This is a genomic window from Anaerococcus sp. Marseille-Q5996 (assembly GCF_946893725.1).
Lineage (GTDB): Bacteria > Bacillota > Clostridia > Tissierellales > Peptoniphilaceae > Anaerococcus > Anaerococcus martiniensis.
The window spans coordinates 1-57,671 of sequence record NZ_CAMPPE010000006.1 but is presented as its reverse complement, the minus strand read 5'-3'; the positions used below and the strand labels follow the sequence as shown (position 1 = coordinate 57,671).

General features: G+C 32.0%; 46 protein-coding genes, 2 tRNA genes and 1 other annotated feature (1 of these 49 running past the window's edge). Of the genes, 44 read left to right on the top strand and 4 right to left on the bottom strand.

The features are described 5' to 3' along the window. The 21 genes from OC526_RS07855 to OC526_RS07755 all read left to right on the top strand — a co-directional run. On the top strand, positions 1 to 533 hold the 3' portion of the coding sequence (locus tag OC526_RS07855) for a single-stranded DNA-binding protein (protein WP_262123321.1). Its footprint begins 13 nt before the window's first position; 533 of the gene's 546 nt are visible here — the last part of the coding sequence; its start codon lies off the left edge, out of view; its stop codon occupies positions 531 to 533. 22 nt (positions 534 to 555) lie between these two features. After that, on the top strand, positions 556 to 786 hold the full coding sequence (gene rpsR, locus OC526_RS07850; protein WP_203128335.1) for a 30S ribosomal protein S18: 231 nt from the start codon (positions 556 to 558) through the stop codon (positions 784 to 786). 181 nt (positions 787 to 967) lie between these two features. After that, on the top strand, positions 968 to 2,929 hold the full coding sequence (locus tag OC526_RS07845) for a sodium-translocating pyrophosphatase (RefSeq protein WP_262123319.1): 1,962 nt from the start codon (positions 968 to 970) through the stop codon (positions 2,927 to 2,929). 401 nt (positions 2,930 to 3,330) lie between these two features. Further along, the gene (locus tag OC526_RS07840) at positions 3,331 to 4,491 is read left to right on the top strand and encodes an ABC transporter substrate-binding protein (RefSeq protein ID WP_262123318.1); all 1,161 of its coding nucleotides are present in this window, start codon (positions 3,331 to 3,333) and stop codon (positions 4,489 to 4,491) included. A 13-nt stretch (positions 4,492 to 4,504) separates the two neighbouring features. Beyond that, positions 4,505 to 5,539, top strand: a complete 1,035-nt coding sequence (locus OC526_RS07835) for an ABC transporter permease (protein WP_262123316.1) — start codon at positions 4,505 to 4,507, stop codon at positions 5,537 to 5,539. Then, positions 5,539 to 6,279, top strand: a complete 741-nt coding sequence (locus tag OC526_RS07830) for an ABC transporter ATP-binding protein (RefSeq protein ID WP_262123314.1) — start codon at positions 5,539 to 5,541, stop codon at positions 6,277 to 6,279. The genes OC526_RS07835 and OC526_RS07830 overlap by 1 nt, the downstream gene beginning before the upstream one ends. Before the next feature lie 58 nt (positions 6,280 to 6,337). Beyond that, positions 6,338 to 6,569: a binding site (T-box leader), on the top strand. 73 nt (positions 6,570 to 6,642) lie between these two features. Continuing rightward, positions 6,643 to 7,884, top strand: coding sequence for an argininosuccinate synthase (locus OC526_RS07825; RefSeq protein ID WP_262123312.1), 1,242 nt, complete (start codon positions 6,643 to 6,645; stop codon positions 7,882 to 7,884). A gap of 1 nt (position 7,885) precedes the next feature. Next, complete coding sequence (argH, locus tag OC526_RS07820; protein WP_262123311.1) at positions 7,886 to 9,256, top strand: argininosuccinate lyase; 1,371 nt, start codon at positions 7,886 to 7,888, stop codon at positions 9,254 to 9,256. 12 nt (positions 9,257 to 9,268) lie between these two features. Further along, entirely contained in the window at positions 9,269 to 10,744 is a 1,476-nt protein-coding gene (locus OC526_RS07815; protein ID WP_262123310.1) for an ABC transporter substrate-binding protein/permease, read from the top strand. Next, positions 10,737 to 11,462 carry an amino acid ABC transporter ATP-binding protein gene (locus OC526_RS07810; RefSeq protein WP_262123308.1) on the top strand — a complete coding sequence of 242 codons (726 nt, stop codon included), beginning with the start codon at positions 10,737 to 10,739 and terminating at the stop codon, positions 11,460 to 11,462. Before OC526_RS07815 ends, OC526_RS07810 begins: the two co-directional genes overlap by 8 nt. Positions 11,463 to 11,519: 57 nt before the next feature. Further along, positions 11,520 to 11,609: transfer RNA gene (locus OC526_RS07805), tRNA-Leu, on the top strand. 98 nt (positions 11,610 to 11,707) lie between these two features. After that, positions 11,708 to 12,538: a 4-(cytidine 5'-diphospho)-2-C-methyl-D-erythritol kinase gene (gene ispE, locus OC526_RS07800; protein ID WP_262123307.1), complete on the top strand. Its 831-nt coding sequence runs from the start codon at positions 11,708 to 11,710 to the stop codon at positions 12,536 to 12,538. Continuing rightward, positions 12,535 to 13,284, top strand: coding sequence for a glutamate racemase (murI, locus tag OC526_RS07795; protein WP_262123306.1), 750 nt, complete (start codon positions 12,535 to 12,537; stop codon positions 13,282 to 13,284). Before ispE ends, murI begins: the two co-directional genes overlap by 4 nt. A gap of 1 nt (position 13,285) precedes the next feature. Next, positions 13,286 to 14,194 carry a rod shape-determining protein gene (locus tag OC526_RS07790; protein ID WP_262123305.1) on the top strand — a complete coding sequence of 303 codons (909 nt, stop codon included), beginning with the start codon at positions 13,286 to 13,288 and terminating at the stop codon, positions 14,192 to 14,194. Between the two features lie 6 nt (positions 14,195 to 14,200). Next, positions 14,201 to 16,393: an RNA degradosome polyphosphate kinase gene (locus OC526_RS07785; protein ID WP_262123304.1), complete on the top strand. Its 2,193-nt coding sequence runs from the start codon at positions 14,201 to 14,203 to the stop codon at positions 16,391 to 16,393. Between the two features lie 238 nt (positions 16,394 to 16,631). Beyond that, a complete protein-coding gene (locus tag OC526_RS07780) occupies positions 16,632 to 17,639 on the top strand; it encodes a M15 family metallopeptidase (protein WP_262123302.1) in 1,008 nt (335 codons plus the stop codon). Positions 17,640 to 17,719: 80 nt separating this feature from the next. Beyond that, positions 17,720 to 18,091: a RidA family protein gene (locus tag OC526_RS07775; protein WP_262123300.1), complete on the top strand. Its 372-nt coding sequence runs from the start codon at positions 17,720 to 17,722 to the stop codon at positions 18,089 to 18,091. Between the two features lie 94 nt (positions 18,092 to 18,185). Beyond that, positions 18,186 to 18,518, top strand: a complete 333-nt coding sequence (locus OC526_RS07770; RefSeq protein ID WP_262123297.1) for a hypothetical protein — start codon at positions 18,186 to 18,188, stop codon at positions 18,516 to 18,518. 146 nt (positions 18,519 to 18,664) lie between these two features. Beyond that, complete coding sequence (locus OC526_RS07765; RefSeq protein ID WP_262123295.1) at positions 18,665 to 19,861, top strand: amidohydrolase; 1,197 nt, start codon at positions 18,665 to 18,667, stop codon at positions 19,859 to 19,861. Between the two features lie 39 nt (positions 19,862 to 19,900). Continuing rightward, complete coding sequence (locus OC526_RS07760) at positions 19,901 to 20,353, top strand: redoxin domain-containing protein (protein WP_262123294.1); 453 nt, start codon at positions 19,901 to 19,903, stop codon at positions 20,351 to 20,353. Between the two features lie 92 nt (positions 20,354 to 20,445). Beyond that, complete coding sequence (locus OC526_RS07755) at positions 20,446 to 21,813, top strand: aldehyde dehydrogenase family protein (protein ID WP_316043782.1); 1,368 nt, start codon at positions 20,446 to 20,448, stop codon at positions 21,811 to 21,813. Between the two features lie 39 nt (positions 21,814 to 21,852). On the opposite strand, the gene OC526_RS07750 is transcribed toward OC526_RS07755, so the two are convergent. Next, on the bottom strand, positions 21,853 to 23,073 hold the full coding sequence (locus OC526_RS07750; RefSeq protein ID WP_262123293.1) for an FprA family A-type flavoprotein: 1,221 nt from the start codon (positions 23,071 to 23,073) through the stop codon (positions 21,853 to 21,855). A 138-nt stretch (positions 23,074 to 23,211) separates the two neighbouring features. On the opposite strand from OC526_RS07750, the gene nadE reads away from it, so the two are divergent. The 5 genes from nadE (at position 23,212) to OC526_RS07725 (ending at position 28,513) form a co-directional block, all read left to right on the top strand. After that, positions 23,212 to 25,026: an NAD(+) synthase gene (gene nadE, locus OC526_RS07745; RefSeq protein ID WP_262123291.1), complete on the top strand. Its 1,815-nt coding sequence runs from the start codon at positions 23,212 to 23,214 to the stop codon at positions 25,024 to 25,026. Next, on the top strand, positions 25,013 to 25,813 hold the full coding sequence (locus OC526_RS07740; protein WP_262123289.1) for a metallophosphoesterase: 801 nt from the start codon (positions 25,013 to 25,015) through the stop codon (positions 25,811 to 25,813). Before nadE ends, OC526_RS07740 begins: the two co-directional genes overlap by 14 nt. Then, positions 25,799 to 25,872: transfer RNA gene (locus OC526_RS07735), tRNA-Arg, on the top strand. Before OC526_RS07740 ends, OC526_RS07735 begins: the two co-directional genes overlap by 15 nt. Before the next feature lie 531 nt (positions 25,873 to 26,403). After that, positions 26,404 to 27,267 (top strand): SDR family oxidoreductase, encoded by an 864-nt coding sequence (locus OC526_RS07730; protein ID WP_262123287.1) that lies wholly within the window; start codon positions 26,404 to 26,406, stop codon positions 27,265 to 27,267. Then, the gene (locus OC526_RS07725) at positions 27,251 to 28,513 is read left to right on the top strand and encodes a dicarboxylate/amino acid:cation symporter (protein WP_262123285.1); all 1,263 of its coding nucleotides are present in this window, start codon (positions 27,251 to 27,253) and stop codon (positions 28,511 to 28,513) included. Before OC526_RS07730 ends, OC526_RS07725 begins: the two co-directional genes overlap by 17 nt. Positions 28,514 to 28,539: 26 nt before the next feature. Here OC526_RS07725 and OC526_RS07720 read toward each other — a convergent pair whose 3' ends face one another. Then, positions 28,540 to 28,953: a Fur family transcriptional regulator gene (locus OC526_RS07720; protein ID WP_262123283.1), complete on the bottom strand. Its 414-nt coding sequence runs from the start codon at positions 28,951 to 28,953 to the stop codon at positions 28,540 to 28,542. A gap of 98 nt (positions 28,954 to 29,051) precedes the next feature. Here OC526_RS07720 and OC526_RS07715 point away from each other — a divergent pair, with 98 nt between their 5' ends. The 8 genes from OC526_RS07715 to OC526_RS07680 are packed head-to-tail and all read left to right on the top strand — an operon-like array spanning position 29,052 to position 43,750. Continuing rightward, positions 29,052 to 30,323 carry a metal ABC transporter solute-binding protein, Zn/Mn family gene (locus OC526_RS07715; RefSeq protein WP_262123282.1) on the top strand — a complete coding sequence of 424 codons (1,272 nt, stop codon included), beginning with the start codon at positions 29,052 to 29,054 and terminating at the stop codon, positions 30,321 to 30,323. 1 nt (position 30,324) lies between these two features. Beyond that, positions 30,325 to 30,990 carry a metal ABC transporter ATP-binding protein gene (locus OC526_RS07710; protein ID WP_262123280.1) on the top strand — a complete coding sequence of 222 codons (666 nt, stop codon included), beginning with the start codon at positions 30,325 to 30,327 and terminating at the stop codon, positions 30,988 to 30,990. Further along, a complete protein-coding gene (locus OC526_RS07705) occupies positions 30,983 to 31,789 on the top strand; it encodes a metal ABC transporter permease (RefSeq protein ID WP_262123278.1) in 807 nt (268 codons plus the stop codon). The genes OC526_RS07710 and OC526_RS07705 overlap by 8 nt, the downstream gene beginning before the upstream one ends. Positions 31,790 to 31,836: 47 nt before the next feature. Beyond that, entirely contained in the window at positions 31,837 to 32,559 is a 723-nt protein-coding gene (gene yaaA, locus OC526_RS07700; protein WP_262123276.1) for a peroxide stress protein YaaA, read from the top strand. Next, positions 32,556 to 33,656 carry an exonuclease SbcCD subunit D gene (locus tag OC526_RS07695; protein ID WP_262123275.1) on the top strand — a complete coding sequence of 367 codons (1,101 nt, stop codon included), beginning with the start codon at positions 32,556 to 32,558 and terminating at the stop codon, positions 33,654 to 33,656. Before yaaA ends, OC526_RS07695 begins: the two co-directional genes overlap by 4 nt. Beyond that, positions 33,653 to 36,709: an AAA family ATPase gene (locus OC526_RS07690; RefSeq protein WP_262123273.1), complete on the top strand. Its 3,057-nt coding sequence runs from the start codon at positions 33,653 to 33,655 to the stop codon at positions 36,707 to 36,709. Before OC526_RS07695 ends, OC526_RS07690 begins: the two co-directional genes overlap by 4 nt. An 11-nt stretch (positions 36,710 to 36,720) precedes the next feature. Further along, positions 36,721 to 40,221, top strand: coding sequence for a PD-(D/E)XK nuclease family protein (locus tag OC526_RS07685; RefSeq protein WP_262123272.1), 3,501 nt, complete (start codon positions 36,721 to 36,723; stop codon positions 40,219 to 40,221). Further along, a complete protein-coding gene (locus tag OC526_RS07680) occupies positions 40,214 to 43,750 on the top strand; it encodes a UvrD-helicase domain-containing protein (protein ID WP_262123271.1) in 3,537 nt (1,178 codons plus the stop codon). The genes OC526_RS07685 and OC526_RS07680 overlap by 8 nt, the downstream gene beginning before the upstream one ends. Positions 43,751 to 43,782: 32 nt before the next feature. Here OC526_RS07680 and ymfI read toward each other — a convergent pair whose 3' ends face one another. Beyond that, entirely contained in the window at positions 43,783 to 44,511 is a 729-nt protein-coding gene (gene ymfI, locus OC526_RS07675; protein WP_262123270.1) for an elongation factor P 5-aminopentanone reductase, read from the bottom strand. Between the two features lie 51 nt (positions 44,512 to 44,562). On the opposite strand from ymfI, the gene OC526_RS07670 reads away from it, so the two are divergent. Continuing rightward, a complete protein-coding gene (locus tag OC526_RS07670; protein ID WP_262123269.1) occupies positions 44,563 to 45,399 on the top strand; it encodes an aldo/keto reductase in 837 nt (278 codons plus the stop codon). Between the two features lie 60 nt (positions 45,400 to 45,459). Here the strand turns inward: OC526_RS07670 and OC526_RS07665 are convergent, their stop codons facing one another. Then, positions 45,460 to 47,697: a metallophosphoesterase gene (locus tag OC526_RS07665; RefSeq protein ID WP_262123268.1), complete on the bottom strand. Its 2,238-nt coding sequence runs from the start codon at positions 47,695 to 47,697 to the stop codon at positions 45,460 to 45,462. Positions 47,698 to 47,883: 186 nt separating this feature from the next. Here OC526_RS07665 and OC526_RS07660 point away from each other — a divergent pair, with 186 nt between their 5' ends. The 9 genes from OC526_RS07660 (at position 47,884) to OC526_RS07620 (ending at position 57,298) form a co-directional block, all read left to right on the top strand. Beyond that, positions 47,884 to 49,653: an ABC transporter ATP-binding protein gene (locus OC526_RS07660; protein WP_262123266.1), complete on the top strand. Its 1,770-nt coding sequence runs from the start codon at positions 47,884 to 47,886 to the stop codon at positions 49,651 to 49,653. Positions 49,654 to 49,735: 82 nt separating this feature from the next. Then, positions 49,736 to 50,503 carry a J domain-containing protein gene (locus OC526_RS07655; protein ID WP_316043781.1) on the top strand — a complete coding sequence of 256 codons (768 nt, stop codon included), beginning with the start codon at positions 49,736 to 49,738 and terminating at the stop codon, positions 50,501 to 50,503. A gap of 26 nt (positions 50,504 to 50,529) precedes the next feature. Then, positions 50,530 to 51,309, top strand: a complete 780-nt coding sequence (locus OC526_RS07650; protein WP_262123264.1) for a threonine/serine exporter family protein — start codon at positions 50,530 to 50,532, stop codon at positions 51,307 to 51,309. Next, positions 51,310 to 51,780 carry a threonine/serine exporter family protein gene (locus tag OC526_RS07645; RefSeq protein WP_262123262.1) on the top strand — a complete coding sequence of 157 codons (471 nt, stop codon included), beginning with the start codon at positions 51,310 to 51,312 and terminating at the stop codon, positions 51,778 to 51,780. Further along, positions 51,777 to 52,262, top strand: a complete 486-nt coding sequence (gene msrA / locus OC526_RS07640; protein ID WP_262123260.1) for a peptide-methionine (S)-S-oxide reductase MsrA — start codon at positions 51,777 to 51,779, stop codon at positions 52,260 to 52,262. The genes OC526_RS07645 and msrA overlap by 4 nt, the downstream gene beginning before the upstream one ends. Before the next feature lie 65 nt (positions 52,263 to 52,327). After that, complete coding sequence (locus OC526_RS07635; RefSeq protein WP_262123258.1) at positions 52,328 to 53,494, top strand: ABC transporter substrate-binding protein; 1,167 nt, start codon at positions 52,328 to 52,330, stop codon at positions 53,492 to 53,494. Between the two features lie 45 nt (positions 53,495 to 53,539). Continuing rightward, complete coding sequence (locus OC526_RS07630; protein WP_316043780.1) at positions 53,540 to 55,183, top strand: iron ABC transporter permease; 1,644 nt, start codon at positions 53,540 to 53,542, stop codon at positions 55,181 to 55,183. Further along, positions 55,167 to 56,096: an ABC transporter ATP-binding protein gene (locus OC526_RS07625; protein WP_262123256.1), complete on the top strand. Its 930-nt coding sequence runs from the start codon at positions 55,167 to 55,169 to the stop codon at positions 56,094 to 56,096. Before OC526_RS07630 ends, OC526_RS07625 begins: the two co-directional genes overlap by 17 nt. Then, positions 56,093 to 57,298 (top strand): glycosyltransferase family 4 protein, encoded by a 1,206-nt coding sequence (locus OC526_RS07620; RefSeq protein ID WP_262123255.1) that lies wholly within the window; start codon positions 56,093 to 56,095, stop codon positions 57,296 to 57,298. The genes OC526_RS07625 and OC526_RS07620 overlap by 4 nt, the downstream gene beginning before the upstream one ends. The last annotated feature ends 373 nt before the right edge of the window (positions 57,299 to 57,671 follow it).

Here is a 57,671-nt window from a genome sequence, read left to right as displayed (position 1 = left end):
TACTTGTAGGAAGACTAGTACGTGATCCAGATTTAAGAAACACTCAATCAAACCAGACTGTTACTAGCTTTACTCTAGCTGTAGATAAGAGCTTAAGTAAGCAAAAGAAACAAGAACTAGAATCTCAAAATCGTCCAACAGCAGATTTCATTCGTATAGTTGTTTGGGGTCCTCAAGCTGTTAATTGTGAAAGATATTTAAGAAAAGGAAGTCAATGTGCAGTAGATGGTAGAATCCAAACAGGATCCTACATTGACAAAGAAACAGGCAAAACAGTTTACACTACTGACATTGTGGCTGAAAACGTAGAGTTTTTAGGTAGCCGTTCTGATAATCAAGGTGGAGGCTCAAACTATAATCAAAATTATGGTGACAACCAAGATTATGGCAACAACGACTATTCACAAACAAATTATCAAAATAATTACAACAACAATTCCTACAATCAAAACCAAGGCGGATTTGATAGTAGCGATGATTTCTTTGATGATGACTTCACAGAAATAGAAGATGATGGCAGGATTCCGTTCTAAAAAATAAAAGGAAAGGAATATCATGGCTCAAAATAGAAGATTTAAACCAAGAAAAAAGGTTGATCCATTTGTAAAAGATCCATCAAAAGTTATCGATTACAAAGATATTGAAACATTAAAAAGATTTATCTCTGATAGAGGAAAAATCCTACCTAGAAGAGTAACAGGTCTTAATGCAAAACACCAAAGAGAAATCACACGTGCAGTTAAACGTGCTCGCCAAGTTGCATTATTACCATATGAAGAAAATTAATAATTAGATTATAAATATAAAAACAAATTCAATAAGCGATAAATAGGACGCTAAAAGTTAATGCAGACTTGCATCTCTTTGGCGTCCTTTTATTATAAAAAAATTATTTAACTTGGTTTATGATTGTAATATTTTATTTTAATATTACAATATAAATATAAAGATTATATAAGGAGGACATATGTCTGTAGAGATTTTATCTTTGATAGTAGCAATACTGGCGATAATTTTCATGATTTTTACAATTACTCAAAAAATCAACCCATTATCAGCTGGTAACGAACGTATGCTACAAATCTCAAGCTATATCAGAGATGGTGCGATGACATTTCTAAAAAGAGAGTACAAATTTATCGCAATTTTCGTTGTTATAGTAGCAATTTTACTAGCAGTATTTTTAAATATTAAAATTATGCTTTGCTACTTACTAGGTTCTATTCTTTCAATGCTAGCAGGTTTTATAGGAATGAGAGTTTCTACTGCTTCTAACGTTAGATGTGCAAACCAAGCTTACGAATCAGGCCAAGATGGAGCATTAAAAGTAGCTTTCTCTGGTGGTTCAGTAATGGGTATGGCTGTAACTGGTCTTGGATTTATAGGAATTATTTTAACCTACCTTTACTATAAAGACCCTACTATACTTATGGGATACTCATTAGGTGCATCATCAGTTGCTCTTTTTGCAAGAGTTGGTGGTGGTATCTACACAAAAGCTGCTGACCTTGGAGCTGACCTTGTAGGTAAAGTAGAAGCTGGAATTCCAGAAGATGATCCAAGAAACCCTGCAGTTATTGCTGATAACGTAGGAGATAATGTTGGGGATGTGGCTGGTATGGGAGCAGATTTATTTGAATCTTATTCTGGTGCTATCATTTCTTCAATGACTCTTGGTGCAGTTTACTTTGCTGAAGCAGGACTTCAATTTACACTTTTCTTAGCAGCCCTAGGAATCGTTGCATCAATCGTATCTTCAATTGTATTCTTAGTAGGAAAACACGCTAACCCACAAAAATCATTAATGGGTACACTATATATCTCAGGAGCAATCGTTTTAATCGGTGCACTTATCCTATCAAATAGATATTTTGGTAACTTTAGCGCAGCTTTTGCAGTAATTACAGGATTAATTGCAGGTATCTTAATCGGTCTATTAACAGAAATCTACACTTCAGATAAATATAGACACGTAAAATATATCTCAAAAGAATCATCAACAGGTGTTGCAACAAACATCATTGCTGGTCTTTCAACAGGTATGCTTTCAACAGTATTCCCTATCCTAGTTATTGCACTTGCGATAATGATTGCATTTAAGCTAATGGGAGTATTTGGAATTGCTCTTGCAGCAGTAGGTATGCTTTCAATTACTGGAACAACAGTAACAGTAGACGCTTATGGTCCAATTACAGATAATGCTGGTGGTATAGCAGAAATGAGCTACCTACCAGAAAATGTTCGTGATATTACAGATGGGCTTGACTCAATTGGTAACACAACAGCAGCTATTGGTAAAGGATTTGCAATCGGTTCTGCAGCCCTTACAGCACTTTCATTATTTATAACATATGCTGAATCTATTAACCTTGAAGCAATCTCTATCCTAGATAGTAGAGTAGTTGCAGGTATGTTCATAGGTGGTATGCTACCATTCCTATTCTCAGCTCTAACTATGAACTCAGTAGGAAAAGCAGCAAGCCAAATGATCGAAGAAGTTAGAAGACAATTTAGAGAAGATGACAAAATCCTAGCTGGAGAAAAAGACCCAGACTATGCAAATTGTATCGACATCTCAACAACAGCTTCACTTCAAGAAATGATTATCCCAGGGGTACTAGCAGTAGTAGTTCCAATCTTAGTTGGAATCTTCCTAGGACCTTACGCACTAGGCGGACTTTTAGCAGGTGCACTTGTAACAGGTGTAATGATGGCTATATTTATGTCAAATGCTGGTGGAGCTTGGGATAATGCTAAAAAATACATCGAATCTGGTGTAGAAGGCGGAAAAGGATCTGATGCTCACAAAGCAGCAGTAGTAGGAGATACAGTAGGTGATCCATTTAAAGATACATCAGGACCATCACTAAATATCCTAATCAAACTTATGACAATAGTTTCAGTAGTATTTGCTGGATTATTTATCTAATAAGAAAAAGAAAACGAAGGAATATTCCTTCGTTTTTTTATTTTTATTTATAAATATAAATTAAAAATATTGACATAAAAATAATTATATGTTTAAATATTACAAGTGATATATTTGATTGATAGCAAAATTATCTAATAGATAATTAAGTACACTTGCTAGCAATCATTTTAATATATTATTTTACTATATAGATTGTCTAGAGATAGGATTTTTCTTAGTACACACTTTAGGCTTATAAAGAAAGTTTGCTTTCTTAACGGGGAAAGTGCGCTCTTTTTTAACTAATCTATAAGTAAAATACTTTAAAGATTAATTTTATAAAAAAGAGACCCCTGTAAAGATTTTTTACAGGTTTTTTTGTGCAAAAAACTGAAAAATTTACATATTAGGAGATAAAAATGAACAATTTCAAAAAAACAGCATTAATTTTAGCAATGGCCCTATCTTTTACAGCATGTGTAAACAATAACCAAGATGCAAAAAAAGAAGAAACCCAAGCAGAAATGCCAGCAGGCGATCCAAATACAGATACATCAGCTGAAAATGTAAATGAAAAAGATCCAGAAACTGTAGAAGAAAATACAGGTAAAGAAGCAAAAGATAATGAAAATGAAGATAACAATGTAGAAACAACAGGCAAAATGGAAGATGAGCCACACTACGGACAGCCAATCAAAGTTGGATATAACGGTGGTATTTGTACAGGTGCACCAGGGATTGCAAGTGTACGTGGAGAATTTGAAAAAAGAGGAATCGAAGTAGAATTTATCAATGTAGAAAGTGATATAGACTCAATTGGTACACACACAGCAGATGCTACAATTGGTCACATTGCAAAATTTGTACCACCAACAGTTAATGGTATTGACGCAGTTTTTGCATCAGGAGCTCACACAGGTTGTAAATCTCTTTATGTACTTAATAATGATGAAATTAATGATACAGAAGGACTAAAAGAAAAAACTGTTGCTTTCCCAGGAGCAATCGGAACAGCAGATCACAATATTGCAATAAGATTCTTTAACAATGATGGCATCACACCTGAAGAAGTTAAATATAAACAAGTAGAATTATCAGCAATCGTTCAATCAATGGAAAATGGAGAAGTGCAAGGGGCAATCCTATCTGATGAATATGCAAACAAATTTGTAGAAGATGGTACCCTAAAAAGAATTAGATCATTATCATTTGACGATGACTTCAAAAATGAAGCTTGCTGTGTTAATGCACTAAACGGTGACTTCGTAAGAGAAAACCCACTAATGGCAAAAGCTTACAATGAAGCAGTATTAGCTACACAAAAATGGATTGAAGATAATGTTGAAGAAGCAGCACAAATCCTTTTTGATAACAACTGGGCATCTGGAGACTTTGATGCAGCTGTAGAAATGATGGAATCATACAACTGGGCTGTAACACTAGATGATACAGAAAAAACACTAGGAACAGTAATCGAGGATTACAAAAACCTAGGAATAATAGATTCAGAAATTACAAAAGAAGAATTTATCTCAAATTACTGGAACAATCTAGGATTAAAAGATAGCGATATAAAATAGAAATTTTTAAGTCATGAAAGAAAATAAAAACATAAAGGAAAATGCTCATCAAGGATATGATAAACTTGATGGGCAAATTCCATCTACTAAAAAAAATAGAAGGATAATAAATATTATAAAACTGATATTACCTATAATTATGGGGCTTATAGCAGTTTTTGAATATGTTTATTTACCAAACCACAGGCCAACAGCCAAACAGACAAATTTTTATAATGGATTTTTGTGGATATTAATTGGAATCTATACTTTAAGCCTTTTAATATCTATAAAAAATAAAAAACTAAGAGAACATTTAATATATAAGGCACCATTTTATTGTTTAATATTACTAATTTTGATGGGTCTTGACATCTTAACTTTAAAAACAGAAAAATTAAGATTGCCATATTTTCCATATGCGGATATGATTTTTAATGCAATTGTTAAAGATAGCGACTACATACTGCAATCTACTTTTTCATCACTAAAATTGCTATTTATCGGATATTTTATTGGAAGTCTTTTAGGACTACTTACTGGTATTTTATGTGGATACTCCAAAAAAGTATCCTATTGGGTAGAGCCTTTTATGAAAATATTAGGACCAATACCAACAACAACCTGGCTACCAGTAGTAATGGTTTTAGCAACTACACTTTTTAAGGGAGCAGTATTTATAATTGCACTTGGTGTTTGGTTTTCAGTAACCCTTGCAACTATGACAGGTATCCGTAATGTTGATAGATCTTACTATGAGGCAGCAAAAACACTTGGAGCAAGCGAAAATCAATTGATAAGAAAAATTGCAATCCCATCAGCCCTTCCAAATATTTTTCAAGGGCTAACCGCCGGCATGAGCTCAGCTTGTACATCACTACTCATTGCAGAGATGATGGGGGTAGAATCAGGCCTTGGCTGGTATATCAACTGGAAGAAATCTTGGGCAGAATATTCAAATATGTATGGGGCAATAATTATAATTTGTTTGACATTTTTATTTGTAAACTGGGTTTTAAGAAAACTTAGAGATCGTGCCTTAATTTGGCAAGAAGGAATGGTTAATTAATGAGTGAATTAGTTTTTGAAAATATTAATAAAGATTTTATAAGCCCTGATTCGCAAATGGTAACCCATGCCTTAAAAAACGTAAGTTTTACAATAAATGATGGCGAATTTGTTTCTATAGTTGGACCTTCTGGATGTGGGAAATCTACAATACTCAGATTGATTGCAGGTCTTATTGATCCTACAAATGGTTCTATTAAACTAAATGGCCAAGAAGTTAAAGGCACTGATAGCAATAGGGGTATGGTTTTTCAAAAACCAACACTATTTCCATGGCTTACAGTAAAAGAAAATGTAGCTTTTTCTGGAAATTTAAAGAATAATGTGGATTATAAAAAAGTTGATGCCCTTTTAGAAAAAGTTGGACTAATAGAATTTAAAGACGCATATCCCCACCATCTTTCAGGTGGTATGGCTCAAAGAGTAGCATTGATAAGAACTATGATTAACGAACCAAAAGTTTTTTTACTTGATGAACCACTTGGGGCCCTAGATGCTTTTACAAGAATGAATATGCAAGATGAACTTTTAAAACTTTGGCAGGAAAATAATACCATGATGATAATGGTAACTCACGACATAGATGAGGCTATTTATATGTCAAATAAGGTCATAGTCATGAAACCAAGACCTGGAGAAATAAAAGAAATTGTAAATATATATATGGACTATTCTAGGGATAGGACAGCTAAAGAGTTTACAGAATACAGAAATCACATACTCCATACATTAAATATTTAAAAAATTTGACAAAGCAAGAAAAAAAGGTTAAAATGACCTTAATTAGAATATTAGTCTTAAAAATGTGTTGAAGAGAAGAGTATTTATCTAAAAAAGCTTCAAGCGAATCCTAGATGGTGAGAGGGGATAAGTGGTTAGATAAAGAAAAGAACCTCTGAGCTAATAAGTCGATACAAGGAGATTTATTCGGGAACTCCCGTTATAGAGTTAGAGTATTATTTGTACTTGATGAGGTTTATTTTGCGAAAAATAAATAAATTTGGGTGGTATCACGAGCTTTCGTCCCTTTGGGGATGAAAGCTTTTTTTATTGCCTTAAATATACACAAATGACTATATTTTAAAAAAAATTATGGAGGATATTATGATTAAAAACGAATACGAAGTTTTAAAAGAAGCAAACAAAGTAATATTAGCCTATTCTGGAGGCCTAGATACATCAGTAATGGTGACTTGGCTAAGAGAAAATGGAGTTAAAGAAGTCATTTGTGTATCAGTAGACCTAGGTCAAGTAGAAAATCCAGATGCCCTAGAGAATAAAGCCTTATCATCAGGAGCTAGTAAGTTTTATAATGTAAATGTAGAAGAAGAGTTTATAGAAGACTATGCCTTTAAATCTCTAAAAGCTGGGGCAAAATACGAAAATATATATTTATTAGGAACGGCCATAGCTCGACCACTAATTTCAAAAGTCTTGGTAGATATTGCCAATAAAGAAAATGCAGATGTCATTGTCCATGGCTGTACTGGTAAGGGTAATGATCAAATCCGTTTTGAACTTTCTATTATGGCTCTTGCTCCAGAAATTTCAGTTATTGCACCTTGGAGATTTTGGGATATAAAAGGCCGTAGTGAAGAAGAAGCTTACGCAAAAGAGCATGGAATCCCTCTAAAAGTAGAAAAAGATGAAGATTATTCAATGGATGAAAATATCTGGCACCTATCCCACGAGGGTCTGGACCTAGAAGATCCGAAAAATCCAGCTGATTTAGAAAAAATATTATCATGGGTAACTCCTCCTGAAAAAGCAATGTATGAGGCGGAGATTATTGAAATAGGATTTGAAAAAGGAAATCCGGTTGCTGTGAATGGTGAAAAATTAAAGGCTGCTGAACTTGTCAAAAAATTAAATGTCATAGCTGGCAAACATGGAATCGGCATAGATGATATTGTAGAAAGCAGGATGGTAGGAATGAAATCAAGGGGTCTTTATGAAAATCCTGCAGCAAGTGTTTTACACTTTGCCCATGAAAAATTAGAATCAGTAACCATGCACCCTGATGCTCTCCAATACAAACAAAAAATTGCCCTAGATTATGCAAACTTAGTTTATGCTGGAAAATGGATGACACCATTAAAAGAAGCCATGGATGCTTTTATAGAAGAAACTCAAGAAAATGTGACTGGAAAAGTAAAAGTAAAACTATATAAGGGTTCAATGCAACCAGCTGGAATATTTGCAACAAATTCCTTATACTTAGAAGAATATGCAACATTCGAAGAGGATGATGTTTATAACCAATCAGATGCGACTGGATTTATAAATTTATTTGGACTTAGCACAAAAATATATGCAAAAGCATTGAAAGAAGGTGAGAAAAAGTAAAATGAAACTTTGGAGCGGAATGCTATCTGGGGACTTGGATAAATTTGCAGAAGAATTCAATTCATCAATTAAAATTGATCAAAGATTAGTTTTCGATGACATAAAAGGATCTATTGCCCATGTAAAAATGCTTAAAAAAACTCAGATTATAGAAGCTGATCAGGCAGACGAAATAATTATGGGGCTTCAGATAATCAAGCAAAAACTTTTAGATGGTAAGTTAGAAATTGATTTATCCAGTGAAGACATCCATACCTTTATCGAATCAGCTTTAATTAAAGAAATTGGTGAAGTTGGCAAGAAAATGCACACAGCTAGGTCAAGAAATGACCAAGTTACAACTGATTTAAGATTACATCTAAGGGATGAAGTTGAAAATATAGGCTCAATTTTAAAAGAATATTTAAAAATATTGTGTGAAGTAGCTGATAAAAATAAAGAGACAATTATGCCCGGCTACACACATTTGCAAGCAGCCCAGCCACTTACCTTTGCCCATCATTTGATGGCTTATGCCATGATGGGACTTAGGGATTTAGAAAGATTAGAAGACTTAAAAAAAAGAATAAATTCTTCACCACTTGGAGCCTGTGCTTTAGCTGGAACAACTTATCCAATTGATAGAGAATTTACTGCAAGAGAATTAGGGTTTGAAAGTCTAATGCAAAACTCTATGGATGCGGTTAGTGACAGGGACTACATTTTAGAATTGCAGTCTGTTTTGTCAATAATTGGCATACATTTATCAAGGCTTTCTGAGGAATTGATTATTTGGTCATCCCAGCCATATCATTTTGTGAGTATAGATGATAAATTTTCCACAGGATCATCCATTATGCCTCAAAAGAAAAATCCTGACATGGCTGAGCTTATTAGAAGTAAGTCAGCAAAACTTATAGGAAATATGAATCAGTCATTTGTAATGCTAAAGGGATTGCCCTTAGCTTATTCAAAGGATATGCAAGAAGATAAGGAATCAATATTTGATAGTGTGGATACAATAAAAATTTCATTACAAGTTATGGCAGGGCAAATAAAAAGCCTAAAATTAAATAAGGAAAAAATGCTAGAAGCTTGTAAAGATGGTTTTTTAAATGCAACTGACCTTGCAGATTATTTGGTAAATAAAGGAGAAAATTTTAGAGACGCTCACCATATTTCAGCAAGACTTGTAAAATATGGCATAGAAAATAACAAAACTTTGGATGAAATTGATCTAGACATCTATAAAAATGAATCAGATTTATTTGATGAAGACATTTACCAAGAAATTGATATAATAAAATGTGTCAATGAGAGAAAATCCCTAGGCGGGCCAGCTAAAAAAGAAGTAGAAAGACAAATTGCCTTTGTCTTAGAAAAGCTAAGTTAGAATGGAGTATAAATGAAAAGTAAAAAGAAAAGTCTGCTAGCATTAATTTTTATTATGGTATTATTTTTACCATTTAAATCCCTAGCGGCAGATGAACTTGTAGATGATGGTGTAATAGATTTTGGAACAAGTGCAGATTTCCCACCATATGAATATTATGAAAATGATGAAATAGTGGGAATTGATCCTGATATTGTAAGGGCAATTGGAGATTATTTGGGTTATGAGGTTAGACTCCATGATATGGATTTTAACACTATTATTGCCAGTATCCAATCAGGGAAAATGGATGGGGGAGCAGCTGGGTTTACTGTAACTGAAGAACGTAAAAAATCAGTAAATTTTACAGATTCATTTACAAAAACTAGCCAAATAGTAATAGTTAGAAAAGATTCTCAAATTAAAGAAGTAGAAGATTTAAATGATGGAGCCCAAATTGGGACTCAACTCGGGACAATAGGCGATACCATAGCAAAAGATGACTTTGGTGAAGAAAATGTAAATTCTTTTAACAAGGTACCAGACGCTATTCTATCCTTACAAAACAAAAAAATCGATGCAGTAATCCTAGATAAGCATACGGCAGAAAATTATGTCAATGCAAATAAGGATTTGAAAATCATCGACACTCCTTATTTGGAAGAAGAATATGCCCTAGCGGTTAATAAAAATAATCCAGAACTGCTTGAAAAAATGAATGAAGCCATAGCAGCCCTTAAAGAATCCGGAGAAATTGATAAAATTATGGCAAAATACGAAAAAAAAGAAGTTGCAGAAACTGGAACTGGTATTTTTGGCAGATTTAAATCAAATATTATTGATAACGGTGCTTATAAATACCTTTTAGATGGACTAAAAATCACTGTAATTGTAACAATCTGTGCCTTAATTATTTCCTTTGCCCTAGGACTTATAATTGCTTTAGTCAGAGCAGCAAGCATTGAAATGGATGGTGAGAATGTAGGTTTTGGAGGCATACTTATAAAAATATTAGATAAAATATTTAATATTTTTGTATCAATTATCCGTGGTACCCCTTCTACAATCCAGCTTTTAATTATGTTTAATGTAATTTTAGTAAATTTTGATAGCCTGCTTTGGGTAGCAATTATTTCATTTGGGCTAAACTCATCAGCCTATATGGCAGAACTATTTAGGGGTGGGATAAATTCAGTTGCAAAAGGGGAAAAAGAAGCGGCACGTAGCCTTGGATTAAGCAATTTTCAAACTATGAAAAAAGTAGTAATGCCTCAAGCACTTAAAAACTCACTACCAGCCCTGGGCAATGAAGTTATTACATTATTTAAAGAAACTTCTATTGCAGGTTTTATAGGACTAGCAGACCTTACACGCGGAGCTTCTATTGTAATTAGTCAGACCTTTGATGCAGCAACAGCTTATTTTTCAGCAGCAATTATATATTTAATAATCGTCTTACTAATAGAAAAAATATTTAAGAAAATAGAAAGGTTGTACCTATATGCTTAAAGTAAATAATTTGGAAAAATCATTTGGTCCTTTAAAAGTCTTGGATAAGGTAAGCCTTGAAGTTGAAAAAAATGATGTAATTTCAATCATTGGCCCATCAGGTTCAGGTAAATCTACATTTTTAAGATGCCTAAACCTTTTAGAAAAACCAAATGGAGGAGAAATATTTTTTGAAGATAAGAAGATAAATGATTCAAATGTAGACATCAACAAACTTAGAGAAGAAATGGGTATGGTTTTTCAAAACTTTAACCTATTTTCAAATATGCCTATCATAGAAAATCTAACCCTTGCTCCAGTTATGAGAGGGAAAATGACAAAAAAAGAAGCAAATGATAAGGCAATGAGACTTCTTGAAAGAATTGGCCTAAGTCAAAAGAAAAATGTATATCCAGTTAGCCTTTCTGGTGGTCAAAAACAAAGGGTGGCTATTGCAAGAGCCCTAATGATGAATCCAAAACTAATGCTTTTTGATGAACCAACAAGTGCCCTTGATCCAGAAATGGTTGGTGGAGTTTTGGAAATGATGCAAGAATTAGCAAACGAAGGTATGACCATGGTTGTTGTAACCCATGAAATGGGATTTGCTCGTGAAGTATCAAATAGGGTTGTTTTCATGGATAGGGGTCACATAGTTGAACAAAGTAATGATCCTTATGATTTTTTTGCAAATCCAAAAAACGAACGTAGCCAGAAATTCTTATCACAAGTCATTTAAGAGGCAACTCTTATTTGACTTTTTTTGTTTTTGGGTGTATCATAATTTAGTATTTACGCAGGATTGGCGGAATTGGCAGACGCGCAAGACTAAGGATCTTGTGACCGATTTTAGGTCGTGGAAGTTCAAGTCTTCTATCCTGCACCAAAACAAAATATAGAAAAGAGTATAATATGTGGATATAAGCATATTATTTTTTTTGCTCAAAATTGATAATTTTTGTTATAATTGTAGCTGAGGTTAAAATGAATAGAAAATGTTTTGCAAAAATTAATTTAACTTTGGATAGCTTATACAAACGTGATGATAGTTATCATGAGATAGATACTATTATGGCACGCATAAGCTTATTTGACGAGCTTGAAATTATTCCAAATGATAGGGGAATTTTTAACTACTCATCAAATCTTGAAACAATTTGTCCAGTTGAGGACAATTTGATATATAAGGCTTGGGAGATTTTAAAAGAAAAAATTGAAAATCCAGGTGTGGATGTTTACTTAAAGAAAAATATCCCCCTTGCAGCAGGACTTGCAGGTGGATCGACTGATGCAGCTGAAATGATAAAGGGTCTAAATGAGCTTTGGAATCTAAATCTATCAAAAAAACAAATGATGGAAATAGGAAAAAAACTTGGAGCGGATATACCATTTTTCTTTGAAAATTCACCAGCTAGAGCAAAAGGGATTGGGGAAATACTATTCCCATTTGAAAATAATCTTGATATGAAAATACTTTTGGTAAATGATGGCACAGAAATATCTTCAGCTGAAGTTTATAAAAAACTTAGAGATTTTGGTCATGTAGAAAATGACCTAATAGTTGAAAAACTAAAAAAAGGAGACCACTCAGCTATTTTTTATTTTGAAAATGTTATGGAAGATGTGGTTACTGATATGTACCCTCATTTACTAGACCTTAAGTACGAATTCCTAGAGTATGGGGCAGAAGTTACATTAATTAGTGGCAGTGGAGCATCTATTTTTGGAATATTTATGGATGATGAAAGCCTTGAATTTGCCTATAAAAAAATGAGTGAAAAGTACGAATTTGTAAAAAAGGTGGAATTATTATGACAAATATTGGTGTATTTGATTCTGGCCTTGGTGGACTAACTGTTTTAAAAGAGCTTGCTAGTAAAAAAAATGCAAATTATTTTTACCTAGGAGATAGCAAAAGAGCTCCTTATGGCAGCAGGTATAAGGAAGAAATTCTAAAACTTACCGATGAAATAGTCGAATATTTAGAAAAGTATGATATAGACCAATACATTATTGCATGCAATACAATTTCAACAATTGCAACTGAATATTTGGAAAATAAATATAAAAAGAAATTTTACCCCATAACTAGGGCTGGTGTAGAAAATGCCTTGCAATATGAGGGTGATTTTTGCCTGCTTGCAACTAAGGCAACTGTGGACAGCCATATATATAAAGAAGAAATTGAAAAGAATTCATCAAGTAAAGTTTTTGAAATTCCTGCCACAAAATTGGTTACACTTATTGAAGATGGAAAATTAAGTGGAGATGAACTTGATCAGGCTTTGAGCCAATATTTAGAAATTGCCAATCAAAAGCAAATTCCAAATATTATTCTTGGATGCACCCATTATCCAATTATAAAGAATGCTATAATAAAAAATTTGAATTATAAGGTTAACATTATTAATCCAGCTCATAATGTCAGCAAAAAAGTTAATTTTGATGAGGATAATAAGTCAAGTATAAATATTTTTATGACCCAAGTAAATGAAAAGAATAAGCAGATTGTAGATCATATTTTAGATTGTGATTACAACTTAGAACTAAAGGAGATTTAAGATGATATATGCAGTAATAGACATCGGTTCAAACACCGTTAGACTGTCTGTTTTCAAAATATCTGGCGATAAAGTTACAAATTTATTTAACGAAAAGGAACAAGCTTCCCTAAAAACTTATGTAAGTAATGGAGTATTATCAGAAAAAGGTATCCAAAGATTGATTGAAACCCTTCGCACTTTTAAGGCAGTAGTGGATAATTTTGGTGATATTGACGAACTACATCCATTTGCAACTGCAACAATCCGTGATGCAGCAAATAGGACTGAAATTTTATCCAGAGTAAAAGAAGAACTTGATCTAGATATTGAAATTATAAGTGGAGAAGAAGAAGCTAAACTTGCCTTTATAGGTGCAAGCTCTTCAATAGAAGTTTCCCGTGGGGTTCTTACTGACATTGGTGGTGGTTCATCTGAAGTTGTAATTATTGATCAAAATAAAGTTATAAAATCAACATCTCTTTCTATTGGTTCTCTTTCTGCTTTTAATGATTATGTTAGTTCTTTATTTGTAAATAAGGATGAGAAAAAAAATATAGATACAGAAGTAAAATCCTTGCTTGAATCAAATAAAATGTACAGGGAAGACCATGATTTACTTTGTGCAGTAGGTGGTACAGCCCGTGCTACTTTAAAATTTTATAATGATTACTATGATGAAGCAAATTACAATACATCAATGGATGCAAATAAGCTTAATGATATGATTAAAGAAGTTATAGACAGGCAGCCAAGAGATATTTTAGATGCCATCCTAGCAGTAAAACCAGATAGGGTACACACACTTCTTCCGGGTATGATAATACTAAACCGTTTGTCTAAATATTTTTATTGCGATACAATAAATATAAGCCAAACAGGTGTAAGAGAAGGGTATGTATATAACAAATTACTAGGAAGGAATAAATAATATAATATGGCAGATATATCTTTTACGCAAAACAGAGAACTTTCGTGGCTAAAATTTGACCAAAGGGTCTTAGAAGAAGCAAATGATAGAGATGTACCAGTTTTAGAAAGACTGAGATTTTTCTCGATATTTGATACCAATCTTGAAGAATTTTTTATGGTAAGGGTTGGTAGTCTTACTGACTTTAAGAATTTAAAGAAAAAACCAGTCGATAGCAAATCAGGTATGACCAGTGATGAGCAACTTGATGCAATATTAACAGATTGCGTTGACTTATATAAGCAAAAAGATCAAGTATATGGACAAATAGTAGATGAGCTTAAAGTAAATGGTATAAATTTACTCAAAGTTTCTGAACTTAGTGAAAAAGATAGAAAATCTGTAGAATACTACTTTAATACAAAAATAGAACCAATTTTAAATTTCCAAGTAGTAGATAGGGTTCATCCTTTCCCAAGACTACCAAACTTAGCCTTATCTGTTGTTTTCTCATTAAAATCAGAAAATGATGAGGAAAGCAAGAGTGTAGGCCTTATTCAAGTTCCAGATAAATTAAAAAGATATTTAAAAATTAATGATACAAGCTTTGTCTTTATCGAAGATATAATAAAAGAATTTGGCTACCAAGTATTTGAAGGATATGAGGTAGAAAACCAATATATAATCTCACTAACAAGAAATACTGATATTTCATATGATGACGATGATTACGATGTTGACCAAGACTTTAGAGATTATATGAAAGGCAAGCTTAAAAAAAGAAAGAGACTTCATCCAGTTAGACTTGAAGTAGACAATGACCTATCAGATGAGTCATTAGAATTTTTAAAAACTCAATTCGACCTAGATAAGAAAAATATATTTGTAACCAAATCACTAATGCAAGCAGGATTCTTATTTGGACTTGTAGAGGATTTACCTGAAAATATTATAGCAAAACACACTCACGAGCCATTTAGCCCACAAGCATCAGCAATGGTTGATCCAAATCGTCCTATGATGGAGCAGATTAACGAAAAAGATATATTTTTATCATTTCCATATGAATCTATGGATCCAGTTATCAGACTTTTAGAAGAAGCAGCTGAGGATGAAAGTGTAGTTTCAATAAAAATTACCCTTTACAGGATTGCCCATGACAGCAAAATTGCAAAAGCTTTGATAAAAGCAAGTGAAAATGGCAAAGATGTAATAGTTTTAATGGAACTTCGTGCAAGATTTGACGAAGATAACAATATACTTTGGTCATCAAAACTTGAAGATGCTGGCTGTAAAATCCTATATGGTTTTGATAATTATAAAACTCACTCCAAAATCTGTCTGATAACTAAAATAGACCAACACGAAAATATCCAATATATCACCCAAGTTGCAACAGGAAACTATAACGAAAAAACAGCAAAATTATACACAGATTTTTCACTTATGACATCAAATGGTGCGATAGGCCTTGATGCAAAAGATTTATTTGATAATGTTATGCTTGGAAACCTAGAGGGTGAATACAAAAACCTAATGGTAAGTCCAAAATCAATGCAAGAAGGACTTGATAAGCTGATTGATGAGCAAATACAAATTCAAAAACAAGGTGGACAAGGATATATCAGGATAAAACTAAATTCTATATCAGATAGGATTTTGATTGATAAACTTTCTGAAGCGTCAAATGAAGGTGTAAAGGTAATAATGCTAGTAAGAGGCATTTGCTGTATCCTTCCAGATGTAAAGGATCGTACAGAAAATATAGAGATATATTCGATTGTAGGAAGATTTTTAGAACACCACAGGGTTTACCAATTTGGACACCGAGAAAATGCTAAGGTATTCATATCATCAGCTGACTTTATGACAAGAAATATCAGACATAGGATGGAAGTTGCAGTTCCTATTTTTGATGAGGAAATTAAAAAACGAATCCTCGACTTTATGGATTTGATGCTTTCAGATGATGTTAAAATTAGAAAACTATTATCAAACGGAGAGTACACAAAAGTTCAAAATGTAAATAATATTAACTCTCAAGAAGTCTTAGCAGAACAAGCAAAAAAACGCAGCTTACAAGCAGAAGAAAATAGATCAGTTCAAAAAGTGGCTGAAAAAAATAAAAAAAGGAAAGAAAATATAATGAGCGAAGAGCGAAAAAAACTAAAAAAAGAGAAAAATTTCCTTCGCAGAATTTTAGATATTTTCAAAAAATAATAAATATTAACTAAATTTTACAAAAATCGGCTATTTAAGTCGATTTTTTTTCATTATTTATGCAAATAAAATGCTTTTACCCCTATTAATTTTGTAAAAATCATGCTATAATGTTAGTAAATAGTAATAAATCAATTTCGTATAAAATTGAGATATATTTTATAAAATTGATTTCCCACAGTCTTCACTCAAAAACAACTATAACTATAATATTGAAATAAATGAATAGGAAATTATTATGTCTAATAAAGGTATCAGAGAAAAAAAGAGAAATCAGGCAAGAAGAAGAAAAGCAAGAAACAAAAAGATTTTTACAAGTGGAATATTAGCAGTAGTATTAGCAGGTTCTATTTATCAATTTGGATTTAATGGTAATAATGAAAATGAATTTGAAATTGCAAGACCAAATGAAATCAGACAAGCAGCAGGGAATTTTAGCGAGTTAGAAGAAGAAACAATCGAAGAAACAAGCAATAAAATTCATGTGGCAACTGATGTTGGTTTTAAAGATGCAGGGGTAGATGAAAGCCATGCCCTAAAGGATGATAAATATAGCGATGACCTACAAGAATACGTTCTTTGTGTACAAACACAATACGCTTATCAATTCCCAAATGACTATTCTAAAACTGAAAAATTTATTGAAGAAGGATCATATGTTCCATACTTTGGCACAGAAAATGGTTTTTCTAAAGTGAAAATCGATGATACCTATTATTATGTAAATAAATATGGCCTATCAAAATTAGATAGCGATAAGCAAATCAAGGTTGTAAATGGCTTAGCCTTTGTAAATGAAAATTATCCATTACCAGAAGACTTTGATCCAGGTGTGGATAAGACAGCAAGACGTGCCTTTGAAACTATGCGCCAAGACATGGCTCGCGAAAATTTAGATGTAAAAATAGCGTCTGACTATAGGGGCTATGATTTAGAAAAAAGAATGTTTGAGGTTTCTGAGCCAGATAGTTCGGCTCCAGGAACAAATGAGCATCAACTTGGATCTGCCTTTGACTTTTTTACAGAAGGCAGCAAGTACAATGACAAATTTGAAAAAACCGCAAGCTATGATTGGCTAGCAGAAAATGCTTACAAATATGGTTTTATAGAAAGATATCCAAAGGGTAAAGAAAATAAAACCAATCATAAGGCAGAACCTTGGCACTTTAGATTTGTAGGTGTAGAAAATGCTAAAAACATCTATGAAAATGATTTAACACTTGAGGAATATTTAAAAATAAATTAGAAAAAGTCTTGAAATTTTCATTAAATTGTTATATAAATGTAGTATGAAAACATTTTAAATTTACAATTTAAGGAGAAGTTATGAAATCATTTCACACAGACAAAGCACCAGCAGCAGTAGGACCATATGTACAAGCAATTGGTACAGAACAATTTGTATTTACATCAGGTCAAATTCCACTAAATCCAGAAACTGGAGAACTAGTAACAGAAATCTCTGCTGCAGCTAGACAAGTTTTAAATAATATTAAAGCTATCCTAGAAGAATCTGGTTCATCAATTGATAAGGTTATAAAATGTACAGTTTACTTAGCTGACATCAATGATTTTGCAGCAGTAAATGAAGTTTACAAAGAATTTTTTGATGAACACAAACCAGCAAGATCAGCTTTACAAGTAGCAGCTCTTCCACTTGGAGCAGCACTAGAAATCGAAGCTATAGCTTCAGTATAATTTTATATAGTAGACGGCAATATGAGCATTGCCGTTTTTTATTACCAAGATTTGCATATTGATAGATTAAATAAACTGTTTAATTAAAAAAATAATGCAATATAATTATTATGGAGCAGATATAAAATACAATTTTGATCAGATAGTTGATAGGACAGGAACAAATGCCCTGAAATTAGAAGGTTATAAGGGATATATTTTTAATTCCGATGATTCTTTGAATCTGCCTTTTAAAGAAGATGAATATTTAGAATTATTTTTTGCAAAGGAAGCTGGAGTGTTGATAGAATCTGATACTACCTTTGTTGACCATGCCAATAGAATGGTTAGGTTAAATCTGGCATGCCCAAGATCATATTTAGAAGAAGGCCTCAATAGGATGGCAGATGCTATAAATAATAAGCACAATGAAAAATTTGCAGGATAGAAACAATCCTATAAAAATTATAATTTATTTATAAATATCGATTTTGATAAAAAACCATAGTATGGTACATGTAAAGAACTCGATATTTTATAATATTAAAATACATTTATCAAGACGGGTCTAACCCGTCTTTTTTAGGAGAAACTATGACTATTAGCAATGAAGTTATTTTAAATAGTGTTGAAGAAATTAATAACTATTTGATAAACACCCGCCGATACTTACATGAAAATCCAGAGCTATCTGGGGAAGAAATAGAAACTAGTAAGTTTTTAAAAAAAGAAGCAAAAAAATTAGATTTACCTATAGTGGAAGTTGAAGGTACAGGATTTTATGCTATCCTTGATACAGGAAATCCAGGCAAAACTCTGGGGCTTCGTACAGACATTGACGCACTTCCAATTGTAGAAAAGGATTCAAATCAAAAAAACATGCGCCTTTGCAAATCAATAATTGAAGGCAGATTTCACGCTTGCGGCCATGACGGTCATATGGCAACTTTACTAGGGGCTATGAAAATCCTAAGTCAAAATAAAGATAAGCTTAAGGGGAAGATTATTTTTATATTTGAAGAAGGGGAAGAAGTAGGAACTGGTATTGATAAGATGGTTAAAGCTCTAAAGGATGAAAATATAGATGCTATCTATGGAGAACATTTGGCTGCCTTTTTAGAAACTGGGAAAATTGCAGTAGATGCTGGTCCAGTTATGGCCGGAAATGCAATAGTAGATTTCACAATTCGTGGAAGAGGTGGTCATGGATCTCGTCCTGACTTATCAGTCAGCCCAATTTTTGTGGCCAGTAATATCATAAATGGTCTAGCAAGTGCATGGGTAAATCGTATTGATGTTTCAAAAACAGTTACCCTAGGCCTGGGTCTTATAAATGGAGGAACTATTGCCAATGTTATCCCAGATGAAGTAAGGGTAGCAGGAACCCTAAGATATTTTGATACTGAAGAAGGCAAGAAAGCCTTAGACCTAGTAAGAAAAGTAGGATCTTTGACAGCTAAGGCCCATGAATGTGAGTTTATAGAAAATAAAATAATTCATGACAATGAGCCAGTTATAAATGATGAAAGCCTAGCCAAGCTTGCACAAGAATCCATAGAAGATATAATGCCAGGTACCATCAAAAAAGACTTAACATGGTTTGCTTCAGAGACATTTGCAGGCTATAACAAGCTATGCCCAATAGCTTTTGCCCTAGTAGGGACAAAAAATACTGACCTAGGATCTGGTGCAGAACATCACAATGAATATTTTGATATAGACGAAAAATCTTTAAGCATAGGCACTATTGCCATGGTCAAATTCGCCAATGAATTTTTAATTTCAAAATAGTTGGGTATATATAATATATCGAAGAAAAAGGAGTGTATTATGACTATTAATGTAAACGAAAAAGCACCAGAATTTTCACTAAAAGACCAATACAAAAATGATATAAACTTATCAGATTTAAAAGGCAAAAAAGTAATTCTTTCTTGGCATCCACTTGCATTTACATCTGTTTGTACAGATCAAATGAGATCTTTAGAAAGAAATTATGATAGAATCCAAGAAAAAGGGGATACAGTGGTTATTGGGTTATCCATAGACCCATTCCCAGCCAAACAAAAATGGGCAGATATACTCTGCATAGAAAATGTAAAAATCGCATCAGATTTCTTCCCATATGCAGAAGTTACAAAAGCATACGGATTATTTAATGAAGAAAATGGTGCCAGCCAAAGGGCAAATGTAATAGTTGATGAAGAAGGTAAAGTACAGTGGGTGAAAGTTTACGAACCTTCTGAGTTACCTGATATAGAAGAAGTAATCGAAAACTTATAAATCTAAAAAGCTTCCAAAATTTTGGGAGCTTTATTTTTTTTGTAAAAATAGGGTAAAAATACAAAAAGCATTAAAAAAATAAGGAGCATATTATGAACTTAGAACAAGTTGTAAATCTCCAAAGAGAATACTTTTATTCTGGAGAAACTAAAACCTTAGACTTTAGACTTAAAAATTTACAAAAATTAAAAGATATACTAATTAACTTTGAGGATAATATCTTGATGGCCCTTGCCAAAGATTTGGGAAAATCAAATTTTGAAGCCTATGCAACAGAACTTTCTATGGCCTATGAGGAAATAAAACTTGCCATGGATAATCTAGAAGAATGGATGGAACCCATAGCAGAAAAAACTCCACTTATGTCCATGCCAGGAAAATCATACACCCTTTTTGAACCAATGGGAGTAACACTTATCATATCACCATGGAATTATCCATTTCTACTAGCAATCGACCCACTAATTGGAGCAATTGCTGCTGGAAATACAGTGATTTTAAAAACAAGTAGAAAATCAAAACATACTTCAAATCTCATTCGTGAAATAATAAATGCAAATTTTGACCCGAATTATATCTTTGTAGTTGATAATAATGAAGTTAGTCATGATGAGCTTTTATCATACAATTATGACCACATTTTCTATACCGGCGGGGCAGAAGTTGGTAAAAAAATTATGGTTGCTGCCAGCAAAAATTTATCAAAAGTTACCCTAGAACTAGGAGGCAAATCACCAGCTATTGTAGAAAAAGATGCAAATATTGGACTTGCTGCAAGATCTATTGCTTGGGGAAATACTGTAAATGCTGGTCAAACTTGCGTATCACCAGACTATATTTTAGTCCATGCATCTATCAAGGATAGGTTTGTAAGAGAACTTGAAAATGCTCTCTTAGAATTTTATGGATCAGACCCAATAAGTAGCCCAGATTATGCAAGTATAATTAATAAAGATCATCTTGATAAACTTATTGGACTGTTAGAGGGCCAAAATATTATTTGTGGCGGTGATTATGATAATAATAATTTACGTCTAGGGCCTACTATAGTCGATGGGGTAGACTTTGAAAATAAATTGATGGATGAAGAAATATTTGGTCCAATTTTTCCTATCATTACTTATACAAATCTAAATGAAGTTTTATATAAGGTAAAAACTTTACCAAAACCACTAGCTTTTTACTTATTTACTGAAAATGACCGCACAAAAGAAAAAGTTATGTACAATATGGAATTTGGAAATGGAATGGTAAATGATACACTGATGATGGTTTCTAATCCATACCTCCAATTTGGCGGGGTAGGATATAGTGGCCAAGGTGGATATCATGGTTACTATGGTTTTAAGAATTTTTCAAATCAAAAATCTATAATGGAAGCAAATTCTGATTTTGAAATGAAAATGAAATACCCACCATATAAGGATGGAGCTTTAAATATACTTAAAAAATTAAAATAAGCGTTAAAAAAGGAGCCTTTGGGGCTCCTTAATGTTATTTTAATATTCTTGGCTATATAGGTCTTCTTTGATAGCTTTTGCAAGTTCTTTTAATTGGGATACTTGGTCATCTTTTACAGCTGAGTTGATTAATACATCTTCTCCAACATAGGTGTGTTTGCCTGATTCTAAAATCTCTTTAGATCTTTTTAGGCTGTTACCACCCCATGACCAGTTGTTTAAGAAAGATATGTGTCTATTTTGGTAACCTGTACCAACTAGTTCTTGTAAAAATGCCTCCATTGGGTAGTATAGGCCAGAATTGTAGTTGATTGGACCAAATACTGTATTACTATATTTATGGCATTGGGCGATTATATCTGATGGATGCCAGTCTGATACGTCAAATACTCTAATATCTTCTGTAAGACCAAGTTCAGCAAGTTCTGCTGCAAGAATATCAGCTGCTTGTTCTGTATCTCCATACATTGTTGAGTAAACAATTGCTACACCTTTTTCTTCTGGTGTGTATGTTGACCATTTATTGTATTTATCCATGATAAAACCAATTGATTCTGGGTCATCATAAACTGGACCGTGTAGTGGAAGTATAGCTTGGATGTCAAGGTCAGCTACTTTTTTAAATGCTGCTTGTACTTGGTTACCAAATTTACCAACTATATTTATATAGTATCTACGAGCTTGGTCTAACCAGTCACCTTTATGAATTACATTTTTAGCTCTTAAGTGTCCTTCTATAGCGTTAAATGAACCAAAGGCATCTGCTGAGAATAAGATTTTTTGGCTTGTTTCATATGACATCATTACTTCTGGCCAGTGAACCATAGGTGTCATTACAAACTTAAGTGTGTGTTTACCAAAGTTTAGCTCATCGCCTTCTTTTACTTCGTAATATCTATCTTTAAACTCATCATTGTAGAATTGTTCATAGAATTGGAAAGTTTTGGCATTACCAACTAGCTTTGCATTTGGCCATTTTCTCATACAAAAGTCAATATTTCTACAGTGGTCTGGTTCCATGTGGTGAACAATAATGTAATCTAAATCTTCACCATCTAAAGCTGCTTCTATATTTTCTAAATATTGTCTAGTAAATGCAGACTCAACACTATCTACTAAAGCATTTTTTTCATCTTTTATAACATATGAAGAATATGAAACACCATTTTCAAGTGGGAACATATTTTCAAATCTATCAATTCTTCTATCGTTTACTCCGACATAATAAATACCATCAAGGATTTGTCTAATATTGTGCATTTTTCCTCCTAAATACAGTCTCTGCTTATATTATACAACTCTTACAGTATAAATAAAATTTTTTGTTAAAGCATAATTAAAAGAACCTCTACAAACATTTTCAATAGACTGTGGTAAAATACTTCTAAGAGGTGGATTATGAGAAAAAATTTAAAAATTAGATCTACAAACTTTGAGCTTGCTCTTGGAGATATAAATAAAAATAAAGAAATTATAAAAAATTTGGTGAAAAGTGCATATGATGACGGTGTAAGTATATTATCTTTGCCAGAATTATCACTTACAGGAGCTAGCCTTTATGATGGCTATAAAGATATGGCTTTATTATGTGAGGATGCTATTCTTGAAATAATAAAGTTTTCAAAAGGCTATAATATTTTGTTTTCTGTTGGTTTTCCTTTACAATACAATAAGAAAATTTATAATGCCATAGCTTTAATAATGGATGGATATTTAGTAGATTTGTATACTAAAAGAAATTTAGGCTTAACAGAAAAAAATGTATTTGCCAGTGATATAGCAGATGGAGAAGGTATAGAGTTTTTGGGTGGCTGGTATGAGATAAATCCACCATCAACAAGTATTAGTCAATTACATATAGGAGTAAGCATTGGTGAAGATGATTTGATGAATATACCAAGAAGTTTAACTTACAAGTCTGATATAGCTAACTGCCCACAAATTATTTTAAATCCAACGGCAGAGGTAAAAATGGCTTTAAATGAAGAAGAAATTTTAAATAGAGTAAGATTTTTATCAAAAGATGTAACTTATGTCTATACTTCTCAAGGCAGGGGTGAAAGCACGACAGACTTTGTATATGGCGGCTTAAATATAATTGCTGAAGATGGGAAAGTAGAAAAAATTATTTGCAATGATCAAATAGATTATGTAAACAGATATAGGATATATACTGATCAAGAATTACTACACTTTGATAAGTTTGAAGAAAATATAACTAGGGAAAAATTCCCATATTTACCTATATATGAACAGAGGGATGATTATGTAAGAGATGTCCTTGATATAGGATCAAGTGCACTTTTAACTCGTATGCAAAAAATTGGTGTTAAAAGTGTATTTTTAGGAGTATCTGGTGGCCTTGACTCAACTATGGCGCTTTTATTTTTAGTCCACGCTTATAAAAAAGCTGGTTATGATTTATTTGGAATAAACTGCTACACAATGCCAGCATTTGGTACAAGTGATAGGACAAAATCCAATGCTTATTTACTTTGTGAGGCCTTGGGCTTAGAATTAAAAGAAATAAATATTACAGAAGCTGTAAAAATCCACTTAAGAGACATCGGCCATGATGGACTTACCCCAGATACTGCATATGAAAATGCTCAAGCTCGTGAACGTACACAAATATTATTTGATCTTGCAAATATGCATAATGGGATTGTGATAGGTACAGGAGATTTATCTGAGTCCATGCAAGGATTTGCAACCTTTAATGGGGATCAGATGAGTAATTATTCACTAAATGCAAGTCTTACAAAAACAGAAATTCGTTATGTAGTAGGGGCTATAGCAGAGACTACTGAAAATTTAAAACTAAAAGCAGTTCTTAATGATATACTTGATACACCAATATCTCCAGAACTAATAAGTGAAGATAAAAAAGAAATTAGCCAAAAAACAGAAGACATCATAGGGCCATACGAATTGATAGACTTTTTTATCTACGAACATTTGACCTATCATCTGCCAGCGGATGAAATATTAGAAGATGCAATCTCTGCCTTTGAAGATAAGTATGACAAAAAAACTATCAAAAAATGGTTGATTTCATATTTTAAAAGATTTACAGCAAGTCAATTTAAACGCTCGACTGCAGTAGATGGTCCAAATATAACAGGAAGGTCATTTAGCCCACGAGCAGGATTTAAAATCCCATCCGATTTGGGAAATGAAGGATATTTAGAAAAATTAGATGAAAAAAATTAGTAAAATTGCCCTAGGGCTTACTGCAACAGCCATGGCCCTGGGTCTTTATATAAATAATCAATGTTTTGTAGCAAAAGAAGGAAAAGTTACACTTACAAGTGAAAAAATAAAAAATCCAATAAAAATCACTCAAATAAGTGATTTTCATTCCAATGCTATTAAAAATTTATATGAGCTTTTGGCAAATATAAAAAGATTTGACCCAGATTTTATAATTCTTACCGGCGATATTATTGACTATGGAACAGAGAGTAAAATAAAAAGGTCAGTATACTTCCTAGAAAAATTATCAAGCTTAAATAAAAAGACATATTACATAACAGGCAACCACGAAGAGGGCGGCCCAAATTTAGATGTGTTTTTAAAAGAACTAGATAGGCTGGGGATAAAATACTTAAAAAATGAGGGCGAAAATTTAAATATAAAGGGCAATAATGTATACCTATACGGGACAAGTATGTTTGATTTTTCATACGAAAATTATCAGGCAAGTGAAGAAAGTGTAAATATAGTTCTAAGCCATTTTTCAAAAAAAGTAAGAGAAAATTATAGGGGTGATGAAGATTTTGTATTTTCAGGTCACACCCATGGTGGACAAGTAAGATTACCTATAATAGGCGGGCTTATAGCCCCTGGAGAAGGAATCCTACCAGACTTTGATAAAGGCACATTTAAATTTAAAAACTCAATAATATATGTAGACAGCGGCCTAGGTAATACCTTCCTACCACTAAGATTTCTAGACCAAATCCAGTATAGTAATATTACACTTGTGCCAGTAGTTTAGTGGTAAAACAAAGGTGTCCGAAGCCTAAGATGGGAGTTCGATTCTCTCCTGGCATGCCATAATGACCTATCCCAATTCAGCGTATCTGGATTGATGGAAGGTCAGATGTCGCGGTGTTTCAAAGTTGATTTATCAACTTTGTCAGCAAGCCGACTACAAGCCCCTCCGGCTCTAGGAGGAGTCGCGCTCTACAAGCGCGAAATTACCGCAGGAGCAAAGCTCCGAGGACCTATCCCAATTCAGCGTAGCTGGATTGGTGGAAGGTCAGATGTCGCGGCGTTTCAAAGTTGATTTATCAACTTTGTCAGCAAGCCGATTACAAGCCCGTACGAAAACACGCTTTTGCAAAGTTCTTCCGTGCTACCGCGCTAAGTTTTCGGGGTAAATATGCCAAATCAAGGCATATTTACCAGGCTTAGGGAGGACTCGTGCTGCAGCACGAAAAACCGCAGGCGATAAAATCGCCTAGTACCATTCTTTTTGATACTTTTTCTAATTCAAAAGTCATTACTAAAATTAAAACCAACAGTTTTTTGATATAATTCATATATAATACAAATATACAAAATTTTTATTATTAAGGAGAAAACATGAGAATAGCACGTGAAAAAATTTGGATATCAGGATCATCAGGTAGGCTTGGTACATCCATGCTTAGACTTCTAGATCCACTTGATGCAGAGATTATTGCAACAGATAAAAATGAGGTGGATATTACAAATCTTGATGAAGTTACTCAATTTGTAGGACGTATCAGACCTCATACAATTATAAATTGTTCAGGACTATCAAACAGGGATAAGTGCGAGGCAAATCCTGATGCTGCCTACCTATTAAATGCAATTGGTGCTAGAAATATTGCCATTGCTTCAAATAAATATATGGCAAAACTTGTCCAATTATCAACAGCAGATGTTTTTGATGGCAAAAGTTTTAAATCATACACCGAATTTGATAAGGAAAATCCATTAAATATTTATGGAAAGAGTAAGTTTGAAGGGGAAAATTACGTAAGAGAATTTTCAAACCATCACTTTATAGTTAGGGTGAGTAGACTTTATTCTCGTGAAAATCAGCTGGTAGAAAATATATTAAAAGAAGCAGAAAAAGGAGAAGTAAGGATAGCAAAAGACTTATTTGTATCACCAACTTCAGCACACGAGCTAGCTAACTTTTTGATAAAACTTATAGATACAAACTATTATGGCACCTACCACGCATCAGCAGATGGATATACTTCTATGAAAGATTTTGCAGCAGAAATTTTATCATATACTGGAAAAAATGCCACAATTATCGAAACAAGTGATGATGAAAGATTAAGCCAAAAACCAGGATTTTTTGCCTTAGATGACTATATATTAAAAATTACCGGAGGAGATAAAATTCCAAACTGGAAGGAAACTCTCCACCAATACATTGACAGGGAGGGTTTAAATGGAAAAACAAAATAAAAAATTATCCCAATCACAGAAAATTTTTATAGGCCTGATTTTGGGTGTTATTGTGGGGATAATCCTCCACTCATTTGTGCCAGATTCACATTTTAAAAATGACATACTCATAGAAGGAATATTTTATACCCTAGGCCAACTTTTTATAAGACTAATGCAAATGCTAGTTGTACCACTGGTATTTTTCTCAATTGCTGATGGTTGTAGAAACCTGGGAGATACAGAAACTTTAGGTAAAGTTGGGATTAGAATTGTAATATTTTATATGTTTACAACTGCCCTAGCTATTTTTATAGCTTTAAGTTTTGCAAGTATTGTGGGTCCAGGTAAGGGCATGAATATGGCAATTGGTACTCAAAGTTTTGAAGTAGATAAGGCTGACATATCATTAAAGGATACAATTTTGGATTTTATTCCAACTAATCCAGTTGGAGCTCTTGCAGAAGGAAATATGATTCAAATAATTATATTTGCAGTGCTTGTAGGACTTTTGATAGCTTCAATGGAAGAAAGGCTGACAACTCTTGGAAATATAGTGACAGAAATGAATGATCTTATGATGGGCATGACCATGTGGGTTATGAAACTTGCACCTATTGGAGTATTTTTCCTAATTGCAAGGACCTTTGCTAGCCTTGGTTATGATGCAATTATATCCATGCTTTCATACATGGGATCAGTTTTAGGAAGTCTGGCAGTGCAATTAATAATTGTATATATGCTGTTAGTTGTAATATTTGTAAGGGTAAATCCATTTAGTTTCCTTAAACAATTTGCACCTGTTATGACCTTTGGATTTTCTACTGCATCATCATCAGCAACAGTGCCAATTCATATACAGACCCTTGAAGATATGGGTGTTGATAAGAAAATCTCATCTTTTACCATTCCACTAGGTGCAACTATAAATATGGATGGTACTGCAATCATGCAGGGTGTGGCAGTAGTATTTATTTCAAATGCATATGGAATTGAACTAACTGCAACTGATTTTATGACAGTAATTCTTACAGCAACCATAGCCTCAGTAGGAACCGCAGGTATCCCATCAGTGGGACTAATCACCTTGTCCATGGTTTTAGAATCAGTGGGCCTTCCAGTAGAAGGGATCGCTATTATCATGGGTATTGACAGAATCCTAGACATGGCAAGGACAACAATAAACTTAACTGGAGATGCTGCAGGAACAATGATTGTAGCAAACTCAGTAGGGGCCTTTGATAAAAATAAATTTAATAGTAAATAAAAAAACTGCTATATTTATAGCAGTTTTTATTTTTTATTTTGGCATTCTGGGCATATGCCTGTAAATTCAAAATTGTGTCCATTTATTACAAAACCAGTTTCTTTTTCTATTCTTTCTTCCAAATCATGGACCGGGCAGTTTTCTATTACAAATTTTTTGTGGCAATTGTTGCAAGTAATAAAATGCTTGTGGTCGCTGGTGTTTAGCTGATAATAATTTAGGCCATCTAAATTTGTAGTCTTTAGTAGGACAGATTTTTCTTCTAGTATATTTAAATTCCTATAAATAGTAGATAAATCCATATCATTCTCCACTTTTAACTTGTCAAAAAGCTCTTCAGCTGATATTGGATTTGCTTCTTTTTGTAGGGCTTCAAGGATTATTTTTCTATTTTTGGTTACTTTTAAATCTTTTTCTCTTAATAGGTTATTTATGGTCATTATTAACCTCCAATATTATTATACAATTATTTGACATATTAAAAAATTATTATATAATCTTAAATGCAAATGATTTGCATTAAGAAACGGAGGAGTTTATGAAATACAAAAAAATGGCATTAGTGCTTGCCCTAGGAGTGGGTTTAAGTGCTTGCAACAATCAAAAACCAGCAGAAAATAATGCTAATACAGAAGTTAGCCAAGAAGCTAATAATGATAAAGTTGATGAAAAGAAGGCAGAAAAGACCAATCAAAATATGGAAAGTACAAGTGTTTATACTTCTTTTTATCCAATCTATAATTTGACTAAACAAATAGCAGGAGATAAATTTGAAGTAAAATCTTTTACTAACCTAAAAACAGAAAGCCATGGTTGGGAGCCATCAGCAAAAGACATAGCTGATCTAACAGATAGCCAGCTTATGTTTATAAATGGTGCTGGCATGGAAGAGTGGGAAGAATCATTAGAAGGCTCTTCAGATATCGAGTTAGTAAATACTAGTGAGAATGTAGAATTAATCAAAGGTAGCCATGATCATGTCCATGAACATGAAGACCATGACCACGCTCATGAAGAAGAAAATCACGATCACGAAGACCATGACCACGCTCATGAAGAAGAGATGCATGAAGACCATGACCATGCTCATGAAGAAGAAAATCACGATCACGAAGACCACGAACACGCTCATGAAGAAGAAAATCACGATCACGAAGACCATGACCACGCTCATGAAGAAGAAAATCACGATCACGAAGACCACGAACACGCTCATGAAGAAGAAAATCATGATCATGAAGACCATGACCATGATCATGAACACGATCATTCACACAGCCACGGAGAATTTGACCCACACACATGGTTAAGCCCAAAAAATGGACTTGCCCAAGCTAAAGTCATTGCTGATAAGCTTTCAGAAATCGATCCAGCAAATAAAGACTATTATATGGAAAATTACAAAAAAATTGAAGATGAGCTTAATGCTATGATAGATGAATATAAAGAAAAATTTGAAAAACTAGAAAACAAAAACTTTTTAGTTAGCCACCAAGCCTTTGGCTACCTAGCACGTGATTTTGGACTAAATCAAATAGCCCTAACAAGTTTAACTTCAACAGAAGATGCAGATGCAAAAACTTTAAAAGAAGCTGTTGATGAAGCTAAAAACCTAGGCATAAATACAATTTTCTATGAAATGGGTGGATCAAGCAAATCAGCAGACACTATAGCAAACGAGCTAGGTGCAAACACAGTTCCACTAAATACTTTAGAATTTGCCACAGACGAAGAATTAAATAATGACACACCATACCAAGATTTGATAAAATATAATTTAGAAGAACTTTACAAATCTATGGCGAAATAAAATGAGTGTTATTGAAATAAAAAATCTAAATTTTGGATACAATGAAAAATTAATATTAAATGATATAAATCTAAGGGTAGAATCTGGAGACTTTTTGGCTATTTCTGGTCAAAATGGTAGTGGTAAGACTACCCTAATCAAAATCCTAACCGGTGAGTTAAAAAAGCAAAGTGGTCAGATAAATATCCTAGGTCAGCCAATCGAAAAAATTGATGATTTTAGAAGACTTGGATATGTACCACAACTTAGTGAATCAAAGGATATTACCTTTCCACTGACTTGCTTTGAATATGTAATTTTAAATCTTTATAGGGAATTTAATATATTTAAAAGACCCACCAAGGAAGCTATTAGAAAAACAAATGATATTTTTAGAAGGTTAAATATCGAAAATCTTAAAGACAGACCCTTTAACAAATTATCAGGTGGCCAGCAGCAAAGAGTCATGATTGCAAGGGCCATGGTAGCTAATCCTGAGATTTTAATCCTAGATGAACCAACAGTTGGCATCGATCAAAAAAGTAAGGTAGAATTTTTGGACATTTTGGGTCATCTAAATAAAAAACATGGCATAACTATACTTATCATAAGCCATGAAATGGATTTGATAGATGATTTTGTTAACAAGAACTTGGTTTTAAAGGAAGGTAGGCTAGTAAATGCTTGAATTTAGCTTTATGAGAAGGGCCTTTGCCATAGGAATTATGCTTGCAATTATTATACCTATGATTGGTATAATAATGATAAACCGCAAGACATCAATGATTGGAGATGCCCTAAGCCATAGTTCTCTGGCAGGTATTGGCCTGGGTCTTATTTTTGGCATAAACCCCATGTGGACATCAATTATAATTTGTATTATCGCAAGTTTCGCTATTGAAATTTTAAGGAAGAAATTTCCAAAATATGGAGATATGGCTACAGCGATTGTAATGAGTACAGGTATTGCCATAGCATCTATACTTTCAGATTTTACACCTGGTGGAACTAGCTTTGAATCCTTTATGTTTGGGTCAATAACAACTGTTAGTAGTGAAGATTTAATTATAGTTTCTTTGATATTTTTAATTGTAATTGTAAGTTCGATTTATTTTTACTACGGACTTTTATATACATCCATAAACCCAGTTTTGGCTAGGCTTGCAGGGGTAAATACGAGACTTATTAATAATTTATTTACCTTTATAACAGCAATCACTGTTGCAATTTCAGCTAAAACTGTCGGAGCTTTAATGATTACATCCCTAATGACCATACCAGTAGCTTCCGCTATGGTTTTTACAAAATCATATCAGTCAACCTTTAAGATCTCCATAGTTTTTTCTAGTATATTCATGATTTTGGGAATCATAGCAAGCTACTACCTGGGGGTCAAACCAGGTGGGGCCATTGTTTTGATAGCAGTAGGATTTTTTATTTTAACATCTTTAATATCATATATAAAAAGAAAGCAAATAGCAGGTTAGAGCCTGCTATTTTTGTGTGTTATAATTTATATAATGGAGGAATTTCGATGAAAATAATTATTTCACCTGCAAAAACTTTTAAAGAAAATCAAGGAATTAAAACTAAAGATTTAATTTTCCCTGAAAAAACTAAAATTTTGGTAGATAAATTAAAAAAATATTCCATGAATGATATGGGAAATCTCAATAGAACTAACGATAAATTAACAGAAAAAGCCTACTATGATTACCAAGAATTTGACTTCGAAAAATTAGACAATCCAGCAATTTTTGCATATGATGGGTTAGTTTTCAAGCAATTTTCTAGGGATGACTTTGATGATTTGGATTACTTGAATGACCATGTTTATATAATTTCTGCTTTATATGGTTTGCTAAAGCCTTTGACAGGTATGGCTGATTATAGGCTATATTTTGATAATTCTGATATGGATTTGTACGAATTCTGGGGCAAAGACCTATATGATGAATTGTATAAAAATGATGACATAGTTATAAATCTAGCCAGCAAAGAATATACAAAAACCATTAGACCATTTTTAAAAAAGGATGATAAATTTATTTCTATATCTTTTAAAGATGATAAGAATGGCAAGCTTAGATCTTATACAGCTTGGATGAAGCAGGCTCGTGGTGAAATGCTAAAGACCATAATTAAAAATAAAATCGAAGATCCAGAAGAGATTAAAAAACTTGTTGTAAATGATTATAAATATGATCCATTTAACTCCACTAAAAATGAATATGTATTCATAAGGAGTCATTCATGAGATTGTTGCATTTATCAGACCTACATTTGGGAAAATATATTGGAAATTATTCACTAATCGAAGACCAGAAATACGCCCTTAATCAGATTTTAAATATAATTGATGATTATAATGTTGAAGTTATAATGATTTCAGGCGATATATTTGATACGACAATTGCAAATGTAGATGCCTTAAAACTTTATTCTAACTTTATAGATGAAATAATATTTAAGAGAAATAAAACTGTCCTTGCAGTAAGTGGCAACCATGATTCTGCCAAAAGATTGGATATTAATACAAATTTTTTCACAGAGCGCAATTACCATTTATATGGGGAGTATAAGGATGAAATAATTACTCTGGAAGATGAATACGGCAAAATAAATTTTCACCTAATCCCATATATTTCCCTAAACCAAGGCAAAATCTTATTTGATGAAGAAATAGAAAACTTTACCGACCTTTATAAGGCCTTGCTTAAGGACAAAATCTATGAAGATCGCAATGTGCTTATTACCCATTGCTATGCAAATAATATAGGGATTGAGCAAGAAGATGCCTATACCGAGGGGCAAAAACCTTTAATTATTGGTGGGTCCGATGCCATGGACGGGCATTTATTTTTAAATTTTGACTATGTTGCCCTAGGACACCTACATGGCAAACATTTTGTAATTGACCCTAAAATTAGGTATGCAGGCACCTTTATGAAATATTCTTTTGATGAGACAAAGGCCAACAAAAGTGTAAGCATTGTTGATATTACAGATAAAGTCACAACTTTTGATCTGCCTATAAATCCTTTAAGAGATTTTAGGATTATCGAGGGCAAATTTGATGAGATAATAAAGATGAGTCCAAGCGATGACTACATAAAATTTGTACTAGAAGATGACCATACAGTTGATAATGCCATGAGCAAATTAAAAGAAATTTTCCCTCATGCAGTTCAAATCACCTACAAAAACAAAGGGATTTTTAATGCCACAAGTGATTTAAATCTAGATTTAGAAAATAAGGATACTTTGGCCTTATTCAAAGAATTTTATAAGTACAAAATGGATGAAGAATTGACTGCTGAACAATTAGAAATCATAGGAAGGGTTATAGAATGAAGCCTATAAAATTGGAATTTAGGGGATTTATAACCTACAAGGAAAAAATAGAGATAGATTTTACCAGTCTCTATGAAAAAAAAATATTTATTATATCAGGAGATACTGGATCAGGGAAAACTACAATCTTTGATGCAATAAGTTTTGCTCTTTATGGGCAAACTTCAAGAAATATACCTATGGATAAGCTAAGATCAGATTTTCTAGGTCCAGAAGATTTTTTTACTTATGTAAAACTTAGTTTTGAATCAGATGGCAAAATATACGAGATTGAAAGAATTCCCAGCCAAAGAGCCAAAAAATCAAAGGTTGATCAAAATATATCTCATGCAGCTAGCCTATATGATATTACCAATGAGAAAACCCTACTTGCAGAAAAAATCGGTGATGTAGAGAGTCAGATAAAATCAATAATTGGTCTGGATAAGGACCAATTTACAAAAGTGATGCTCCTAGCCCAAGGAGAATTTCAACAATTTTTGCAGGCAAGTTCTAAAGAGAGAACAGAGCTCTTAGGTAAAATTTTTAAAACTGACAATTATCAAAAAATCCAGGAAGCCATTAAAGAAAAATCTCAGAAAAGCAAAAAAGATTTATTATATATAGATGAAAATTTACAAAATGAACTTGAAAAAGATGATGAGATAAATGTTGCTATTGACCCAAGCGATCGTATTTCCCACAACTTTTTATCTATTAAATCAAAAATTAGTAAAATTAATAAGTCTTATGAAGAAAAATTAAGCGAAGAAAATAATCTTTTAGAAGCAGAAAATATAAAGTACGCAAGCCTTGTCAAACAAAGGGAAAAAGATAAGACCTTAAATGAAAATATCCTGAAATTTAGGAAAGTAAGTTTTGATTTGGAAGAAAAATTAAAGGATGAGGATTATTTCACCGACCTAAAAGATAAATTTGAAAAGGCAAATTTTGCAAAAAATATTAGCCTCATAGAAGAAAATTTAGACAAAAATAAACAAAATCTCTTAGAAAATAAGGATAATCTTAAAAAAGCAAATGATTTAGTCAAGGACATAGAAGAAAAATTATCTAAGTCAGATGAAGATTATTTAAAAATTGATGAAAAAAATAAAAAATTAGATGAACTTAAAATTTTAAAAACAAAGACAAGCGACACTTTAAATAGCTTAGAAGAATTTAGAAAAAAAGAAAAGCTCTACCAGCAAATTGAAAAAGATTTGGAGGATATAAGTTCCTTATCAAAAGATTATGATAAGCTAAAAGAATCATTAGACCAAAAACATAAGGACTTGTACGATTTAAATAATTCCCTAGATGAGAAAAGAAACCAATCCTTGATCTTAGAAAAAAGTCTATCTGAACTCCTAGAAACTGAAAAGCAAGTAAATTCTGAATTAGAATCCTATAGAGAAAATCAAAAGTTATTGAAAAAAATTAAGGAAAATGATGATTTATTAGCAATTAATATTAATAAGAAAAAAGTGCTGGAAAAAGATATAGAAATATTTGAGCAAAACAGAAAAATAATTCAAATTAATGAGCTAATTGATGATTTAAATAATTCAGGAATATGCCCAGTTTGTGGAGAAAACCATAAAAAACATTTTGAAAAAATGCCTGTAAGTAAAATTGATATTGATATGGTAAATGCTAAATTATCAGAGATAAAGCAGGCAATAACAAAAGTAGAAACTCAAAACCAAATCTATCAGCAATCCATAAAAGAGACAAAATCACTTGATGAACTAGATTTGGAAAAAAATAATTTAACAAATCAAATTAAAAATACCAATGAAGAGAAAGAAAATTTATCAAATACAATTAATGAAATCACAGACAAGGTCCAAATTTTAAAAACTGAGATTTCAAATATCACTCATAAATCACAAAAAATTAGAAATTTATCAGAAGAATTAAGGGAAAAAACAAAAGAGTCTGAAGATTTAAAAAACTATTATCATGCTAATAAAGAAAAGATGCAGGACTTGGATTTGGATAGCTTGGCAAAAGAAGTTAAAAACCTAGATATCAATATCAATAGCTTGGATGAGGAAATAAAAAATATCAACCAAGTTCATAATAAGCTAATTAACGAACAAAGCAAAAATCAGGCAAATATCTCAAATTTTGCAAAAAATATAGAAAATTTAGAGAACAATATTGGTGAGTTAGAAAGTCAATTAAATGAAAAAATCAAAGAAAAATTTGACTCACATGGTGACTACAAGTACTATCTAGGACTTTTTGAGGAAATATCCGGAAAATCAAAAGAAATCGATGACTATTTTAAAATCCTCAATGAGTTAAAGATTAATTACAAAAATTTAAGAGAATTTGAGGGCATGGATTTGATAAATTTAGATGAAATAGAGGAAAAAATCACTCTTGTAAATAATTCTATCAAAGAAATAAGTGATTTAATCTCAAATCTTAAATTCAAAATCTTATCTATTACAGGCATATTAGAAAATATAGAGAAACTAGAAAAAAAATATGAATCTATATCTAAAGAAAGTGTCATATTTGATAAATTAGCTGAGATTGCTAATGGTGCGACAGGAAAGGTAGCTGGTAGGCAAAAGGTTGATTTTCAAACCTTTGTTCTAACTTATTATTTTGACAGAGTTCTGAATTATGCCAACCAAAGACTTTTACAAATGTCAAATGGACAATTTACTATGATTCGTACATCCGAGGCAAAAAGTTTAAAAACTCAATCAGGCTTGGATATAGAAATTCTAGATGCAAATACTGGTAAAACTCGCCCAGCTTCAACTCTTTCTGGAGGTGAATCATTTTTAGCTTCACTATCACTAGCCCTAGGACTTTCTGATGAAATAAGTGCTGAAAATGGTGGAATAAGCATAGATACGATTTTTATTGATGAGGGATTTGGAACTTTATCAGATGATTACCTAGGAAAAGTCATAGAACAAATTGAAAAACTTTCATATGACAACAAATTTGTAGGACTAATCAGTCACGTAAATGAATTAAAAGATGCCATAGATGCAAAAATCCTTGTAGAATATGATCAAGCCAAGGGTTCAAAAGTAAATGTAATTGCCTAAGGAAGGAAAATATGATTGATCTAATTGTTTCAAAATATCCAGCAAAAAATAGTAGCTATATCTACAAAAAAATAGAAAAAGACATCCAAGAAAAGAAAAAATCTTTTTTAATTGTTCCAGAACAATACACTTTACAGACTGATATAGACTTTATTGAATCTATAAAATATAAGACGGTAATGGATGCAAAAATCTTAAGTTTTAATTCATTTTCTAGGTTTATCATCGATAGGGTTGGTGGAAATAAGGAAGAAATCCTAAGTCCAAATGCAAAGATAATGCTAATTACAAACATATTAAAGGAAAATAATGACAAATTAAAACTTTTTAGAGACAATTACAAAAATGTAGACTTTGCTAAAAATCTAGCGGATATTATCTCCCAAATTAAAGATAATAATATAAAAAAGAGTGATTTTGAAAAAATATTTGATACCCAAATTGAAGAGGAAGAATTAAAATATAAATTTGAAGAAATAAAATTAATCTATGACAGCTACCAAATAGCCATCAAGGATGAGTACATCGACACAGAAGATAGGCTAAGGACTGTTATTAGAAAAATTGAAAATGCTGATTTTTTAGCAGGATCTAGGTTCTACTTTGATAAATTTGATATTTTTTCAGACCTTCAAATGGATCTTATCGATGCTTTGATAAAAAAAGGAGCAATAGTCAGCATTTCTCTAAACCTAGATCCAAAATATATTTATAACAGAATGGGCATGGACTTAGAAATGTTTGCCGGTGCCTACCAGCAAATAGATAGATTAAATCATGATTTTGAAATAAAAATTATAGAAGCTGATAAGTTATTAGATACAAAATCAAACCCAGAAATTGAGCATTTAGCAGATAATTTTGAAAAATATAATTATCAAGAAATGGATCAGAAATACCTTAATCAGCTAGAAAAAATCGAGAAAAATATAGATGGAAAAAACAAATTATTTTATAAATTAAATCATATAAAAGTTTTAGAAAATCCATCCACTACAAAGGAAGTAGAAAATATCGCCCTATTTTTAAAAAAACAAGTAATAGAAAATGATATGCGCTACAAAGATTATGCTATTTATTATACTGACAAGGGTGAGTATGAAAACGAATTAGCAAAAGTCTTTACCCGCAATAAGATTCCTTATTTTTTGGATCACACAATAACTCTTATTGATAATCACATTATAAAAACATATCTTGCAGCCCTAAGGATAATAATTTTTAATTACAAAATTGATGATTTATCATATTTTCTAACATCAAATATTTTCTATTTTAAGAACAATCAAAACTTAAATGTAGCAAGCCTTTTAACCTACCTTGATGAGAGAAATATAAAAGGCTCTATGTTTACAAAAGATAAATATTTTGCATTTGATGATGAGTTTTTTGGCAAAATTTATGGGGTAGATGATTATAGATTTAAGTACAAAAAATCAGAAAATGAACGTGTAAATCAAATCCGACAAGCAATCTTAGACTTATTTGATAAGCTATATAAACTTCGTAATGGAGACCAATCTGCTCGTGAAATTGCCAGCACCATCTATAAATTTATTTCAAATGATGTATTTAAAAGGGGAATTAATAACTATCAAAATTTCCTTAAAGAAGGCGATTACCTTGAAAAATACCAGCAAAATGAGCAGGCAGTTGAAAAATTTATCTATATTCTAGATCAATTTATTGCCATAATGGGGGATAGAAAAATCAGCCTATCTGATGCTTATAGGCTAATAGAATCTGCATCAGAAAATACAAAAATTGGTATCATCCCTCCAAGCAAGGACCACGTGGTAATTTCTGATTTGTCTAGATCAAGTATTGCAAACAGGGAAAATAATATTATTCTTGGCCTAAACGATGCATATTTTCCAAAAGTAAATGCTAATGATGATCTTATTAATGAAAATGAAAAGGCTATTCTTCGTGAAAAATTAGATATAAAACTTTTTGATGAAGACATAGCAGAAAGGCAAATCAGAGACATTTACAAAATTTTTACCAGAACAAATAATTTATACCTTTCATATGCTAATTCTGATAAAAAGGGCGAAAAATTAGAACAAGCATCGATACTCAACCAAATTTCAAATATCTTTGGAGGAATCTATCCTCACGACTTATCAAGCCTAGAAAACTTAGAAATTAAATATTCAAAAGATGTTTTGGGCAAACACGTCCTTGATTTAATAAGGGAAAACCGTTCTGGAAAAGTGTTAACTGATGAGGAAGAAGATTTAATTAAAGCTTATTTTACAATTATCCGCAAAGATCACAGCAAAGAAAGTGACTTGCAATTATTAGATGATTTTGAACTTTTAAACAAGGCTTTATTTTATACTAATAATAAGAAAAACTTAGAAAATGTCCTATCAAATAATTTATTTAGACAAAATAAATGGTCAGCATCACAAATTGATAAATTTTCAAGATGTCCATACCAGCACTTTGTGGAGCGCGGTATAAAACCAATTGAAAAAGAAGAATTTGAAGTGGATGCAAGAGATGAGGGAAACATTGTCCATGGAGTGTTGGAAGATATTTCAAAATTATTTGTTGATCAAGATATTGAAAATATGCCAGAAGACCTAGATAGGCAAACTTATGATTTAATTATCAAAGATCATATGGAAAAAATCCGCATCGATGACCCACGCAATCAAATCACCACAGATAATATTTTCCAAAAAAGCCAGGAAAATTATTCTAGGATCAAAAAACAAATTGAGATGAGTGACTTTATAGTATCAAGCGCTGAGCAAAGTTTTGGTTATCCAGACAGCTTGCTTCCAGAAGTAAAGCTTGACCATGATAATTCCTTAATCGGCAGGATTGACAGAATAGATAGGATAAACGAAAAACTAAATCCAAGCAAAAAAAATTACGTTAGAGTTATTGATTATAAAACGGGAGATAAGAAATTTTCTATAGCCCATGTATTAAATAGGCTGGATTTCCAATTGGTAATCTATCTACTTAGCCTAGAAGAAACTGAATTTATACCAATCGGTTCATTTTATTTGCCACTTAAAGATGAGATAGAAAACTTTGGTGCAATGAATGTAAAATACGATAAAAACGAAATTGATAGTAAAAAACTTCAAAACCATAAGATGCAGGGCTTAGTTATAGACCTAGACAATGCTAATGCTAAAAAAGATACAAAAGCAGAATTTTTCCAAATATTTGATAAAGATGCTGACCATACTTTTTCATCCATCAAATCAACAAATCTGGCTAATGATATAATATTAAATGAAAATGAAAAAGAAAATCTTTATGCATTTGTAAGGCAAAGTACACTTTCTATGATAAATGATATTAAAGCTGGGAAAATCAATCTTGAGCCAGTAAAAGAAGGGGAAAGGACTACTTGTGATTATTGCAAATATAGAGGCATTTGTAAAATTGATCCAGTGATTGATGAAGATAGATTTAGGGAAGTTCAGAAGTTTAAAAAAGAAGACATCAGCAAAATACTAAATGAAAAAGGTGGGGCTAATGACTGAGTTAACCATAGATCAAAAAAGAATAGTGGATACAAGAAATAAAAACATTATAGTTTCAGCTGCAGCTGGATCTGGGAAAACAAAAGTTTTGGTCGATAGGATTATAAAACTAGTTACAGATGATAAAAAGAATATCGACTCTATGATTATTGTAACCTTTACCAACAAGGCCAGTGCAGAAATGCGAACTAGGATTCAAAAAAACTTAGAAAAAGCCTATAAGGATGCGGATGGAAATCAAAAAGATTTTTTAAAAGACCAACTAAAAAGACTTAGAAAAACCCATATACAAACTCTTCATTCATTTTGTGCAGATATGCTTAGAGAAAATTTTTACAAAACTAATAATATTAGCCCAAATTTTAGGATTTTGGATGATAAAAGAGCCCAAATTTTAAAAATAGATGCCATTGACGAGCTTTTTGATAGCTCCTATCAAAATCCAAGCGAAGGTTTCAAGACCTTTATAAATAATTTTGGCAAATCTCGTAATGATGAAAATGCAAAAAAAACCGTGCAGTTTGCTTACGAAAAAATAATGGATCAGGTAAATCCAGACAAAGTTATAAAAAAATACTTTAGTCAAAATGACAGCTATAAAATATATAGACGTGAAAAAATAGAGGAATTTAGTGGTATTTATGAAAATTATGGACTTTTAATTAACCATAACCACTTTGACAAAATAAGTGAAGGCTTGCGAGATGAACTATTAAAAGAATATGCAAATGTAGAAAATGCCCATGAACTTATTAAAAATATCTCTAAAGAAGAGGCAATCTCTGATCATATTTGGGAAAAATTTGCTGACCTTATCAGAAAAGTTAACATAAAACAAATTTCTCAAATAAAAAATAACAAAATAGACAAGGGTGAGGGTTACAACGATCTTAAGGCTACACGAGATATTGCATCAAACCACATGGCAGGATTTATAAATGAAATTGATCTTGCAAGTGGAGAAAATTTTAAGAAGCACAGGAAAAAAGAAAAACAAATCCTAGATGAATTAAAAATTTTAGTTACAACATTTGCTGATATTTATAAGGCTAAAAAAAACGAAGACAATGGTCTAGATTTTAATGACCTAGAGCATGAATTTATAAATTTGATTGATGATGAAGAAAATCTTAGGCCAATTAAGAAACAATTTGATTTTATATTCTTCGATGAATATCAGGATGCCAATGATGTACAAAACTATATTGTCGATAAATTAAAAAAGGATGATAATTTATTTTTTGTAGGTGATGTAAAGCAATCTATCTATGGTTTTAGAAGGGCAAATCCAGAATTATTCTTAGATAAACTTGCTACTTATCCCTTGGATGAAAATGCTGATTCCAAAAATCTAAGAATTGACCTTAGCCAAAACTTTAGAACAGAAAAAGATATTCTGGACTTTAATAACTATGTTTTTGATAGGTTAATGACTTTAGATAATTCGGGAATTGACTACAAAGATGGCCACAGGCTAAATTATTTTAAGGAAATTGACCCAGCAGAAAATAAAGTAGAAATTGATATAGCAGAAAAATCTGACGACCCATATAATCTTGTAGCTGACCGCATTTTAAAATTAAAAAATGAACAATACACCATAGAAGAAGAAAAAGATGGGATTACAGAAAAAGTAAGTAAAAATTATGACTATAAGGACATAATTATCCTACTTAGAACTGGAACAAAGGCCCACCTTTACGAAAAAGCCCTAAAAGAGGCTGGTATTCCTGTCAAAAATGAAATTCAAAATAAAAATGCAATAAGTGTTGAAGCGAATTTCTTTATTGATATGCTAAAATTTGTAGCAAATCCATACGATGACATCACCCTACTAGCAGTGATTAGAAGTGAAATTTTTGATTTTGATGAGGATGATATTGCAAAAATAAGACTATTTTCAAACTTTTTTAGCTTTAACAACGCCTTTTATAATTACAATAAGGCCCTAGATCCAGTAGTTTTAGCGGAAAAAGGAGAAAAACAAGTTTATTTTGACCAAGACTTAGCCTACAGGATTACAAATTTTATAGCAATCTTTGACCAATTTAGGTATGAATCATCACTTATGAACCTCTATGAATTTGCAAACCATTTATTTGAAGACTCAGGATATTATGAATTTTTAAAGGCACGAGATAGGTCGAATGAACGCATAAAAAATGTAGAAGACTTAATTGACCTTATGGGAGAATTTGACCAAAACAATGATAATGGTCTATTTGGATTTTTGAAATACTACGATGATTTAAGTCAGACCAACAATAACTACCTTGAAGGTAGGGCACTTACAGAAAATGAAAATTTTGTAAGAATAATGACAGTCCACAAATCAAAAGGTCTTGAAAGTAAGGCTGTAATTCTTGCCAATGCTGATGGGCAAATGGGCATAAAAGATGATAAATACATGTATGCCTTTGATTCTGAAATTGGTTTTGCTTTTAAATTAGTGGATGAAGACTTAAGAGTCTGGGTCAAATCCCCAACTTATCAGCTAATAATTGAAAAACTCAAATCGGAAATGTTGAGAGAAGAAATGCGTATCTTATATGTTGCCCTAACTCGAGCAGAAAATAAATTAGTAGTATCAGGTAGCCTAAAATCTTATAATGATACTATCAAAAAACTTACAAGAGAGCAGGATTATTTAAAACTAAACTCGCATTTGGAATGGATACTAAAGGCTATTTCAAATGATAAAATCTTAGAAGAAATAAGCGAGTTTTCAAACACTGATGAATTAAATGGCATTGTGAAAATTAATCTATCAAGTGAAATGGAATCAAATTTAGAAGAGAAAGAGAAAATTGATATCAATTTGAAGTCTCTTATTAATGATGATTACAAGGGAAGCTTGTTTGAAGAATTGAAAGAAAATTTTGCACCATATAAATATCTTGAAGCTACAAAAGACCCTCTCAAAAAATCTGTTACAGAAGTTTCAAAAAATTATATAGTAGAAGATGAGGGGGCAGAAAGGGAAAATTATTGGGCCTTTGCAAGAGAATTTGAATTTAAAACCCCAGAATTTATGGCAGAAAAAATCGAATTTAGCCCTGCAGATAAGGGAACAATAATACATCGAATTTTCCAAAATCTTCCTATAAAATCTTATACACAAAAAGAATTTAATAAGGAACTTCAAAAACTAATTGACCTTTATAAAATCACACAAGAAGAAGCAGACCTTATAGAAATCGATAAGATTTTAGGATTTTTTAATAACGATCAAATAATAAATCTAGGTAAAAACGCCATACAAATACTCCATGAAGAGTCATTTTTGATGAAGCATATAGATGATAAAAATCCCGAAAATTATTACTATATCAACGGTCAAATCGATCTTTTATTTGAGTTTGAAGATCACATTGTCCTTTTAGATTTTAAAACTGATAATACTAAAAGAGAAGAAAGCTATCGCAACCAACTAGCCTATTACAAGGAGGCTATAGAGGATGCAAAGGGCAAAAAAGTTACTGATTCTATAATTTATTGGTACAATTTTAAAGAATTTAGCAAATATTAAAAGAAAAATGCACCTTAGATTAGGTGCATTTTTTAATAAAAACCCCCGTTGATATGAATAATATCTCCTGTAATATAAGACGCTTCATCAGAAATTAAGTATCTTACAAGACCAGCAATTTCCTCAGGCTTTGCAAATCTATTTATAGAAACTTCTTTTTTTAGGTCTTCAAGTTCTGATTTCGTAAAATCATTTCTCATCAAATCCGTATCAACAATACCTGGGGCTATAGCATTTACTCTGATGCCAGAAGGGGCAAGTTCTTTTGCCATGGCCTTTGTAAAAGTATTTATCCCACCCTTGCTTGTCGAATAAAGAGCCTCCATGCTAGCTCCAAAATCTCCCCAAATAGAGCTCATATTTATTATGACTCCATACTGGTTTGAAATCATATTTGGGATGGCACGTTTGCTATTTAAAAAAACTGAATTAAGGTTTGTATTTATAACATTTTTCCAAGTATCAAAGTCAATGTCTTGGATAAGAGAAAAATGAGAAATGCCAGCATTATTTATCAAAATATCAACATGGCCAAAGTTTTGTTCAGCAATAGCAAACATATTTTCAACTTCATTTTCATCAGAAACATCAGCCTTGAGGGCGATAACATTTGGATTTGTAGATCTTAGCTCATCCAAAAGCTCCATGGCTTTATCTTTACTTTTGTTGTAATTAATTATTATTTTGTACTCATCATTTAGCCTTCTAGCAATGGCAGCGCCTATTCCCCTAGAAGAACCGGTAATTAAAACTGTTTTCATACTAAAATTATAACACAATGGGGTATATATGTATCAAAAGGAGTGAAAATTATGGATTATTTTACATTAAATGACGGCACAAAAGTACCTGCAATAGGTTTTGGTACATTTAAAATTAAAGAAGAAAGCGAAATGGACCTAGCCATAGAAACTGCCCTAAAGGCTGGTTACACATATTTTGATACAGCAAAGTTTTATGAAAATGAAGATCTTTTAGGAAAATATTTAAAATCCTATGGCAAAAATCGTGAAGATTATCAAATAGCTACAAAAGTTTGGCCAAATGCGTATTCTTCTGACAAAGCTAAAGAATCTATCGAAGGTTCTTTAAAAGATTTAGGTGTGGATTACTTAGATGTGGCACTTTTACACTGGTACGGAGATAATTTTAGAGAAGCTTGGAAAGTTCTTAATGATTACAAGGACCAAGGAATTATAAAAAGTATTGGTGTTTGCAACTTTTCTATTGACCAAATGTCAGAATTATTAAAAGAAGGCACTGTTCCAGTTCTTGACCAATTAGAAAGCCACTTGCACTTGCAAGATAAGGACACTCATGAGTTCTTAAAAGAAAATAAAATCTTGCACCAAGCTTGGGGTCCACTTGCTCAGGGTAAATCAAACTTATTACATGAGGATGTATTAGCTGACTTGGGAGAAAAATATGGAAAAACCCCAGCACAAATTGCCCTAAAATGGAATATCCAAAGAGGGGTTATGGTTTTAGTAAAATCATCACATGAAGAAAGAATTTACGAAAATATTGACTTATTTGATTTTAACCTATCTGAAGATGATATGCATGCTCTAGCTAGCCTTGATAAAAAAGAAAGATATTCTGCAGATCCAGAAGATAAAGAATGGCTAGAAAAAGCTGCTAATATGTAAATAAACACTAAAAAAACAAACTCAGTTTTGATTCTGAGTTTGTTTTTTTGTTCTTATTTATTATTTTCTTTTTGTTGCAAATAAACCTGCTGCAGCAAGTGAAAGTGTTGCATAAACTCCTGTTAGTGTAGCTACACCTGTTTTTGGGTTATCAGATTTTTTATCTTCTTTTTTGTCGGATTTACTTTCTTTTTTAGCTGCTTTTGGTGCTTTTTCACCTTTTACTTCTTTAGCTGGTTTTTTGCCATCAACTGTATTTTCAGCTTGGTAGTTAAAGTTTGAAAGTCTTGTGTTAAGTACTTCTATAGCTGCATCAATTTCTTCTTGGCTTGTGTAGCTAGCGTTTAGTACTTCTTTTGCTCTATTGATTGCATCGTTGTATAGGTCTAAATTTTCTTTTGTATCAACGATTTTGTAAGCTTCAGCTTTTTGGATAGAAGCTTCTAATTTTGCTTTTGAAACTTCTTTTTGTAATAGAGGATTGTTGATAAATTCGTCTGTTTTGTGGATTGTGTAGTAATCTACAATTTTTCCATATGGATCCATTGTTTGGATGTTGAATAGATTTTTTGTAAATGTTAGATTTGAGAATAATTGGCTTCTATCATCTAAACTTCTTTCTACAAACCATTGGTCTTCTCCGATTGGGTTATAGAATTTTGCTCCACCTGATGCAGACATAGTAAGGAAAAGTGTTCCACGTGGATTTGTTACTTCTTTATTGTCGTAATCTAATTTGATACCATCAACAATTACTTTTCCATTTTTGTAAATTCTATTGTTGTAAGTTTCTGAGTAATTTTCTTTAATGTTAGCATTTTTGTCATCAGCATCTGTACCATAAGCATCTTTGAAAGATAAAGCTTGTTCTCCAGCTATCATGTGGCCAGTTCTTGTGTAGATATGATCGTGGCCGTTTAGTACAATATCAATTCCATTTTCATTAAATATTCTAACAAGTTCATGTCTTCTTTGAAGTATATCATCATCAGAGGTATGTGTTGCTGTTGAATATGGAGCATGGTGGAAGGATACCACTTTCCATGAGAAATTTTTGCCACGTTCTTTTGTAGCTTTTGCAATTGCATCTTTGATAAATGCTTCGTGTTCTTTAGAATCATTTACATTTGAGTTAATGTTTAAGAAAAGTGTATCACCATAAGAATAATAGTAGTCTCCAGAAACATAGAATGGAGTGCCATCTTCGTTTACCTTAGAAATTGAGCCTAATTTTGATTCGTTTGGTAGGTGGAAGTGGTCAGAAAAAACAGTGTTTCTTTGGCTGCCAGCTTTATCATCTACGTATGTTTCGTGGTTTCCAACAACAGTAGAGAATACTCTTTCTTTAAATAAATCATTATCTAAGAAATAATCATATTCACCTTCATAGTTTACAATTTCAACGTTATCTCCCATTGAAAGGTAAAAATGAGGATCCATTTCACGAGCTTTGTCAATTGATTTTGCAAAGTCTATCTTATCTTGGTCTACTTTTGCTTGAGTGTTTTTATTAAGTCCTTTTGAATCCCAAACACTATCTCCAGATCCTATTTGAGGGTCACCAAAGTAAGCAACTTTAAATTCGTTATTTTCTCCAAGAGCTTTGGTTTTTAGTGTGTATGTTTCTGATTTGTATGATCCTGATTGAACATAATAATTATAAGTTTTACCAGGAGTGATATTTACAATAGCAGTATAAGTGCTGTATCCATTTTTATCTCCAGTTTTTCTTGCTCTAGTAGGAGCATATTCTTTTCCATCAAAAACTAGTTTTGATTCTGTAACATCACCTTTAGCAAACCATGTTACAGCAATTTCATTTTCATTTTTACCGTTATTTACAACGATATTTTTGATTGGAGTAGTGATTGATTTTAGATTGTGATTTGCATATTCGCCATTTTTTTTGCCGTACTCACCATTTGTTTCTTCAAGTTTTTTGGCAACTTCTGGGTCAATATCTGTTACGTTTTTATCTTCTCCGAAAGTTTCTCTGTCAGTTTCTGTAGCTCTGTTGAATTTGTTTGTGCCGTCTTTTTCTCTTACATTTGCTTCATTTTTAGGAAAAGTTACTTCATCATCTGTGAAATTAAAGTAATTGTCTGAAGCATATGTAGTAGAAGTAAGTTCAGTTTCATAAATGCTGGCATCATCATGAACTTCATTGCTTTCTACAATTGCATTTTTATTTTCTAAGATTGCAGTATCTTCTGCTGCATATGTATTTTGAACTGGAAAAATTGCAGCACTTGCACTTGCGATAGCTAGGGCCAAAACTAATTTATTATTTTTTTTCATAAAAACCTCCATAAAATTTTTCAAAATTATTATATAAGATGAGTATTATAAAATTTATATAATATTGTAAACTTTGTGTAAAATTTTTATGCATTTATTAAAATATATATAAATAACACTTGCTAAGATTTATCTATAAAAAAGAGTACAATAATAATATTATTTGATTTTTATAAAGGAGGATTTATGCAGAAAAAAACTTATAGTAATAAGTATTTGATTAAAAAATTCTTACCCTACTATAATCCATATAAAAAGATACTTTTTGCTGACTTGTTTGCATCAGCCTTGACCACAGTTTCTCAATTAGTTTTGCCACTTTTGCTATCAAATTTAACAGACTGGGCCCAATTAGGACTACTTGATGCAAGCCGTGTGGTAAAAGTAGGAATTGTATATACAGTTACAAAAATAATTGAAGTAGCTGCAAGATATTTTATGCAGTCTTTAGGCCACATAATGGGGGCAAAAATAGAACGAGATATGAGGGCAGATGTATTTAATCATTTGCTAACCATGGACACAGAATTTTTTAACGATGCCCGTATTGGTGCTTTGATGAGTAGGATTACAACAGATTTATTTGATATTACAGAATTTTCCCATCACGTGCCTGAAGAAATGTTGGTTGGAGCCATTAAATTAATTTTATCATTTGTAGTTCTTCTAACTATAAATTGGAAACTTTCTTTAATAATATATATTATAATTCCAATTATGTTTGTAGTTTCAAGCCAAAAAAGAAAGCAATTTAGACAGGCTACCATGGAAGTTAAAAGACAAATTGGGGATATCAACTCTGGTGTGGAAGATACTCTTTTAGGTATTTCTGTTGTAAAATCTTTTGCCAATGAAGATATAGAAAAATCCAAATTCCAAACAAATAATGACAAATTTGTAGACATTAAAAAAGATAGGTATTTTGATATGGCTGGATTTTTCATGATTAATGAAGCCTTTGCTGGACTTATGTATGCAATCTTGATTTTTGTTGGTGGATTTTTTGTAATTAACGGGCAAATTAGTCCTGGTGAATTAATTGCCTTTACTATGTATTTGAATATGCTAGTTACAACTATCGAAAGACTTATAAATTTCACTGACGTATTTCAAGCTGGTACTACTGGTATAGAAAGATTTACAGAAGTTATGGAGATGGATAATTCTATCTTTGATCATGAAAGTGCAAATGAGCTAACAGATGTAAAAGGTAAGATTGATTTTGAGAATGTTTACTTCAAATATCCTGAGGCTGGGGAAGATGATCCATACGTCCTAGAAAATATTAATTTTTCTGTAGATGTTGGTGAAAATATTGCCCTAGTTGGTCCATCAGGTGCTGGTAAGACTACAATTTCAAAATTAATACCTAGATTTTATGATATTTCAAAGGGTACTATAAAAATAGATGGAGTTGATATTAAGGACCTAACCCTAGATTCCCTTAGAGATAATATCGGTATTGTCCAACAAGATGTTTATTTATTTAGTGGAACTGTAAAAGAAAATATCCGCTATGGTAAGGATGATTCTAGTGATGAAGAAATTGAAAGAGCAGCAGCCCTAGCAGGCGCAACTGAATTTATAAAAGACTTGCCAATGGGCATGGATACTCATATAGGTGAACGTGGAGTAAAATTATCTGGTGGCCAAAAACAAAGAATTTCTATTGCCAGAGTATTTCTTAAAAATCCACCTATTCTTATTTTAGATGAGGCAACAAGTGCTTTAGATAATAAGAGCGAGGCAATTGTCCAAAAATCTCTTGAAACCTTATCCAAAGGGAGAACAACAATTACAATTGCCCACAGACTATCTACAATTATAAATGCAGATGAGATTTTAGTTTTGACTTATGATGGCATAGTTGAACGTGGAAATCACAAAGAACTTTTGGATAAAAAAGGAATTTACTACAATCTATATAATAGTAACAACCAAGAATTATTTGGCTAAAAAGGATGGTTTTATAACCATTCTTTTTTTATTTTAAAGAAAGTGAAAACTTTGATATAATTTTAGGGAATGGAGAAAAATTATGAAGTTTTTAGGAAAAATCTTACACGGACTTGCAACAGGATTAGGTACATTTTTTAATGTATTGATTAATATTATGAATGTTATAGTTGTAACCTTTGAAGGAATCAGACAATTATTATTTATGATATTTGTATTTGGTTGTTCAACTATATTTATTTTCCCAATCATTCCTTTATTGTTACCAAAAGAAGTAATGTATTTTATTTTTGCGGTAATTTTTATACCGATTTTGGGACCAAAATTTATTTCTTTTTTAAGATACATAAACTACACCCTTACAGAATGGATGTATGATAGGGCAGATACCATGATTACTGGTCAAAAAGTTGGATACGAAAGCATTTCAGATTATTCAAATAAATATAAATATGAACAAGAGCAAATGCGTCGACGTCAGCGCGAAGAAGAAGCCCGTCGTCAACAAGAAGAAATGAATCGTCGTTTTGAAGAATTTGTTAGAAACTTTGGTGGTTATCAAAATTCAAGAACTTATAATCAAGGATACAATCAAGGCGGATATTCTGGATACACTGGTGTAAATAACATCGGTTTTAAGGAAAAATATGAAGAAGCTTGCGAGATACTTGGCCTTAGTGTAGATACTGATATTTACCAAGTTAAGCTAAATTATAGAAAGCTTGCCAAAAAATATCACCCAGACATAAATAAGGATCCAGGTGCAACAGAAATGTTTACTAAGGTAAATGAGGCTTATGAGTTTTTGACTGAGGAAAATATTAAAAAATATAAGCAAAGTTATTTATAGAACATAATTTTAGAAAAGGATAGAAGATGACTAATGAAAAAATTACTTCTCTGAAAGAAGCGGTAATACTTTCAGAAATTGCAGCATCAGCGGGGGCTTTGATGCTGGCAAATGGTGCTGAAATATATAGGGTAGAAGATACTGTTGAAAGAATAATCAGATCAAAGGAATCCATTAAGGATGTGGATGTATCTTCAACTTTTAATACAATTATAATTTCATTTTCTTATAAGGGCGAGATCCACACAAATATGCGTAGGGTAAGAAACCGTGGTAATAATTTGTTTTATGTGGATAAGGTAAATACATTTTCAAGAAATTTTACGACTGGAAAGTTTACTCTTTACGAAGCCCTTGAAGAAATTGCCATGATAAAAAAAGAAAAAAGTATGCCAACCCCTCTAAGAGTTTTTGGAGCAACTATCGCAGCAGGGTCATATTCGATTCTGCTTGGGGGGAATATAATAGAAACTATATCATCTTTTGTGATTGGGTATTTGGCCTTTAGATTTTCTTTATTTTTAGAAAGAAAAAAAATAAACTTTTTTGTTGTCCACTTTCTTTATGGGATGATACTTTCCCTACTAGCTCTTTTAGTAAATGAAATTACACCAGTAAGTATCAATATCCTTATCATCGGTGGTATGATGGCATTTGTACCTGGAGTTATGCTTACAAATGCAGTTAGGGATTTGATGAGTGGGGATGCTTTAAGTGGTATAACAGGAACAGCTATGGCAATTTTAATTTCAATTGCTCTTGCTGTTGGAGTAGCTACACCTATTTCTATATGGAGGTTATTCTAAATGTCATATTTATTACAATTTATAGCAGCAATAATGTCAACAGTTGGATTTGCCATAGTATTTTCAGCACCCATGAAAACTCTTTTGGTTTCAGCTATAAATGGGGGCATGGGTTGGATTGTATTTAAATTTGTAATTGACTCAACTGGTAGCAAATACATAGCAGTATTCTTATCAGCCTTATGCATAACATTTGTATCAGAAATGCTTGCAAAAAGGCTAAAATATCCTGCTTCAGTATTTATTATTCCAGGCATAATTAATCTTGTTCCTGGAGAAGGTATATATAATACCATGAGTTATTTTGTAAACAACCAGTCGGAGTTGGCCATAGCTAGTTTTTATAGCACAATTGTTGTTGCAGGATCCATATCATTTGGAGTCTTACTAGCCAGTTCCTTTTCAACATCACTTAAGAGTTTTAGAACAAGAAGTGTTAATCGTACCAATTATTTAAGGGGGAAAAAATGATCAAAGAAATCTATTTAGCAGGAGGATGTTTCTGGGGAGTAGAAGCATATTTTAAAGAAATTGATGGAGTAGCTGATACAGAAGTAGGCTATGCAAATGGTAAAAGTGATCAAACTAATTACCAAGAAATTAAATTCACAGACCATGCAGAGACAGTAGAAATAAAATACGATGATGAAAAAATATCTTTAGAAAAACTTTTAGAATATTTATATTACATTATCGATCCATTTTCAATTGATAAGCAAGGCAATGATAGGGGTCGCCAATACAGAACAGGAATTTATTCTAAAAATGAAGATGACTTAGAAATGGCTAAAAACTTTTTAGATAAAAAACAAGAGAAAGAAGATAAAGAAATAAAAGTCGAAGTGGAAAAACTAAGAAACTTTGTGATTGCAGAAGACTACCACCAAGATTATCTAGAAAAAAATCCTACAGGCTACTGCCATATAAATCTTAATGATAGACCCAATATTTAATCTAATCTTTGAATAAAAATAAATATAATATATAATAAACTTACTAATATTATTAAGGAGGAAATATGAAAAGTAATTTTATTAGTAAGTTTTCTTTTACACTTGCTGCACTTTTTGCACTTACAGCTTGTGGAACTAGTGAAGCACCAACAGAAGAATCTCAAACAAATGAAACAGCTGTTGAGCAAAATGTAGAAGAAGAGAATAAAGCAGAAGAAACTACAGAAGAAACAGAAGATGAAAAAGAAGAGGCATCTGAAGAAGAAACTGAAGTAGCTGAAGCTCTAAATTTTGAAGGAAGAACATTAAATGTAGTTGCAACAAGTGACTCATATGTACCACTATTTGATGAATTTACCAAAGAAACTGGTGCAGGTGTAGAATTTTTATCAATGTCAAGTGGAGAAGTTATTTCTAGAACAAAAGCTGAGGGAAAAGCTATGGCTGACTTATGGTTCGGTGGTGGTCTTGATGCATTTATGGCAGCAAAAGATGACCAACTACTAGAACAATATCAATCAGAAATGACTGATAAACTTCCAGTAGAATACAAAGATGAAGATGGATACTACTTCTCAAAAGGACTTACAGTTGTTGGATTTGTAGTAAATAATTCTATCCTTGAAGAAAAAGGACTAGAAGCCCCAAAAACTTGGAAAGACCTAGCAGATCCAAAATACAAAGGCGAAGTTATAATGTCAAACCCAGCTATTTCTGGTACAAACTACGCAGCCCTTAAAGGACTTTTAGACCTATATGGCAAAGAAGAAGGTTGGGAATTATTCTCACAAATTAATGACAACATTGACTTTTACTCAAAAAGAGGAAAAGATCCTCAAGAAAAAACAGCTCAAGGCGAATTTGGAATTGGAATTATCCCAGTTGACCAAAAAGCATTTGATGCAGCAGAAGACTATGGTCTAACAGTAATCTATCCAGAAGATGGAATTCCTTGGGTTCCAGAAGGAGTTGCAATCTTTAAAGATAGCGAAAATGCTGACATAGCAAAAGCATTCATTGACTTTATGCTAAGCGAAAAAGCTCAAAATATGATTGCAGAAATTGATGGAAAAGATACAAACCAACTGATAGTTCCAGACATTGAAGGATTAGATTTAGGCTTACCAAAAGATAAACTAATCGAGCAAGACCTTTCAACATTTGGATCAGAAAGAGAAGAAATCTTAAACAAATTCAAAGAAATTGCTGGAGACAAAGCTAGCGAAGAATAAGATAATACCAAGGCCTAGCCTTGGTTTATTTTATATGTACATATTATGAAAAAAACAAAGACAATTAATTTTTTTGACATTTTAATACAAATTATTTTGGCATTGGCGGTAATATTTTTTATATTACTGCCCTTTGTGAGCGTATTTAAGGAAAGTTTTATCATAGAAGGCAGTCTTGACTTTAGCTATTATAAAGATATTTTGGCAAATAAAAATATTTTGGCAAATTCCTTAAAAATGGGGATATTGACTTCTATATTTTCTTGTTTCCTTTCCACAATGCTAGCTATTTTTACATACCTAACTAGCAAAAAATATAGAAAAATAATTAATTTTATCCTTTTACTAACCCTTATCAGCCCGCCATTTGTAACAAGCTTAAGCTATATTACCCTATTTGGACACCGAGGATTTATTACTCATAATTTACTTAATCTATCCACAAATCCTTACAATATGTGGGGAGTGATTTTTATGCAAACTTTATCATTTATTTCTCTAAATTGCTTAATTTTGCTGGGATATCTAAAAAATATGGAAAAAGATGTAATAAATTCTGCAAGGAGCCTTGGTGCAGATACCAACTCAATAATATTGGATATAATAATACCTCAGCTAAAAAATGGAATTTTTACAGTTTTCCTGCTTAGTTTTTTTAAATCAATGTCAGATTTTGCCACACCATCTATTATTGGAGGCAAATTTAATGTCTTAGCCTTAGAATCATATTTTGAAGTAATTGCAAATGGAAATTTGTCCAAGGCCAGTGTTTTAAATGTTTTGCTTTTAGTTCCAATTATTATAGTTTTTTTGATAGTAAATTTTTTAAATAAAGAAAAATCCTCAACAGCAAATCCAAATAGTCTTTCTGAAATCCATGTTCAAAGAAGGGGATTTGTATATCAATTATTTAAATTTATAGGGATTTTAATCTTGCTTTTACTAGTAAGCCTTTATTTTTCAATTATCTTAAGCGCCTTTACAACTATGAAAAAAGGAACTTTGGTATTTTCTTTGGATAATTTATCCCGTGCCAAAAATTATATTAACGATGCCATGCTTAGATCTATAGGATATTCATTAATTTCAGCCCTTGTTGGAACTCTGATTGGTATGCTTATTGGATATTATTTAATAATTAAAAAAAGTAAGTTTATGAAAGTAATCGATTTAATCTCAAATATGCCTTATATAATTCCAGGTACATTTTTTGGTTTAGGCTACTTACTTTATTTTAAATCTCCTCCTATTATGATTATCGGAACAAGTACAATTGTAGTTTTAAATGTGCTTTTTAAACAATTGCCATTTTCAAGTAGGGTGGGCAATACCGCTATGAAATCAATTGATATAGATATGATAAATTCTTTAAGAGACCTAGGTGCAAATACTTTTTATGAAATTAAAGACGGCATAATACCAAATATTAAACCATCCTTGCGTATTTCTATGATAAATTCATTTACAACTACTATGACAACAGTTGGGTCAATTATTTTTTTAGTCTATCCAGGCAAGAAACTTTTAACCCTAGTCATGTTTGATGTTATAAATAGTGGAAGATATGGAGAAGGTTCTGTAATTGCACTTTTAATTATGGTCATATGTCTTATATTTAATGTATTAGTTAATTGGATTTTTGGAAATGGTAGCTTAAAAGAGAGGTTAGCCCATGTATTTAGAAATTAAAAATTTATCCAAAAATTATGGGTCAAATAAGGTTTTGGATAATATAAATATAAATTTAGAAAAGGGAAAATTTTTGTGCCTACTGGGACCCTCTGGTTCTGGAAAAAGCACAATCCTTCATTCAATTGGCGGATTCGTTGATCATGAGGGAGAGATAATTTTAGATGGCGAAGACATTTCAAAGCTAGAAGCCAACCAAAGAAAAGTTTCTACTGTTTTCCAATCCCTAGGCCTATTTTCCCATATGACTGTTTTAGATAATGTGATGTACGGGCTAAAATTCAATCAAAAATCATTAAATGCCAATGAGAAAAAAGAATTAGCCTATAAAACTATTGCAATGGTTGGTCTAAAGGGATATGAAAAAAGAAAACCTGCTGCTCTTTCTGGTGGAGAAAAGCAAAGGGTTGCGCTTGCTCGAAGCCTAGTTGTAAAACCAAAATTGCTTTTGATGGATGAGCCATTTTCTGCCCTAGATCAAAAACTCAGGGAAAAGATGCAATTAGACATAAGAAGAATTCACAAAGAATTTGATTTAACAACAATCTTTGTAACCCACGATCAAAGCGAGGCTTTTAAGATGGCTGATGAAGTTATAATTCTTAGCCAAGGTAAAATCATAGATCAGGGATCGGCACAAAGAATTTATAACAACCCAGCCAATAAAAAAAGCTTAGACTTTGTAGGTCAAAAAAATATAATAGGTAATACATTTGTAAGACCCGAGAAAGTTAAAATTTCAGATTATGGTGAAGAATTCATAATAAAAGACATCATATTCATGGGCAGCACCATAGAATTGTTTGTAGAAAACAAAAATAAAAAACTAAAAGTTTTGTTATTAAACGACGATTTTGACAAAAAAATTGGTGATCCAATTAAGCTTATTTATCAAATGGAGCAAATAAAATGAAAATATTACACGTACTAACCCAACTTCCAGCCAAAACCGGCAGTGGAGTATATTTTACAAATCTTATAGATAGCCTAAATAATCTAGGCATAGAAAATGCTGCAGTTTTTGGCACAGAAGAAATTTATGATAACAAAGTAAAGGCAGACATTTTAAAGCCCGTTTACTATAATACTGAATCCATGCCCTTTAGAATTTGTGGGATGAGCGATTTAATGCCATATGATTCAACAGTTTATAGCCAAATGACAGAAGAACAAATCGATATTCTTTTAGACAATTTCAAAAAAAAGCTATTAGAAATAAAAAAAGAATTTAATCCAGATATGGTTATATCCCACCACTTATTTTTAATAACAGACTTGGTTAGAGAAATATTTAAGGACACAAAAGTTATAGGCATTTCCCACGGTACAGATATTAGGCAAGTAAAACAACACAGCAAATTTTTAAAAAGACTAAATCACATAAAAGATCTAGATTATGTACTTACTGTTACTGACCAAGAAGATGAAGCTATAATAAATTTACTAGATGTAGATGAGAAAAAAATCCACAACGTAGGTGGCGGATACAATGAAAAAGTATTTTATCCTACAGAAGAAAAAATTAAGAAAGATACTATTGATATTGTCTATGCAGGCAAAATCAGCCAGTCAAAAGGTGTATTTGAACTAGTACAAACTCTACCAATACTAGAAAAAAAGTATCCAGAGATAAGGCTACATATGGTAGGAAATGCAGATTTAGAATCTTGCCACAAAATGAAAGAATTAGCCAATCATTCACCAAGACTAGTAATTTGCCATGCCCTTGATCAGATGAAATTAGCAAATCTTTTAAGACATGCAGATATTTTTGTCTTGCCATCATACTTTGAGGCCCTAGGATTGATTGCAATAGAGGCATTAGCTTGTCATAAATTAGTAGTAACAAGTGAAATAGAGGGGCTATATAATCTGGTGGGAGATAAAATAAAAGAAAATCATCTAATAGAATTTACAAAACTTCCAAGAATCTATGATGTAGACAAACCAGTCAAAGAAGATATACCAGCATATGTAGAAAGACTTAGCCAAAACATAGAAAAGCAAATTAAAAGGCTAGATAAAAATTTATTTACAGATGAAGTAAACGATGAAATACAAACGTTAGCCTGGGCTAATATTGGACAAAAAATATTAAAAGTAATAAATAATTAAAAAAAGTGTTGACAAGGATAAAATACCATGGTATTATATATCTTGTCGTTAACAAGCGACAAAGAACCTGATGATTTATCCTAAAAGTGGGTAGTCATCCATCAAATATATATTTGATGAGACAATAAAATAGTAATTAAACTTTAGCAATTAATTTGAGTAACCAAAAATTAGGCCTGTCCGGCCAGAAGATGACAAAGTGTGTCTCCACATCATGAGACCCACGGAGTGGTCGCAGGACGGAATGGCCGAGAAAATGATTCTTATCTATATTATATAGAAAAGGATAAATTTAAATCACGCATTGATTTTAAAATCAGTGTAAATGAAAAGAGCTTGAATCAAAAAGCTTTTATGAATTAAACTAAAAACT

What these genes read in the sequence shown, in the direction of transcription:
- OC526_RS07835 (WP_262123316.1), top strand. Translation starts at nt 4,505, where the DNA reads ATGAAAGAAAATAAAAACATAAAGGAAAATGCTCATCAAGGATATGAT.
- OC526_RS07680 (WP_262123271.1), top strand. Translation starts at nt 40,214, where the DNA reads ATGACTGAGTTAACCATAGATCAAAAAAGAATAGTGGATACAAGAAAT.
- OC526_RS07785 (WP_262123304.1), top strand. Translation starts at nt 14,201, where the DNA reads ATGGCAGATATATCTTTTACGCAAAACAGAGAACTTTCGTGGCTAAAA.
- OC526_RS07715 (WP_262123282.1), top strand. Translation starts at nt 29,052, where the DNA reads ATGAAATACAAAAAAATGGCATTAGTGCTTGCCCTAGGAGTGGGTTTA.
- OC526_RS07750 (WP_262123293.1), bottom strand. Translation starts at nt 23,073, where the DNA reads ATGCACAATATTAGACAAATCCTTGATGGTATTTATTATGTCGGAGTA.
- OC526_RS07845 (WP_262123319.1), top strand. Translation starts at nt 968, where the DNA reads ATGTCTGTAGAGATTTTATCTTTGATAGTAGCAATACTGGCGATAATT.
- OC526_RS07810 (WP_262123308.1), top strand. Translation starts at nt 10,737, where the DNA reads ATGCTTAAAGTAAATAATTTGGAAAAATCATTTGGTCCTTTAAAAGTC.
- OC526_RS07720 (WP_262123283.1), bottom strand. Translation starts at nt 28,953, where the DNA reads ATGACCATAAATAACCTATTAAGAGAAAAAGATTTAAAAGTAACCAAA.
- OC526_RS07670 (WP_262123269.1), top strand. Translation starts at nt 44,563, where the DNA reads ATGGATTATTTTACATTAAATGACGGCACAAAAGTACCTGCAATAGGT.
- OC526_RS07825 (WP_262123312.1), top strand. Translation starts at nt 6,643, where the DNA reads ATGATTAAAAACGAATACGAAGTTTTAAAAGAAGCAAACAAAGTAATA.
- OC526_RS07815 (WP_262123310.1), top strand. Translation starts at nt 9,269, where the DNA reads ATGAAAAGTAAAAAGAAAAGTCTGCTAGCATTAATTTTTATTATGGTA.
- OC526_RS07620 (WP_262123255.1), top strand. Translation starts at nt 56,093, where the DNA reads ATGAAAATATTACACGTACTAACCCAACTTCCAGCCAAAACCGGCAGT.
- rpsR (WP_203128335.1), top strand. Translation starts at nt 556, where the DNA reads ATGGCTCAAAATAGAAGATTTAAACCAAGAAAAAAGGTTGATCCATTT.
- OC526_RS07645 (WP_262123262.1), top strand. Translation starts at nt 51,310, where the DNA reads ATGTCATATTTATTACAATTTATAGCAGCAATAATGTCAACAGTTGGA.
- OC526_RS07625 (WP_262123256.1), top strand. Translation starts at nt 55,167, where the DNA reads ATGTATTTAGAAATTAAAAATTTATCCAAAAATTATGGGTCAAATAAG.
- yaaA (WP_262123276.1), top strand. Translation starts at nt 31,837, where the DNA reads ATGAAAATAATTATTTCACCTGCAAAAACTTTTAAAGAAAATCAAGGA.
- OC526_RS07630 (WP_316043780.1), top strand. Translation starts at nt 53,540, where the DNA reads ATGAAAAAAACAAAGACAATTAATTTTTTTGACATTTTAATACAAATT.
- ymfI (WP_262123270.1), bottom strand. Translation starts at nt 44,511, where the DNA reads ATGAAAACAGTTTTAATTACCGGTTCTTCTAGGGGAATAGGCGCTGCC.
- argH (WP_262123311.1), top strand. Translation starts at nt 7,886, where the DNA reads ATGAAACTTTGGAGCGGAATGCTATCTGGGGACTTGGATAAATTTGCA.
- OC526_RS07775 (WP_262123300.1), top strand. Translation starts at nt 17,720, where the DNA reads ATGAAATCATTTCACACAGACAAAGCACCAGCAGCAGTAGGACCATAT.
- OC526_RS07660 (WP_262123266.1), top strand. Translation starts at nt 47,884, where the DNA reads ATGCAGAAAAAAACTTATAGTAATAAGTATTTGATTAAAAAATTCTTA.
- OC526_RS07760 (WP_262123294.1), top strand. Translation starts at nt 19,901, where the DNA reads ATGACTATTAATGTAAACGAAAAAGCACCAGAATTTTCACTAAAAGAC.
- msrA (WP_262123260.1), top strand. Translation starts at nt 51,777, where the DNA reads ATGATCAAAGAAATCTATTTAGCAGGAGGATGTTTCTGGGGAGTAGAA.
- ispE (WP_262123307.1), top strand. Translation starts at nt 11,708, where the DNA reads ATGAATAGAAAATGTTTTGCAAAAATTAATTTAACTTTGGATAGCTTA.
- OC526_RS07730 (WP_262123287.1), top strand. Translation starts at nt 26,404, where the DNA reads ATGAGAATAGCACGTGAAAAAATTTGGATATCAGGATCATCAGGTAGG.
- OC526_RS07655 (WP_316043781.1), top strand. Translation starts at nt 49,736, where the DNA reads ATGAAGTTTTTAGGAAAAATCTTACACGGACTTGCAACAGGATTAGGT.
- OC526_RS07705 (WP_262123278.1), top strand. Translation starts at nt 30,983, where the DNA reads ATGCTTGAATTTAGCTTTATGAGAAGGGCCTTTGCCATAGGAATTATG.
- OC526_RS07635 (WP_262123258.1), top strand. Translation starts at nt 52,328, where the DNA reads ATGAAAAGTAATTTTATTAGTAAGTTTTCTTTTACACTTGCTGCACTT.
- OC526_RS07840 (WP_262123318.1), top strand. Translation starts at nt 3,331, where the DNA reads ATGAACAATTTCAAAAAAACAGCATTAATTTTAGCAATGGCCCTATCT.
- OC526_RS07740 (WP_262123289.1), top strand. Translation starts at nt 25,013, where the DNA reads ATGAAAAAAATTAGTAAAATTGCCCTAGGGCTTACTGCAACAGCCATG.
- OC526_RS07695 (WP_262123275.1), top strand. Translation starts at nt 32,556, where the DNA reads ATGAGATTGTTGCATTTATCAGACCTACATTTGGGAAAATATATTGGA.
- OC526_RS07665 (WP_262123268.1), bottom strand. Translation starts at nt 47,697, where the DNA reads ATGAAAAAAAATAATAAATTAGTTTTGGCCCTAGCTATCGCAAGTGCA.
- OC526_RS07650 (WP_262123264.1), top strand. Translation starts at nt 50,530, where the DNA reads ATGACTAATGAAAAAATTACTTCTCTGAAAGAAGCGGTAATACTTTCA.
- OC526_RS07725 (WP_262123285.1), top strand. Translation starts at nt 27,251, where the DNA reads ATGGAAAAACAAAATAAAAAATTATCCCAATCACAGAAAATTTTTATA.
- OC526_RS07765 (WP_262123295.1), top strand. Translation starts at nt 18,665, where the DNA reads ATGACTATTAGCAATGAAGTTATTTTAAATAGTGTTGAAGAAATTAAT.
- OC526_RS07710 (WP_262123280.1), top strand. Translation starts at nt 30,325, where the DNA reads ATGAGTGTTATTGAAATAAAAAATCTAAATTTTGGATACAATGAAAAA.
- OC526_RS07755 (WP_316043782.1), top strand. Translation starts at nt 20,446, where the DNA reads ATGAACTTAGAACAAGTTGTAAATCTCCAAAGAGAATACTTTTATTCT.
- OC526_RS07685 (WP_262123272.1), top strand. Translation starts at nt 36,721, where the DNA reads ATGATTGATCTAATTGTTTCAAAATATCCAGCAAAAAATAGTAGCTAT.
- nadE (WP_262123291.1), top strand. Translation starts at nt 23,212, where the DNA reads ATGAGAAAAAATTTAAAAATTAGATCTACAAACTTTGAGCTTGCTCTT.
- OC526_RS07770 (WP_262123297.1), top strand. Translation starts at nt 18,186, where the DNA reads ATGCAATATAATTATTATGGAGCAGATATAAAATACAATTTTGATCAG.
- OC526_RS07830 (WP_262123314.1), top strand. Translation starts at nt 5,539, where the DNA reads ATGAGTGAATTAGTTTTTGAAAATATTAATAAAGATTTTATAAGCCCT.
- OC526_RS07790 (WP_262123305.1), top strand. Translation starts at nt 13,286, where the DNA reads ATGATATATGCAGTAATAGACATCGGTTCAAACACCGTTAGACTGTCT.
- OC526_RS07780 (WP_262123302.1), top strand. Translation starts at nt 16,632, where the DNA reads ATGTCTAATAAAGGTATCAGAGAAAAAAAGAGAAATCAGGCAAGAAGA.
- OC526_RS07690 (WP_262123273.1), top strand. Translation starts at nt 33,653, where the DNA reads ATGAAGCCTATAAAATTGGAATTTAGGGGATTTATAACCTACAAGGAA.
- murI (WP_262123306.1), top strand. Translation starts at nt 12,535, where the DNA reads ATGACAAATATTGGTGTATTTGATTCTGGCCTTGGTGGACTAACTGTT.